Source organism: Bacillus cereus group sp. BfR-BA-01356, from assembly GCF_022663635.1.
Lineage (GTDB): Bacteria > Bacillota > Bacilli > Bacillales > Bacillaceae_G > Bacillus_A > Bacillus_A cereus.
In genome coordinates this window covers 1-55,817 of the sequence record NZ_JAKUFX010000015.1, presented here as the reverse complement: position 1 = coordinate 55,817, position 55,817 = coordinate 1, and the positions used below count along the sequence as shown (strand labels likewise).

Below are 55,817 nucleotides of genomic sequence, written 5' to 3'. Positions count from 1 at the left end.
CTCAAAATTTCATCTCGCTCATACTCATTTAATAACTCGTGATAACAATTCGGCCATTCTTTAAAAGCCTTATCACTTATTTTAACATTATCAAACCAAGTGCGGACACGTGTTTTATCTACAAGTTTATCCTCACAAGCTTGCATTAGCAAGAGCGGAACATCTGGAAAATCATCTATTTTTTTATGAGCAATTTCGATAGACTTAATCAATTCACTATACCAACGTACTGATACTTTGCGCAAGAACAAAGAATCATTCTCCATTGCATCTCTCACTTCGTGGTTACGTGTTGACATTTCCACCGTAAGATTCGTTGCAAATTGCAATTTTGGAGCCACAACATTTAATATTTTTGAAGCAAGTTGAAGCGGAGCAGAGGGTCCAGTCACTACCCCTAAACAAGGCGAACTCAAAATAATACCCTCTACATCTTCTCTCTTCGTTTCTTGCATCATACGAATGACAATAAGACCACCCATACTATGACCGAATAGAAAAATAGGTAACCTATACTTTCTTGCTTCTTTCACCCATAGTTTAACTTCCTCTATGTATTCATCAAATGAATCAATATGTCCTCTATTTCTTGAAGTCGTTCCATGTGACGGAAGATCCCCCATCACGACGTGGTAGCCGATATGATTCCACATTTCCGCAACGGCTTCGTAACGTCCGTGATATTCCATTGCGCCGTGCACAATAACAATGACAGCCTTTGCTTCCTCCGCTTCATAATTCCACATACGGCTCTCCTCCATTTCACTCTTTCTCATAATTTGATACACTAAAACTAGTCTCTAGGAAAGGAAGACTTTACATGATATATCCTTACAAAGAAAAAAAACCGAAAATTGCGAGTAGTGCTTTTATCGCTGACTATGTTACGATTACAGGCGATGTTTACGTTGGCGAGGAATCAAGTATTTGGTTTAATACGGTCATCCGTGGTGATGTGTCACCAACGATCATTGGAGACCGAGTAAATGTACAAGACCAATGTACACTCCACCAAAGCCCTCAGTATCCTCTTATCTTAGAAGATGATGTTACAGTTGGGCATCAAGTTATTTTACATAGTTGTCATATTAAAAAAGATGCTTTAATTGGAATGGGATCCATTATATTAGATGGTGCTGAAATTGGCGAAGGAGCTTTTATCGGCGCTGGAAGCCTCGTTTCACAAGGAAAGAAAATTCCACCAAACACGTTAGCTTTCGGTCGTCCCGCGAAAGTCATTCGTGAATTAACAGCAGAAGACCGTAAAGATATGGAGCGTATTCGCACGCAATACGTTGAAAAAGGTCAATATTATAAATCATTACAGAAATAAATTTCCGCTGCCATACGATTGGCAGCTTTTTTTATATAAAATCTAACTTTTTCTTTACAAAACATTATTACTCCCTCAACAAAATCTTATTAAAATAAAAGCTAATATCTCCATATATATGTAAACGAGGGAGGAGAATTTTCATGAAGGTCAGTGGATTATATAAAATAGAATGTTACATTTTCAAAGGAATTAATCGCTACTTTGATCAAAAAACATTAAATATCTTTTTCAGCAATATTACTCATATCGGTGGCGCGACTTTCTCCATCGCACTCACACTTTTCTTTTTGATTTTCGCAAAGGGAACTTTGCATCAAGCTGCAATTGCAACTGCTATTTCTTTAGCAATTAGCCATATTCCTGTACAAATATTAAAAAGATGGTATCCACGAAAACGTCCTTATTTAACAATTCAGGATGCAAAATATCCAGTCCATCCATTAAAAGACCACTCTTTCCCGTCTGGTCATACAACAGCCGTTTTCTCTGTCTTCATTCCATTTATTTGCTATAATCCAAGCTTACTTGCTTTCCTATTACCGTTAGCATTATGCGTCGGTATTTCACGTATTTATTTAGGACTTCACTATCCGTCAGATGTATTCGTCGGTATGTGCCTTGGCACTTGCTCTGGCATCATCTCTTTTTATCAATTCATCCCACTTTTCACATAAAGGAGTGATATGATGAGAGTCGCCATTTTTACCGATACTTTTACGCCACAAGTTAACGGGGTTGCGAAAACGTTAGAGCGATTAACACGATATTTTCAGAAAGAACAGATCGCCTATTCTGTTTTCGCCCCTCAGCATACAGCTGAAGATAATTTTGTAGCGAATGTGAATAAGATGAGAAGTATCCCGTTAACAATATTATATCCAGAATGTCGTTTTTCTTTTCCTACTCCGCGCATTAAACGGGAACTACTTTCCTTTAAACCTGACATTATTCACATTGCCACACCTTTCAACATGGGACTTTGTGGATTGTATTATGCAAAAAAGTTAAACATCCCAGTTGTCGGTTCTTATCATACTGATTTCGATGCCTATTTACGTTATTACAAAATCGAATTCCTCTCCAATATGCTGTGGAACTATTTAAAATGGTTTCATAGTCATATGCAAAAAAATTTTGTACCCTCTCCTGAAACATTACATCAATTAAAACATAAAGGCTTTCAGGCCCTCTCTATTTGGGGACGTGGTGTAGATTGCAATCTCTTTCATCCATCTTACAATACAGACCTATTCCGAAAAAAATATAATATTACAGCGAAGTACGTCCTTTCCTATGTTGGACGGATTGCTCCTGAGAAAGATATTGATACGTTGCAAAATCTTATCGTTAAATCAGCACATACTCGAAGCGACATTCATTGGCTTATAGCAGGAGACGGTCCTCTAGCAACAAGTTTACGTGAAGCTGTTCCGAAAACAAATATCACTTTTACTGGCTATTTACAAAGTGCAGATTTAGCTGAAGCATATGCTTGTTCTAACATAATGGTATTTCCATCAGCTACTGAAACATTCGGAAATGTCGTACTTGAATCACTCGCATGCGGTACACCTGTTATTGGTGCAAATAGTGGCGGGGTTAAAAATATTATTACAGATGGAAAAACGGGAGTTCTTTGTCCGCCTAAAAATGAAGATGCATTTCTATCATCCATTTATTTTTTATTACAAAATGAAGAAAAACTTGAGCAGATAGGAATAGCAGCTTCATCTTTTGCGAAATCAAAGAGCTGGGATGAGATCTTTCGTGGCTTGCTTAACCAATATGAAGAAGTCCTTCAGCATAACGCATCAGAGTTGCTTGCTTAAATAGAAAAACTCCCTTCAAAAAAACGAAGGGAGTTTATTACATGGTCATAAATTTTAGTTTAATAAATGATACATAAGGTTAAGCATTGTTTTATTTCTATATTAATTATATCAAAAATAAACATAACTAAACAGACTTGTAATAAAAACCCATAAAAATTAATATATGGTTATACAGTATTTTAACTGTATAATGATTTTAAGAATTCCCCTTAAAATCAACTTACTCACATACCTTTATACAGCAATTGTTCCCCAATTCTGTATATCAAAAAAACCTTTCATTCATTTGAAAGGTCTTTTTGAGCCTGCCCATATTCTTCTTTCGTATTTACATTTATAAACCAATCCGCATTCGCTTGTACATCTTCTCCAGAAACATACTTCACATTACATTGTGATAAAAGCTGCCCCATACTTCTTTTTTCTTCCTGAAGTAAAGCATAAATCTTTTCTTTCACGCGGTTATGATACGCCGCAAGTAGCGGTTGTTTTCTTCCATTAATAATAGGTACAACCGCATCATATTCATTGTTCGTTTGCTCCAGTAAAATGGTAAACCATTCATGCGAAACATTTGGCGCATCGCAAGGCATAATAGCATACCAATCTGCTTCTATGTATTCCATACCTGATACAATGCCGGCAAGCGGTCCATTTCCTTTATAGTGCGGAATGTCTTCTATAACAGGTACTTGTACGAATTGCTCTACTCGCTCTTTTATATCAGTATGGCTAATTACTACAATGTCTTGCAAAGTATTTCCCATCACTTTCACAATATGCTCAACAAAAGTAGTTCCCTTCCAAATTGCTAACGCTTTCGGCTCACCGAATCTACTCGACATACCACCTGCTAATACAATTCCAGCATACTTACTCATTGGCGATGCAGCTCAAATGTAATATGACCTAATTCCGGTAAAATTAATTTATTCATCGCAAGGCGAACCGCTCCGCTAGACCCTGGCATCGAGAAGACTACTTTGCGCCCAATTGTACCACCAATCGCTCTACTTAACATTGCGCTGCTTCCGATATCTTCTAAATAACTAATCATACGGAACAGCTCACCAAATCCAACAATTTCTTTATCTAATAACGCTGATACTGCTTCAATTGTGACATCGCGTTTCGTAATACCAGTACCGCCATTTGTTAATATAACATCTACATCTTCCTTATGATAACCAGCTAACACTGCTTGCTGGATACTTTCTTTATCATCTTTTACAATTTCATAAGAAGTTACTTTATGTCCCGCTTCTTTTAACAATTCATGTAATAGTTGGCCGCTCTTATCTGTTTCTTCCGTACGTGTATCGGAAATCGTCACGATCTTGCAACGCACTTCTTTTGGAGCTTGTTTTTTATGTTCAGTTACACTCATTTTTTATCTTTCCTTTCTTAAAGACTTTTCTTCATTTTATCATACATACCTTTACACAATTATGTATGAAGCCAATCATGCGCCATGATACAATATAAGTATACTAACCCACAAAAAGGAAAGTGCACTTTCTTATACTCCTAGACTACACATCTTTAGCTACTCTTTATATTTTCTACATAATAGAATTCAATTTTAAAACTTGTACTAAAAAATAAATTGGAGGTCTACATAGTATGGAACTTTATAAAAAATTAACAACAACATTTATCCTCTTATTCATCGCTTCAATCACTGTCGGCTTTTCCTTAAAAGGCGCAATTCCATACGCTACATTAGTAAGCATTATATTCGCGACACTATTTTTACTAAGCAGTGCATTTTGCGCAGGTAAAGCACGTCAAATGAAAGGTTGATTACATATGTTCCAGAAGAAACCAATCCTTTGTAAATCATGTGAAAAGGAAATACAAAAGGAGGACTTACATTGTTTAAATCAAACCGTATCCAGTTACGAAAGTTTTCCGAAGATGATATTCTAACATATTATAAATGGCATAATGATATAGACGTTATGAGTTCAACTACTCTCACTCTTGATAAATATTCCCTTCAAGACACAGAAAAACTTTGCCAGCAATTTATTCATTCTGCGGACTCTAAGAGCTATATCATTGAAGAAAAATCTACGCATCTTTCAATTGGTATTACTTCTTTAATTTATATTGATTCGTATAACCGAAACGCTGAATGTATTATTGATATTGGTAACAAGGATTACTGGGGGCAAGGTTATGGGAAGGAAGCTTTCACCTTATTATTGGATTATGCATTTTTAGAATTAAATTTACATCGCCTTTCTTTACGAGTATTTTCTTTTAACGATAGAGCAATTAAATTATATAAATCACTCGGTTTTCAACATGAAGGAACTTGTAAAGAAGCTATATTCCGCAATGGCAATTGGCATGACATTGAACTCTTCGCTTTATTCCAACGTAATTATAAATAAAAAAAGCTTTGCGCTCACCGCGCAAAGCTTTTTTTCATATATTATAGACCAGCTTGCTCTTTTAAAGCTGCTGCTTTGTCTGTACGTTCCCATGATAGATCTACATCAGTACGTCCGAAGTGGCCGTAAGCTGCTGTTTGTTTGTAAATTGGGCGACGTAAATCTAGCATTTTAATAATACCAGCTGGGCGAAGATCGAAGTTGTTACGAACTAGTTCTACTAATACGTCTTCAGATACTTTACCAGTGCCGAATGTATCAACTGAAATTGATACTGGTTGTGCTACACCGATTGCGTATGCAAGTTGTACTTCTGCTTTTTCAGCAAGACCAGCTGCTACGATGTTTTTCGCAACATAACGAGCTGCATATGCTGCAGAACGGTCAACTTTCGTTGCATCTTTACCAGAGAATGCACCGCCACCGTGGCGAGCGTATCCACCGTAAGTATCAACGATGATTTTACGTCCTGTTAAACCAGCATCACCTTGTGGTCCACCAATTACGAAGCGGCCAGTTGGGTTAATGAAGAATTTCGTTTCTCCATCCATTAATTCTGCTGGTACTACAGCTTTAATTACGTGCTCTTTTAAGTCGCGATCGATTTCTTCCCATGTAACATCTGGGTGATGTTGTGTAGAAATTACGATAGTATCAACACGTACTGGTTTACCATTTTCATCATACTCAACTGTAACTTGCGTTTTTCCATCCGGACGTAGGTATGATAATGTATCATCTTTACGTACTTCAGTTAAACGGCGAGCTAATTTGTGAGCAAGCGAGATTGGAAGTGGCATTAACTCTTGTGTTTCATTACATGCGAAACCAAACATTAAACCTTGGTCTCCTGCACCAATTGCCTCAATCTCAGCGTCAGTCATTTGACCTTCGCGTGCTTCTAGCGCTTGGTCAACACCCATAGCGATGTCAGCAGATTGCTCATCGATAGATGTTAAAACTGCACAAGTTTCTGCATCGAATCCGTATTTTGCGCGTGTGTAACCAATGCCTTGAATTGTTTCACGAACGATTTTTGGAATATCTACGTAAGTAGAAGTCGTAATTTCCCCCGCTACCAATACTAAACCAGTTGTTACAGTTGTTTCACAAGCTACACGTGCATTTGCGTCTTTTGATAAGATCGCATCTAAAATTGAATCAGAAATTTGGTCACAAATTTTATCTGGATGTCCTTCAGTTACAGACTCAGATGTGAACAGATGACGTTTTTTTGTCATGTGGTAAACCTCCCTACAGTAATTGTATATATTGTACGGAACTCATCCTTAATTTGCCACAAACTGCGACATACATTTATTCTCCCACACAAGCATACAGAAAAACCTTTCCTACTTTACATAGAGGAAAGGTTTAATTTGCTACTTGCATACTGCTTTTTGCCCTTCGCTCTTATCGTTCGAGACCTGTAGCCTCGCACAGGTTTTAGCACCTATTCACCTGCATTTATCAATACAAGTGAGGTTGCTGGGCTTCATCGGGCCTGTCCCTCCGCCAGCTCGGGATAAGAGAGTATCCGTCCCAACCTATACTAAAGAAATGATATTCATTTGTCAATTAATATTCACATTTTCCTGAAAGTTTTTCTCAATACGCCTGAAATGAAATATTAATAGGGAAATAATGCATTCACACAAACAAAAAAGAAATAAATAGTATACATTATTTATATAATTGTGTTATACTCTTGTTGGGGATTACGAGAAATATTTCATTAAATGAAAAGGATGGTATATAAATATGAGTACTGTGAATGTCCAAATTGGTTTACACGAATTATTGAACGGAAGCAATGCACAGATTCAACTAAGTGTTCCGCAATTAGTGGAAAAAGTATTAATGCGAAATGAAGGGAAATTAACTTCTACTGGTGCCGTTTCTGCTTCAACAGGAAAATATACAGGACGTTCTCCTAAAGATAAATTTATTGTGAAAGAAGCATCGGTTGCTGACAAAATTGCTTGGGGAGCTGTAAACCAACCGATTTCTGAAGAACATTTTAATAAATTATATACTAAAGTTTTAGAATACTTAAAAGAAAAAGAAGAGTTATTCGTCTTCAAAGGATTTGCAGGCGCTGACCGCAATTACCGCCTACCAATTCAAGTTATTAATGAATATGCATGGCACAATTTATTTGTACATCAATTATTCATTCGTCCAACTGAAGAAGAATTAACAACTCATGAGTCAGGGTTCACAATTGTTTCTGCACCGAACTTCAAAGCTGATCCAGCTGTTGACGGTACAAACTCTGAAGCATTCATTATGGTTTCATTCGAAAAACGTATTGTACTAATTGGTGGTACAGAATACGCTGGAGAAATGAAAAAATCAATCTTCTCTATTATGAACTTCTTACTACCTGAACAAGATATTCTTTCTATGCATTGCTCTGCAAACGTAGGTGAAGAAGGCGACGTAGCACTATTCTTCGGTTTATCTGGAACAGGTAAAACAACATTATCTGCTGATCCAAACCGTAAATTAATCGGTGATGATGAGCACGGTTGGTCTGATAACGGTGTATTCAATATTGAAGGCGGTTGCTACGCGAAATGTGTAAACCTTTCTCACGAGAAAGAACCACAAATTTTCGATGCAATCACATTTGGATCTGTTTTAGAAAACGTTATCATTAATGACCAAACGCGTATCGCGGACTACAACGATACTACTTTAACAGAAAATACTCGTGCTGCATACCCTATGCATGCGATCGACAATATCGTACTGCCAAGTGTTGCTGGACACCCAAATACAATTATTTTCTTAACTGCTGATGCATCTGGCGTATTGCCTCCAATCAGTAAGTTATCAAAAGAGCAAGCTATGTATCATTTCTTAAGTGGTTACACTAGTAAACTAGCAGGAACAGAGCGCGGCGTTACATCTCCGCAAGCAACATTCTCAACTTGCTTCGGTTCACCATTCTTACCACTTGATGCATCTCGCTATGCTGAAATGCTTGGTGAAAAAATCGAGAAACACGATGCAAAAGTATTCTTAGTAAACACTGGCTGGACTGGTGGCGAATACGGCGTTGGTAAACGTATGAACTTAGGTTACACTCGTGCAATGATTCAAGCAGCATTAAACGGTGAACTTGCGAAAACTGAAACAGCTAAACATGACATCTTCGGTCTTGAAGTTCCACTTCACGTACCAGGTGTACCTGACGAAGTGTTAATGCCTGAACAAACTTGGGCTGATAAAGCTGCTTACAAAGCAAAAGCAATCGAACTTGCAAATGAATTCAAAGCTAACTTCAAAAAGTTCGACAGCGTATCTGAAGACATTATTAACTTAGGCGGTCCAATCGCTTAAATTAAAACTTTCTGTTGGAATAACCCTTTACTCATATGAATAAGTGTCGTGTAACCGTAAAGTTTCGCGTACTCACCGACAAAACCCAATGCGGCTTAACAGTTACACACACTTACATAAAAAAGAAGCTTACGTGAAAACGTAAGCTTCTTTCTATATCTTATATAAAGTGAAACGCTAATCTCTTCATCTGTGACCTAGATTATAAAATTACAGCTTCGAATATATACATTATATCCCTACTCACTACATCTCTCGGGTTTCACATCGTATGGGGCTAAAAAAGGCCCTGACCGCTTCTATTCGTGACTGGATCATCTATTCCATCTAAAAAGAAGTCTTTTATCTTTTTAGCTCTTTGTTAGTTCTTTCTCATCTTTCATGCTATAGTAACCTAAATTCACAACGATTAAGAAATAACCACCCATAATCCCTACTGCAAATGCCCACATAACCATGTGGTGCTCAATTTCGTACATAATAATAGCACCCAAAATGGCAGCTGCAAAACGGTTAAACATACCGAGTGTCGGTGCTTTCGTCTTCTTTACAATACTATCTCCAAGCTTCTCAATTCTTCTGCCTAAAAGCCAAACGCAATACATACTTACAATAAGCCCAATTCCAGCGCCTAAAAAGTGTGCTGAAAACGGTGTTAACATCCAACCTAGTAACAAAATACCTAGTATATAATACGATTGGATTTTAAATGATCTTAGTGACATACTAATCATGCTGTACCTCTCTTCATTCGTTCTTATCTATCCAACAAAAAATTTCTTTCAAATTCATATTCCTTACATTCATTTCATTCAAATTAAAAACAACATAAACAGTATGTTTATGTTGTTTAAATGTTTTTAGAAAATAATATTATACAAGATTTCAAACATCATATTCTCATATTTTGTGACGGTTTTTCAAACTTTTTTCGTCCATTTATGAAAAAAATGATATCAATCTATGAACATACGGATATGATGTAATAAGCACACAAATAAAGGGGGCGTCTAATGATTTATTTTTTAATGGCTCTCATTCACCTCATTATCCCTGCACTTATTGGACTTTCATTGTATTGGTACACGAAAAATCATAGCATTTTTTACGCTGTCCTCGGTGTTCTTCTTCCAGGTATTATTCTTATTACACTCTTCCGTATTCCATTTTTAAACTTAATTCCACTTATTACTGCTATCTTGTTTCTCATCTTCTTACCAAAAATAAAAAAATAGGAAAGCAGATCATAGGTGATCTGTTTTCCTATTTTGATATAGGTTCCCCTGCAATAGAATGAACTTTTACTTTCTCCGATTTCACAAACCATAGACCGACAAAAATGATAATTCCACCGATGATCTGTTGAAACGATACATATTCATTTGCCCAGACAGCTGCAAATAAAACAGCTACAAGCGGCGTTATATACATATATACCATCGTATGTGACGCCCCAATTTTTTGAACACCAACATACCACATTACTAAACCGAATACTGTTACAAAGAAAATAGAATATAGTAAAGCAAATAGTGTCATTCCGTGAGTAATGTGAAATGGCATGACAAATACATGTGGACCACTTAACAATAATAGCGGAATCGCACCCACTAATGCAGACCATGCAGTAACACGTAATGCTGAATATTTTTTAATTAATGGTCCTGCTAAAACAGGATAAAGCCCCCAGCATATTGATGTAATAAGTCCAATTCCATTGCCATAAAAAGAACTAGTAAGTGAATGTCCTGCTACTAAAACTAAGGCTGCACCAACAAAGGCAGTCATAGAACCGATTAACTTTCGAGAAGAAAACTTTTCTTGTTTCAGAAAAATCGCAAATGCAGTTGTAAAAATAGGTGAAATAGAAATGAGTAAAGAAGCATTTGTAGCGGATGTATATTTGACAGTTTCCATAAATAACGTTTGATACAGTACAATACCTACAACGCTAACGATAATTAATCTAGGTATATCCGTTCGCTCCATATAAACCGACTTTTCAATACAAAAGGTAAGGAGTAACAGAAGCGGTGCCGCCGCCATCATACGAAGTGCAGTAAACTCAATTGCTGTAAATTCTAAAAGTCCATACTTCGCAATTGTATAGTTAATCCCCCAAATAATAACAACACTTAAAATTAATAACTCAATTCCCCATCTTCTCATGCGTATCCCCTCCGCAAAGAATATTATACAGAAAATTCAATCACATGTACATTTCATTATGTGAAAAAATCTTTTTATTATATAAAACGTTTTGGTAAATGAAATTATATCGGCGATTTCCCAAATATATCAGCGCAACTCCATTTATATCAGCGATTTTTTCAATATATCGACTTATCGACAATAATAGCGACTTATAAAATAAAAAAAGTGAGTCCAAAATACATTTTGGACTCACCTTTACTATACTCGAACGTGTAATTTCATATTTGGATTATAAAACTGGCTTGGGCTCTTCAACTGAAAAGTTCCTCCACCTTCATGCCAATCAACCGTTAACTTATCGTCCATAAATACAAGCTTTGTACGATCAGCGATAAAGTTCATTGTGCTTGATTCAATATCCACATCGCGCTCATCTTTCTCTGCTACAGCTACTAAATCGATGATTCCGCTCATAACACAACCGCAACCTTCATTATCATAAAATAACTTTATATATTTCGCTTCACTTGGAATCGTATCCATAATCTTTTTATATGCTGCTTCTGTTACAGTAACGTACATATGTTAATCTTCATCCTCTCTTCTCTTATCATTCATATATTGTATCACCATTTTTCTTAAAAGTTATATACAGAAAATTAAGACTAATATACAATGTATGTGATAAAGTTTCAGCAATCGAGCTTTTATGAGTAGTTCATGCAGGAGAAAGGATGTTTACTATCTGTGTTCAAACTACAACGATATCCCATGTTATTAGGTGTATTTAGTAGTTTCTTCATTTCTAGCGGAATGCTATTACAGCATGTACTTCCCTATTCTCCTTCTATTAGCTGGATTCTAGGTTTTATTTGTTTCCTATCCGCTTCTTATTTTGCTACGAAGAATACAAACAACTCATAAAGCAAGAATCATCTTAAGGAGGATTATCAAACATGCCAGCCTTAAAAAAAATAGAGCAATCACTCGATCACTTATTCCAAATTGAAAAATACGGAAAAGATAGTGCCTTTAGTCGATTTATCCCAGCCGTATATGATCCTATCAAATTTCCTTGGCAACAATTTTTCGAAGCAAATTTTGTAGATTTATTTAACGGCCTTATGATGCACGGATCTGAAAATGTAAACAAAGTATTTTTAGCTGTATTCCCTACAGATGACGTTCTTGAAACATTCATTTCACAATCCACACCCGGTGATTTACTCTTTATGCACCATCCCCTTGTAATGGAGTGCGGTGATCCGCTTGGAAGATCAGGCCGCGGTTTCTTACCAATTCCTGAAAAATATTTGCAAGGAATAAAAGAAAAACAACTTTCTATATATACATGTCACGTACCAATGGATTTTCATCAAACACATGGAACGAGTATTTCAATTGCAAAAGCATTAAACGCTACTGTAGTGGACGACTTTGCATATGGAGGTCCAGAACAAGAACCAGTTGGCCTTATTTGTGAAATAGATGAAACATCAACAGAAGCACTCCAAAAACATCTAAAACAACTCTTCCAAATTCCTTACACAGACTTCGAAGGTAAACGACATGATTCCATCAAAAAAATCGCAATTATCGCTGGATGTGGCGATGTTGTATCTTTAATGAAGGAAGCAGAAGAAAAAGGTGCTGAAGCATATATTACAGGAGAAATCCATTGCCATATCGACAATGATTACGGCAGACATAAATACTCGCTCATTATGGATTATGTAAAAGAAACGAATATGTCTCTAATTGGTGTGTCACACTCTGCCTCTGAATATTTAGTGAAAGAGACATTGATGTATGATTGGTTTAAAGAGAATTTTGATGTGGATGTTATTTTGCTTCCGCAGGAGAAATGGTGGCTCTAACACTATCATTTTTTAAATTTATATACACAATAAATCGACCACAGAAAAATAGATAAATGAGAAAGCACATGTACCTACGTAAATGCTTTCGTTGTGCCGAAAAACGAACCTACTGATAGCACCGACTTTACTGGTGCTACCAGTATTACAGCTGGAAACCTATTTTTTGGGGAGGATACAACCGCTCTTTATATTCATGCTGCAAGTGCTGTATATTCTATTTTTCTAATTACTGATATATAGCAATTCATTTCATAAAAAAAGACCCGAAATTCGGGTCAACAAATAGAAATATAAATGAACTACAACAAATAACAGACAAAGCCATTATATATTTTTCATAGTAAAACATCCATTATTTTCTTTTTACACTATCAATATATTATTTTTCGTTATCGTCCTCTTTTTTTAGAACGTCTACCTAAGAAGAACACAAAAACATCACTTCCAAATAAGTGATGTTTTTTGTAGTTAATGCAGTGGTAACATAACTTCAACCGTCGTTCCAACCCCAACTTCACTTTCAAAACTCATTTTACCGTTGTGGTCTTTAATAATTTTTTCTGTAACTACTAAACCTAGACCAGTTCCTGTTTCTTTCGTTGTATAAAAGGCTTCATTTAACTTTGGAATTTTATCTTTCGGAATGCCGCATCCCTCATCTTTCACTTGAACGATGATTCCATCTTTTACAGTAACTTTAATCGTAATTGTTCCGCCAACTGACATTGCTTCAATTGCATTTTTGATTAAATTAAAAAAGACCTGTTTTAATCGTTTTTCATCACATATAATTGATGGTAAGTCTTTACTGTAAATACCTTGTATGTAGACTCCTTGTTTTAAAGCTGGCTTTTCCATAACTCGAATAACATAAGAAATAATTTCTTGTATGTTATGAGTTTCTGATTCTAGTGATTTAGATTTCTCAAATCCACTAAGTTCTGTAGCAATTATATGAATCCGATCTACTTCTTGTTTCATAATATCACTATAAATTTTATCCTCTGGATGCTTGTCTGCTTGTTTATTCACAAGTTTTTTTAAGTTTGCTAAAGGTCTTCTAATCTTATAACCAATAACCGTTGCCATCTTTCCAACAGCTGCTAGTTTTTCTGTCTGTTTTATTTCTTTGTCCATCATCTCAAGCGTACGAACGTAAGACTGAACCCTTAAAAATATAATCCAACATATGATAGTAAATACGCTATATAATGCCATTGGGATTAAAACGAGAGAAGATTGAATAATGATTCCTGTAAGAGCATACTTTCCGATAAGTATCGCTGGAACTAAACAGAAATATCTTTTATTCACAAAGATTGGTGCAAACAAAATAAAAAATCCTTCTACTATATTTCCACCGTCAAATTCTGCATCGCTACCATAATAAATCATAATGTTATGGATACAATCTAATACATTATAGCCAATTAGAATAATATATTTTACCGCAAAAGCATTCTTCCATTTCATAAAGTATATTCCAATGCAAAACAATACCACCATCAAAAAGTAAAGCCATAAACCTAAACCATCTTCAAACTCTCCTACACCTTCTTGCTCTCCACCGATTAACGGTACGATAAATTCATAGGCAAGATCATATACGAAAAATATAATAAAAAATAAACTTAAAAATGCTTTCAGCGCCTTTATTTCTTCATTTTTAAATATATAGCCTTTATTCATATGGTAACTCCTAGCTTTTCTTCCACTTGGATTTCAGTATTTCCACACTTCCTTGGGAGAATGATGTCTATTCTCGTTCCAGTATCTTTTTCACTTGAAATATGCAACTCACCAAGGTGCTCGGCGACAATTCGATTCGCTACCGTCAGTCCCAGACCAATTTTATCTTGTTTCGTTGTATAAAAGGCCTCTGTAACACGGGGTAAGTTTTCTTGCTTAATACCATGACCATTATCGATCACACTGATCATTACATATTCTTTCCCTTTATTTTCTAATTGTAAATGTAATGTGCCACCTTGTCCCATTGCCTCTAAAGCATTTTTTATCGTATATAAAAAGACTCCTCTTATTTTTCGTTCATCACATTCAACTTCTATTGTTTTTTCTTCCACATTAGAAATAAACTGAATGTTTAATTCATCTATTTTTTCACGAAGACTTGTTATTACTTGTAATACAATTTTTCCTACATCATGTTTCTTATAAATAGAAGGTTTGCATGTAGCAACTTCCATTAACTCACTTATCATATTATTCATATTTTCTATTTCAAAAATCATACGTTTATAAATAGGATCCTCTTCATGCTTCTCTCGTTGTAATTGCGTAAATCCTTTTAATGAAGCAAGTGGATTTTTAATTTCATGTCCAACCGTCGCTGCCATTTTTCCGATTACTGCTAATTTTTGTGATTCACTAGCAATCGCAATACTTTCCTTTACAGCTGAAAGATATTGTAAAAATCGGTTTAAAATGATATATACAGCTATTAACATAAGTGTATACATAATAAGGAACATAAATGCTTTTACTTCCTCTAATACAAATAAATAAATTAAATATTTTCCTACAATAGAGGAAAGTAAAAACACATAGAATTTTTTATTTAAAAATATAGGTACAAAGAAAATGAGAATAATTTCTATTATATTTGTCGCATCAAACGCCGCCTTATTATAAAAAACATACGAAAATATATTAGCGAGTTCTATCCCTATGTATGCAAATATCCATGCATATTTAACAAGGTTTGCCTTCTCTTTTTTCATTAAATATATATTCACGCACAGTATTGCTACTCCGCAAATAACTTGCCATATTATATTGTATCCCTTATCCATTATTGATTTATCTTCTAATACGATTGCATAGAAAATTTGATATACAATAACAATGACATATAACACCCATAAAAGGATTTTTGCATTTCTTTCTTCTTCTTTATATGATAGAAAACTTTCTTTCACTTCAACACCCCTTCAAAATAATATCTCGAAGAATACCATTTATTATAATAAATGATTTTCATAGACAAACAAAGATAAATCGAACATTTGAGGAAAATCGTACCAAAAACGCAATATATTTAGACTATATACAGAGCATAAAATCTATGATCATTAATACGTATATTATGGGAGGTGTTTTTTATGGATGGCAAAAAAAATAAAAAGACCGAACAACTCCAATCTTTTACGCGTGAAAACGAAGGAAAGGAAATGACAACAAATACAGGTGTTAAAATTTCAAACGATGAAAACTCTTTAACTGCCAGTGATCGTTTCCGAACGCTTAGGCATAGTGCAGGGAACGCCAAATGGACAGTGGGAAGTAAATGATATTTTCTTAACAAGCTCACCACTCCTTTATGATGGATGATCATTTTCTTAACAAAGTAAGTTCATTTGTCGTAGAATCATATAATCACTTTAAGCCGATTGGCTCCTTCCAAAACGGCTCTTCTATTATTCAATCTTTAAATATCGAAGGAAAGCCTGGTATTTTAATAGAACAAGACCCTACAAGGCTAGCAAATGAATTTATTAAAGCTATGACAAAACAACGCTTTTGGGATAGAGCATATTCATAAAATAGGGGGAAATTTATGTTTGTTACTGTCGAGAAAGATGTGCATATTTTTGTGCAAGACATTAATCCTGGGCCAGGTAGTAAGACTGTTTTCTTCGTTCACGGATGGCCTTTAAATCATCAAATGTACCAATATCAACTCAATGTTTTACCAGAGCATGGCTTTCGCTGTATCGCCATGGATATACGAGGGAATGGACAATCTGATAAGCCATGGACTGGTTACACGTATGATCGATTAGCGGATGATATCGCAATTGTTCTGGAAGCACTTCAAGTAGAGAACGCTACATTAGTCGGTTTCTCAGTTGGTGGTGCTCTTTCTATTCGCTATATGTCTCGCTATAATGGGCGCCGCATTTCTAAGCTCGCATTAATTGACGCTGTCTCCCCCTCTTTCGTTAAAAATCAAGAGTCCCCTTACGGTGTACCGAAAGAACAAGCAGATGCTCTCATTAATCAAATGTATGCTAATTTACCAAAATTTTTAAATGATGTATCTTTATCCTTTTTTAATAGAAACTTAGGGGCTGCAACCCTTGAATGGTTTTCTTATCTCGGTATGCAGTCCGCTTCTTATGCCCTTATAAAAATTTTACAAGCAGCTGCAAATGAAGATGTAACGAAAGATTTAAATAAAATTAACGTCCCAACAAAAATCTTCCACGGCGTTCACGACCAACTAATTCCTTACAAAAGTGCTGAGCTTACGCAACAACGAATTAAAAATTCTCAGTTACATGCTCTTACAAATAGTGGTCATGGTTCACCAATCGATCAAGCGGATGAATTAAATAAAGAACTGATAAAATTTTTACATGCATAACAACTGCAATACAAGAACGAAAGTTAATACAATCGATTTTTCACAAAACATAAAATTCACATATTTCTCACAAATACACAAATAAAACAATTACATTTTCATATATACTAAATGTACAAGTAATACTCCCTAAACCCAGCTTGTCTGGTTACCCCGTTAAATACTATGAAAAAAGAACTTGTATCGTTATACAAGTTCTTTTTGTTTCTTTTATTTAAAGAGGATATCTTTACTATATTGATTTCCAACGAGTAAATCATATTGAAGCATTTTATATTGCTCTAACATTTCTTTTTGTTTCTTTGTTAAATCATTGATTACTTCTCCATTTTTATCAACTTTTAATTCATCTCTAAGCACTGGTATTTCCTTGTAAAGTTCCGATAAAAATTGATAAAATAAGGATTTATTTAATCCTGCATAATCAAAAATAAGATTAGAAAAATGAATTGGGCTTACTAAACCTAAATTATCATTTGGCATATCAAAGTTTGCATACATTAATAGCGGTGTTTGCGCCATCGCTAAACGTTCATTCGGTGTTTTTTCATTCGTTATATACCCATTTTCTTTATAAAAAGATTTATTTGTTCCTAATGATGGAAGATGATCTCCAAAGAATACTAATAATGTAGGTCTATCAAAATTATCTAGTTGCTCTATTAAATATTGAAGAGCCTCATCTGAACGTCTTAATCCTTCTGTATACGTCTCTAATTCTCCCTTTGATTCTTCATTTTCTAGACCACTAATTTCGATTAGGTTTTCACCAAATCGGCCCTCTGTAAATGGAAAATGATTTTGCATCGTAACTGCATGAATAAATGTAGGTTGTTTTTGTTTCTCTAACTCAGCAATTATCTCTTTACTCATCGCTAAATCACTAATATAATCTCCATCAATATCCACATTTTCCATCGTGTCCTCTGCATTAAACTTATCAAACCCTAACACCTTATATACATCATCACGTTTAAAGAATGTGCGACCAAATGAATGAATTGCACTTGTATAATAACCTTCTTTTTTCAACGCTGTAGGAATTGATGGAATTTCTTTCTTATTTGTAATAACCTGCTGATATGGTATAGAACCTGGCTTTAACAAACTCATTGAATAACTTGTTAATGCCTCAAATTCAACGTTCGCCGTATTCCCCCCAAATGTAGGAGAAATAGTTTGTCCACCAGGAAAGTTTTCTATATAATGATGTAAATTTGGTACAGGATCTTCACTAAAAGAAAGGTTAGTTACTTTCGTCGGATCCCAAAACGATTCACTCATTACAAAAATAATATTCGGTTTCTCTTTTTTATTTTGGCTCCCTATATTTCCACTATATTGTTTTTTTATATCGTTTGCTATTTGAAGCATATTTTCTTTAGAATAATTTTTTGGTTTTTCCATAACTGTTGTATCTAAATTGCTAATAAACCCAAGTACAAAACCATTTGAAGCATAGTTCTCATTTTGATTCCACAAAACAAAATCTACACCTGATTTTTGAAATACTTTATTCATAAATGTATTCGCAAAATTACCATACGCATATAGAACAAAAATAGATCCTACTACTAATAAGGCTCTTATTCCTAGATGAATCTTTACATTTTGAATATACCTTCTCATATATATCCCTGCTACAATACAAGCTACGATACTTACGATAATGACAAAAATATAACTCCAACTAAAATAGTCCATCACCATCGGTATAACAGATTGCATATGCGTAATTTGTGTGAAATCAGAAGGATATAACGGATCACCTCTGAAAATAAGCTTCAAATAATTCACAATACATAAAATGACTAACGTACAGCTCGTTAAAACCATACTTAGAAAAACCTTACCTATTAAATTATATACAAGAATATATATTGCATAAATTACTAAAAAACTTAATATAAACTGCATATTATAAAAGTAAATCCAATTCATTGCCTCTATGAAACTCATATTAACTTGCATGACAATATAAAATAACGCTACTGTATGAGCTAGCAAAAATAATATAAAATGCACTCGTAGGGATGCTCTAAGTATAGACATCTCTTTTTTATTGAAATGCGTAATATAAAACGTTATGCCCCATACGAAAATCATCATAACACTTAAAACAAGCTTTTGATTTAAATGATCTTTCATCATGTCTAAATTGAAAACCTTTAAAATCATAAACAGCATAGTTATTACTAATAAAGTCACCATACTACTTATAATGCTAGAAATTAATATATTTCTTTTTGGAAGATGAAAAAGTGTAGAACCATACTTCAATTCATTCCCTCGTTTCTATGTCTTAATTTCCCCCGCATCGAAAGAACTATTTCTATTAAAATAACATATATTACATATTTCGTCTGCATACTTGTTTCTATCATAAATGTATTGTCTTAATATTCCCTTAATCAACAGTTAAATTGTGGCATACAAATTACTCATTCTTGAAAAACTTAATTTCAGCATTCCACTTTATGATATAATAACTATGTTTTGGAAATCCTTAATACTATTAAAGATTTCACATAAAAATACGAAAGAATTAATAAAAAAGGAGTTGCTCATTTTTGCTTACTAAGTTTAAGAGTTTGCCTAAAGCGGTATATGTAATTTTGGCGCTTTCTTTCCTGTTGCACGTTTTTTGTTTAGTAAAACAGCCAGGATTAGATGGAGAGTTAGTCAAAGTAACATATGGTGCAAATGATGCCTTTAACTATTCGTTAACAGCTGAACAACTATTAAAACATGGTGTATTTGGTTATGTGTATTTAGAACCTAGTGAAGTTCCAGGAAAAAATGCATATATTACACCAGGTCAGCCATTACTATTAGCTGGCGCTATGATTATTTCTGATATTACATCAATTCCTTACTATTACGTAGCAACTGTTATTAACATGATCATGAACCTTTGCACAGTGCTATTAGTATTCTTAATAGGAAAAGAATTGTTCGAAAAAAACATTTATGGAATTGTTGCAAGTATTTTATATGCTATTTATCCAAGTAACTATACATACTTCCGTACATTGCTAACAGAAGTTCCATCCATATTCTTATTGGCGTTATGTGTATATGTATTTGTTCTCGCATGGAAATACAATAAAGTGAAATTCCATATATGGTTTGGAATTGTCGTTTCAATTTTACTTATGTTCCGTCCAAATCCAGCTCCAATGATGCTCATTCCTGTTCTTGTTGTGTTATTTACATATGGATTTAAAGACTCCATTCGAATCGGATTGTTATGGTTTATCGGACCTTTCTTTATTATTGGCGCATGGGTTGTTCGTAACTACTTAGCACTCAACCAATTTATTTTATTCTCAACCCAAGGTGCAGATCCACTAATTGCCGGTGCAGATCCATTTAATAAAATTGGATATGAAAATATAGTAAATGAAATGAGAGCTAAAGGCTTAGATGACAAAGGTGCATACGCAAAAGAATTAATCAAGAACGGATTTAAGACGGACTTCACTTATTGGTTCTCTTGGTTCACTGTCGGTAAAACAATTGAATTATTCAAAACAGCTCCTGCTGTAGACCAATACCGTATTCACAACTTTATGCAACTATGTCATAGAGTGTTTATCATCGGTACATTCTTGAGCAGCTTCTGCTTCATGCTAAATTCATTTAAACATAAACGCGTTATGATGCTAGTAGCAAGTTCTATTATTTACATTATCTTCTCAAACTTATTCTTAGCAATTAATCGCTATGGATTTTTCATTAATCCTCTTATGTGCTTAATTCTTGCATACGGATTAATTCACATTGTGCAGAAACTTCCATTCTTCCGCACTAACCAAGCATAATAAGAAAGAGGTCGTCCACCGTTGGACGACCTCTTTCTTATTCCCCACACTTTACACACGGCCAATTTGTCCATTCTGTAATTACACTTTAATTCCGTATGTATGTGTTTCTGTATTTGTCAAAATATCTTTCACAACACCACTCACTGTTTTATGTATAAATTCAAGTTTTTTACAACTATTACTATAACGAAAAGAACCCGCCACAAGACAGGTTCTTTTCGTTATTTTATGATAAAAGAGAAGATGATTAGCATGTGTATTATATAAAAGGAAGCAGCCATATTTTCCATACGATACATACGAGTACTGTAACTACAAAATCAAAAAAATCTAATCTCGGGCCTTTTTTTCATATTCATATGTAGCCACATATGAAACCATTTTATTTTTGTATATTTATGGATGTTTTTCTTTGCAAATCGGTAAATAAGCATTTGCATAATAAAAAATCCGGCCACAAAAATAAATAATAAGATGAGAAATCCAATCACAAAATTCCTCCTATTTTTGTAGCGTTTTTTCTACTATCCGATTTTTCAAAACCCACTCTTCAAACTGGGCACTTCCAAATTCCCAACTAAGGTCGCGAGCATGTACAGAAAAAACGTAATAACCGGCATATTCATCCATAAACCTACCTAACTCTACATCGTCTTTCTGAATACCGTATACTCCAAAATTAAAATACACATCCCATACGTCTTCATTCTTCCTCTTATAAGCAATCGATTCCATATCACATTCTGTCCCGAAATAATCAAGATGTAAATGTACGCTATCATCGTATTCGTACTCCATTTTATCACCCCTTATATTTGTACTTCTTTACCTCCAAAAAAATTCCTGCTATCTACACTCACATATGGGCACTTACCTACATATCATGCTTGTAGAGTGACTTCTGGGAGGTGTTATATAGTGAAAAAATTAATCGCGATTTTTTGCATCATATTACTAGCTGTTTTTACTTTTGCTGCTTGTAGTAGTAAAAAAGAAAGTACGAAAGAACAAACCCAAAACATTCGCGTCGGCGAAGTTACCCATTCTCTCTTCTATGCCCCATTATATGTCGGGATTGAAAAAGGATTTTTTAAAGATGAAGGACTAAATATTGACCTACAAACAACAGCTGGTGGCGATAAAACGATGACCACCCTATTATCTGGCGGAATTGATATTGCTCTCGTCGGTTCTGAAACATCTATTTACGTTCATCAACAAGGAGCGAAAGACCCTGTCATTAACTTTGCACAACTTACACAAACAGATGGGACATTTTTAGTTTCACGTAAAAAACTAGACTCTTTTAATTGGAATGACGTAAAAGGTGTTACATTTTTAGGACAGCGTAAAGGCGGCATGCCGCAAATGGTTGGGGAATACGTTTTAAAGAAAAATGGCATTGATCCTCGCAAAGATACGAACTTAATTCAAAATATCGAATTTGCTAATATTGCAAATGCCTTTGCATCTGGTACAGGAGAGTTTGTCCAGCTCTTTGAACCGACTGCAAGCATATTCGAAAAAGAAGGTAAAGGTTATATCGTCGCTTCATTCGGAAATGAATCTGGTACTGTTCCTTATACAACATTCATGGCAAAAGAAAGTTTCTTAAAGAAAGATAAAGCTGCTGCTGAAAAGTTCACACGTGCGCTCTATAAAGCACAGCAATGGGTTGATACACATAGTCCAGAAGAGATTGCTGATGCTGTTTCCCCGCTATTTAAAGACACTTCAAAAGACATTACAGTAAAAGTAATTGAACGGTATAAAAAGCAACATTCTTATGCGACAAATCCACTACTAGATGCGGAAGAATGGAAACAGCTCCAAACGATTATGAAAGACGCTGGTGAATTACAAAAAGAAGTCCCACATGAAGCGCTCGTCAATACAAAAATTGCCGAAAGCGTTATTAAGAAATAGAGGCGAAGTGTATGAGTTTTTTACAAATACGTAACGTTTCTCACTGCTTTTTTGCAAAAGAGAATGTCAAACTTATTCTTGAAGATATGAGCTTACAAGTGGAAGAAGGCGAATTTATTTCTATACTCGGCCCAAGTGGTTGCGGTAAAACAACGCTCCTCTCAATCATTGCTGGGTTACTTGATCCAATTGATGGTATTGTCTTTTTAGATGGTGAACCAATTACAACGAAAACTTCATCTATGGGATATATGTTGCAGCAAGATTACTTATTCCCGTGGAAAACGATTGAAGAAAATATTATGCTTGGACTTCATATTCGAAGAATTTATGATGAACAAATGAAAGAACATACTTTAAACCTTTTAAAGCAAGTCGGTCTACATGGGGTAGAAGGACAATATCCTCGTGAACTATCCGGCGGTATGCGTCAACGTGCTGCTCTCGTTCGAACGTTAGCAACTGATCCGAAAATTTTATTACTAGATGAACCATTCTCCGCACTCGATTATCAAACGAAATTAAAACTAGAAGAACTCGTTTTCAACTTACTAAATAAATATAAGAAAACATCACTACTTGTTACTCACGATATTGAAGAGGCGATTGCGATGAGTGATCGTATTTATTTACTGCAAGCAAATCCTGGAAAAATCGCGAAAACCTTTATCGTCCCGGAAAGTATCCGTTCTTTATCACCGTTAGAAGCACGCCATCACTACGATTTCCCAGCCCTCTTTCAAGATATATGGAAGGAGCTGGAACGACTTGGATAATATAAAACAACTACATGAACAATTTCGAAAGAAAGAACGCAGGCGTGCTTGGATTGCTCGCTCACTACAGCTTTTACTACTTATTCTTTTCTTTGCACTATGGGAAATAGCTAGCAAAAAAGAATGGATCGATCCTTTACTCTTTAGTTCTCCTTCGAGTATTTGGGATCTCTTCTTAACGAAATGGATCGACGGTTCACTTTTGGTCCACATATGGACGACATTGCTGGAAACAGGAGTAGGTTTCATTCTCGGAACGGTACTCGGTGCTATTATTGCCACGTTTCTTTGGTGGATGCCACTTCTAGCCCGCGTACTTGATCCTTACCTCGTCGTCCTAAATGCAATGCCAAAAGTTGCACTCGGTCCAATCATCATCGTTATTTTCGGTCCAAACATTTCATCTTCTATCGCAATGGGAGTAATTATTTCCATCATCATTACCATTCTCGTTATTTACAGTGCATTTCAAGAAGTCGATTCTAACTATATAAAAGTGATGGACACATTTGGCGCAAATAAATGGCAATGTTATAAGCAAGTCGTTCTCCCTGCATCCTTTCCAGCAATTATCTCAACGTTAAAAGTAAATGTTGGTTTATCCTGGGTCGGTGTTATTTTCGGAGAACTTCTCGTTTCCAAACAAGGACTTGGCTACTTAATTAGCTACGGATTCCAAGTCTTTAACTTCACACTCGTCTTACTTAGCGTACTACTCACATGTGTTCTTGCAACACTTATGTATGTATTTGTTGAGGCATTTGAAAAAATTCTAATTGGAAAAAGAAAAAGAAGCTGACTCAAAACAGTGCGCTATAGTCAGCTTCTTTCTTTTACCTTTTATCACACATTTTCGTTTCATTTGTAATGTTTCCATCCGCAACCGTAACTGTATGGAAACAGTCTTTCACACGTACTGTAACGACATTATCTTTTCGATCTATCACATGATAATCATTAAACTTTTCATTCAAAGCACTACGAATTTGCTCCCCTTCAAAAATCGGAAAACCGTGAGACATTACCCAAATGAGACCAGCAACAGCAAGAATCGTTTTCATACGTTTCATTACCTCCTCGAGAGTAAACTTATAGTCCCTACAACACGCGCATTATAATTGTGTCTAAATTGTGACATTTTTATACTAATTCTCTTTTGTGCCTCCAGTTCCTTCTTCTTTTTGATAAAAATACAGAATTTTCAATTTTATCAACATAAAAAAACGCAAAGAATTAAAAATTCTTCACGCTTTTCTTTAACGAAACTATATCGAAAGCATAACTCACATTAGTCTCCACTTTGTTGTTCTATCGTTTTTGAAACATCATATAATCCCGACAGCACTTCCGCTCTCATTTTTACAAGCTCAGGGAACTGATAGAAGAAAGCAATTTTCTTATATTTTAACTCTGTTCCTTCTTTCACCTTTTTTGAATCTTGTAAAATGAACGCTGTAAATGTATCTGCGATATCTTCCGTTACATTTGTTGTTCCATATAGCGATACAAAATCATCATGCTTTTCTTTATAAAATTCAATTTGTGCCTCTTCACTTTCTTCTACTTTCTTTTCTGTCCACTCTTGCTCAATTGGTTTCCAAAATTCATTATAAAATTGGTTAATATACGAAGTTTTTCTCGCACATCCATTTTTCAAGAACACCGTTTTACATTTATTTCGATATGATGAAATGTCTTTCTCTTCATCAAACGCCTCTAAATACTTTCTATCCACTGGTACTTGTTTATGTCCAATCGTTAATACGTGAGCCGTTTCATGAATTAATGTTTTCATCACTTCATCTATATTCACCCCAGAATCCAGCACGTCTAAACTAAGCACCCAATCTCTCGGGTCATCTATACTTGGCATAACATGGGCAACAACGCCATCATAACCATCCGTTATTAGACCAAATCCTGTTATATTCTCACGATATTTCACTGGGACGAGAGTGCGATACATGTCCCATAAGGTTTCATGATACTCTCTATCTTGTCGCTGACTTAACAAATCATCTTTTGCTACTTCGTCATCTGCAAAAACTTTATTCAATCTCTTACGATCCAATTTCTCAAAATAAGGATCTACAATTTCATCATCATCGATATAATAAGAAGCTAAAAAGAAGTAATTGTCATCCTCTTCTTTTTTCTGTTCCGCCTCTTTCATATTCATACTTTCATACTCTTCTATGTCATAATCCTCTACTTTTTCAAGTTCTGAAAGTCCCTCTATCTTTTTATATACTTTTTGTAATGTTTTATCTCCTATTTGCGTGCACTCTTCTTCTGTTTTACAAATTTCTTTTTCTTTTGTAACCTCGATAGCACTATCGCATCCTGCAACTAAACCGCTTGCTATAATACAACACACTAACTTGCCATACAGTTTCTTCATACAATCCCCCATTATTCCATTCTACAAAATATCATAATCATTTTTTTGCGAATATGCGATAATTAATTATAAAAACTGCAAGGAGGCTTCCCATGATTCGTGCAATCCTATTCGACTTAGATGGAACACTATTAGATCGGCGCCAATCTTTAGAACAATTTATTTGTGAGCAATATAATCGCTTCGCCTCACATTTGAAGAGCATAGAGAAATCAGAGTATTGTTCTCGATTTCTTGAACTCGATAATAATGGCTATACGTGGAAGGATAAAGTATATGCTACTCTCGTTTCAGAAGCTGAAGGAATAAAAAAACCTCACCCTGAAATTTTCGAACGTGCTTTGCAAAGACTAGATGTTAAGGCAGAAGAATGTCTTTATGTTGGAGATCATCCAGAAAACGATGTGCTTGGTTCTGAACAAGTAGGGATTCTTGGTGTTTGGAAAAAAGATTCGTTTTGGGGTGATTTTAAGCATTCACGTATCGTAGATGATTTGTTGGAGGTGCTTTCGTTTTTAGAGGTGGAGGTATCAACACAATAATAACAAATAAATTATATCAGCGATTTTCACAATATATCAATTCACCAACCAAAAGTAACAATAATAAGAGGAGGCGTTTTTCAAAAACGCCTCCTCTTATTATTCATACACTGTAAACTGTGGTTTACTCGGATGATCTTTTACTAGCGCATCATCTGGAAACTTTGAAACTTTTTGATATACGGCAATGTCGCCGATACACCCTGCTGTTAGTAGAATTCCTAAAAATGAGAGTGGCTCCAGATTCATAGCTAATCCCAATACAATTGGCAAAATTCCAGTTGGTAAAAACGGAAGCATTAACACTTTCTTCATTTGCTTTACTGTAACCGCCTGTTTAGAATGAGCATATGCAACACCTAATTTCCAATTAACGCCCCATTTTAGTTCACTCCACGGAACACCTCCGATATAGCGAAAGCCAATTAAATGTATCGCTTCATGAATACAAACGAGAACAATCATTGCGATAATAAAAAGAAACATCGTTAATAATGTAACTTCGACTTGAACCCCACCTGAAAGAAATATATGCAAATAACCAATTCCAAACGACAAAGCAATTATTATAAAAAATAAAGAAAAGTTTAATTTAACCATCGAAACAGTAACAGTCGTTTCTTTTCTTTTATCCATCTTCCCCCTCCTAAAATGTAAATATATCTTTACAAAATTGTATAATATACCCAAAATAATGTAAAGATATATTTACATTTATTCTTACATACAAAAAAAGAAACCGGCTACTTTACTTCGTAAAACAGCCGATTTCTTCTATATGTTTCATCGTACGCGCTAATACGTCATCGCGCATTATAAAGCTAAATTTTCTATTCGTTTTAATGTTGTCAGGAATGTCTTTTAATAAAACAGACCCTTTCGTTTCTTCGTAATGCGTATGTTCTTCTACCGCACTAATTGTTGCAAAATAAATGTTTTTAATGATTATTTTGTCTTTTCCAGATACTTTGTATTGTCCTAAGTAAGTTAAATCAGAAACTATGCCGCCGGTTTCTTCATGAACCTCTCGAACTGCCGCTTCTTCCGGTGTTTCCCCTAGTTCTACTTTACCACCTGGAAATTCAAGACCGCGACGTAAATGATGCGTTAATAACCATTGATCCCCGTACCGGCATACAACCCAAACATGCTTTGGCTCAGGAGAAAATGGATAACGTTCAAACGATAATTGTACAGTGTTGTGGTAATAATCTTTAAATTTGTACATGCCATTACTCCCCTATTGATGGTTACAAGTTTTTCCTACCACAAATTGTAGCATATTCTCGCTTTTCTGCATAATATTATCCAATTACAATCCATTGATTATTCCCATTTGCGCGACTAATTCTTTCGTCTCATGATTTCCTAAATCATAAATCATTTTATATGCTTTTTGTAGTTGTTCATCATATCGGTCATTATTTGAATCGTGATGATACTCAACAAATGGAACGTGGGAGCGTACAAATGACCCTAAATCTTCTACATATGCTTGATCGAAGTGCTCTCTTAATTCCGTAATTTCCTCATCATTTGCGGAAATCTCAAAATTATAAGTATCCGCCGTCTTCACTTGTGAAATTTGACCGTTTCCTATTGATATATAATATGTTTTTTTCGTCTCCATGTAACACCCTTCTTTCATCCTTTTAATTTCTATTGTTTTCATCAATTACAAAATTATGTAAAATAAAGAAAAGGAGGGGTTTTATGTTCAAAATATTAATTATCGGTATTATCATCGTCCTAATCATCCTCGTACTCTCCATCATGACAATTAATAAAGGCTATGCTTATAAACATTCCGTCGATAAACTAGAAGATAATCCTTATACAAAAAAGAATAAGGAGGATTCATAATATGCTTCGTATACTCCGCATCATAGTAGCCCTCACTGTGATCGTTATGTCGGCAATTGGATCATATACAGGTAAAAATAAATTTTTACCTCTTTCATAATTTCTATTAGGGGCTTTAATGTTTCTCATCGCATTTGAACAAATAAAGAAAAAGGAATTAGCAACTGGACTTATTTGTATTATTGCCGGTGCTTTCATTTGGATAGTTCTCATTATTACCTACATAAAATAGAGGAGGTCTTTTATGCTAAAAGGGGGGCGGATTACTTTATCACTTATTGCCTTATCTATAGCAATCTATAGATTTTTTACTGGTAGTAGAGAAATAATGCCTTATATGTTCATCTTTTTAGGAGGTATGGCCCTCACCATAAGTTTAGAGGAAATATTAAAACGACAAACAGGAGGTAGTCTGCTCGCTCTACTAGCAGGGGCCGCTGCTTTATTTATTGGTTTCACAGAGATATTCTAGTAAATGGTCTAAAGGAGGCTATACAATGCTAACTCTAACTATATTACGGATTTTTTTAGCATTTCTCATGCTTCTCTTACTCACTCTAAGCACTTATGTCCATGTTACCGATAATTTTTCACTTCTTCCATACTTACAATTTATTCTCAGTTGTTCCTTTATTCTTCTAGGAATTAATGAATTAAAATCCGGACGAAAATCAATGAGTATCCCGTATTTTTTCGTTTCTGGTCTTATATTCTTCTTCTTAATATCGAACTACTTTCACTACATGTAGAATGAAATTTTGACCAATTTAGCATTTATAATTATTTTCTCTCAGTAACTATGTCTTTCTACTAAGGGGGATTCCATGTTAAAAAACATTCGAATTATAATCGCCACTATCGCTCTTTCTCTCGCCCTATTTAGCTTCTTTGCAAACTTCACTATTCTTTTACCTTACGTGTTTATCCTTTTAAGTATTATGTTTATCCTTTTTGGAATTGATGAAATGAAGAAACAGGAAAAAGCAAAAGCATTTGTTTATTTTCTCGGTTCTGCCTTTGTTTTATATGTTGGAGTATCTAATATATTTTCATAAAAAAGAAGAGTATGGTCGCTCTTAGCACAATAAAAAAACTGCCCTTTCACAGGCAGTTTTCCTTTTTATCCAAACACTTTCTCAAGTTCATCTTTATCTTGGCTTAACCAGAAGTTCATTAAGCGTTGTGCTCCTTCTAAATCGTGAAGCTTCGCTTGACCACATTGTGTTTCATTTGCAGCTGGAATTTCTGTAATTTGAACCGCATCTTTTAATGTTAGTTCTAATAAATCAATAATTTCTCGTACTGTCGGTGTTCCGCTTACTACAAGATAATATCCTGTTTGGCAGCCCATCGGTGAAATATCGATAATATCAAAGTGCGGATAACGATCAATATATTTACGTAAATTAAATGCTAATAAATGTTCTAACGTATGAATAACATCTGGTTTCATTGCTTGTTTATTCGGTTGGCAGAAACGAATATCGAATTTATTTACAATACCGTCACTACCTACATTGTGAACTCCGCAATGTCTTACATAAGGTGCCTTTACAATCGTATGATCTAATTCAAAGCTTTCTACTGATGGCATACAACATCTCTCCCGCTTTTAATTTAATTCCGTTATATCCAATATGATATAACGGAAATGCACATTAGTAAAGTATTATGTACAGTCGTGCTATAATACTTTAAGAATATGCTGAAAAGGAGACCGTTATGAAACAGATTTTTATTGGGATTATACGCTTTTATCAAAAGTTCATTTCTCCGATGACACCACCAACATGCCGTTTTTATCCGACTTGTTCTCATTACGGATTAGAGGCGTTTCAAAAACATGGTGCATTCAAAGGCTTTTGGCTTACTTGTAAGCGTATATTAAAATGTCACCCTTTCCACCCGGGAGGATTTGATCCTGTCCCAGATAAAAAGGATGACAAAGTAAATTCTTAATTGTCGTAACCATTCACAACTAAATCTAATTTTCCTGTTTCAGGATCGATAACAAGACCGTGAACAGGTACTTCTTCTGGAAGTAACGGATGGTTGCGAAGTATCGATACGCTATGTTCTACACTTTCTTCTACACTAGAGAACCCTTGTAGGAATCTTTCTAAATCGATTCCAGAATAACGGATTGTATCTAATTTCTCATTTGTTATACCGCGCTCTTTCATCTTCTCAATTGTACTGCTTGCCTGAATTTTTGCCATACCGCAATCGTGGTGACCAACTACACAAACTTCATCAGCACCAAGTTCATATACAGCAACTAAAATACTACGCATAATACTTCCGAATGGATGTGAGATAACAGCTCCTGCTACCTTAATAATTTTCACATCACCGTTACGCATATTCATTGCTTTTGGTAATAATTCAACAAGTCGTGTATCCATACAAGAAATAATTACCATTTTTTTATTCGGGAATTTTCCTGTTTCATACTCTTCGTATTTTTTCTCTTCAACAAATTTCTCATTGTACTGCAAAATCTCTTCTAATGACTTCATAGTAAAGGACCCTCTTTTCTCTCGTTTACACTACATAAATAGTGTACCAAAATATGAAAAACTCAAAAAGGATATCGCTTTATAGTAAAAATAAGATATTTTCAGATAATCGACATAATTCTTTCAAAATATACACACAGCTTTGTAACAAGTCTCACATACTTTAAACGTATTTTCACTATAAACTGATTGTAGATAATGTAAAAAAGGAGTGAATATTCATTATGTCCGACGTTCTGTTACTGAGTCGTTTTCAATTTGCAATTACTATTTTTTATCACTTTTTATTTGTACCTTTGACAATCGGACTTGTCATTTTAGTAGCATGTATGGAAACTCAATACGCCCGCACATTGAATCCAACATACCGCAAAATGGCAAATTTCTGGGGTAAATTATTTACAATTAACTTCGTAATGGGGATTATAACCGGGATTACGATGGAATTCCAATTTGGAACAAACTGGTCTGAGTACTCCAAATATATGGGAGACATTTTCGGATCACCTCTCGCAATCGAAGCACTTGTTGCCTTCTTCTTAGAATCTACTTTCATGGGAATATGGTTATTCGGTAAAGACAAAATTTCACCAAAGTTCCGTGCCTTCTGCATGTGGATGGTTGCACTTGGAACAAACATTTCTGCCCTTTGGATTATTACAGCAAACGGCTTTATGCAAAACCCTGTTGGCTACGTAGTACGTAACGGCCGCGCTGAATTAAATGATTTCTGGGCACTCGTTACGAATCCATACGCTTGGAATATGTTCTTCCATACTGTAGTTGGTTGTTATATTGTTGGTGCTTTCTTCGTTATGGCAATTAGTGCCTATCACTTATTACGTAAAAATGAAGTTGAATTCTTCAAAAAATCATTTAAGTTCGGCTTAATGTTAGGCTTATTCGCCGCAACAATTACACCGTTTATGGGACATCAATCTGGTGTATCAGCGGCTAAATATCAACCCGCAAAAGGAGCTGCGATGGAAGCAGTTTGGGAAACCGGAAAAGGACAAGGCTTCTCAATTGTTCAAATTCCTGATGTGAAAAACGAGAAGAATTTTGAATTCCTTACGATTCCAAAACTCGGAAGCTTCTTCTATACAAACTCATTTGATGGCGAAATTGTTGGTTTAAAAGATATTCCGAAAGATGAACGTCCAAATGTTAACCTCGTGTATTATAGCTTCCGATTAATGGTTGCACTCGGTATGTTCTTTATGGCATTAACTTGGTATGGCTTCTATTTAAACCGAAAAGGAAAACTAGAAAACTCAAAACGTTATTTAAAAATTACAATATGGTCTGTCTTACTTCCTTATATCGCGATTAACGCAGGATGGATCGTCGCTGAAGTAGGTCGCCAACCATGGACAGTATATAAACTAATGCGTACAGCAGAATCTGTATCGCCTATATCTGTTCCACAAATTTGGTTCTCATTAATTAGTTTAATTTTATTCTACACTTTACTTTTAATCGCAGACGTATACTTAATGCTGAAGTTCGCTAAAAAAGGACCTGCCGCATTAGAAGAACCTGCTACTGAGGGAGGTGTGGCTCATGTCTCATGATATGCTTGCAATCATCTGGTTCGGTTTATGGGGCGTGATTTGGACAGTTTACTTCATTCTTGACGGGTATGCACTTGGTAACGGAATGATTTTTCCCTTCGTTACGAAAGATCGACAAGAACGAAATCAATTACAAGAAGCAATTGGCCCGTTCTGGGGCGGTAATGAAGTATGGTTAATTACAGCTGGTGGCGCAACATTTGCTGCCTTCCCAGTCACGTATGCTAATATGTTTAGTTATTTATATACACCGTTATTCTTAGTATTACTTGCACTATTTGCTCGTGCCGCTGGACTGGAATTCATGCATAAAGATGATTCACCAATTTGGCAAAAAACTTGTAAATGGGCATTTGCAATTGGCAGTTTCCTAATCGCCTTCTTATTCGGTGTTACATTCGCTAACTTGTATTACGGACTACAAATCGGAAAAAATGGCTATGAAGGAAATTTACTTAGCTTACTAAACCATTACGGTATATTAGGTGGTCTTTTCTTCACTGCTATATTTGTCGTATCCGGTGCCCTTTGGGTCATGATTAAAACGACTGGTGAAGTATCTGATCGTGCTTATAAAATCGCAAGACCATTTTCAATGGCAGCTGCTATCATTTTAGCTATTTTCTATGTAGCAACTGCTAATAGAACAAACTTATTCCAAAACTTTACAGAATATCCGGTACTATTCATTCTTCCAGTACTTGCAATGCTAATGAGTGTACTCGCACTAATTATGGTGTACAAACATAAAATTGGCCTTGCGTTCACATTCGTTTGCCTAACAATCGCAATGTTTATGACAACTGGCTTTGCAGGTATGTTCCCAAGAATGTTACCATCTCGTATTAACGATGCATACAGTACAACGTTATACAACGCAGCTGGTAGTCAATTAAACTTAAAAATTATGTTCTTCGTTGCAATGGTCATGGTACCAATCGTTATTGGATATCAGCTTTGGAGCTACAGTATTTTTAAAAATAAAATTCATAAAGACTCTGCTAAAGGATATCACTAAAATAAAAAAGACACTTCATTTGAAGTGTCTTTTTTGTACGTATGATTTTCGATAAGATGTTATATTTCTAATCTAACAACTATACTACAGAAGAATCATTAACAGCTCACAGCTAGATTGTAGCACAGGACAAGTTCATCATTTTATGCAATTTTACATACTGTACTATAAAGTAAACTGTATCCCCTGATCATTCGCATCATTATCCCACACATCAGCTGTACTAATCCCGCTAAACGTTTGTACTTTCATTCCTGTATTTGATGATCCCGATCCATTATAAGCCTTCGTCTTTTCAATCGGCTGTACGTTATATTTGTCACCTACATTAATTGTTCCATTGCAGTTTTCAATAATAACACCTTCCACAACTGCCGGCATTTTGTCACCCACTTTCATTTCTTTACTTTTATTTTATGAAAATCGCCTAGAAAAATAGCATGTTTCAATAAGAAAAAGCACTCAATTTGAGTGCTTTTTCTTTAAGCATAAAGACAAGTTTGGAGACAGTTGACTTCTTCAAAATTTTATTAGGGGTAATATTTTGAAAAAGAAAGCCTTTCATATGTAGGTTAACACCACTGGAATATATAGTAAATTGATAATATTTATACGGAAGATTGCTAATGTTTAGTATAGATAGTTTACACTGTGCTAACAGTGAAAACTATCTATACTAACAAAAAAAGATGCCTTCAAAAAAGACACCTTTCAAAAACAGACACTATAAAACAGAATTATTTATTGTTATACGATTGTTAGATACAAAAAGTAGAGGGAAATGTTTGTATTAAATTCTGCTTTATAAAGTCTGTCTACAACTTATATTGTAATCCTCTTCATTTGAAAAAAAATATAATATGCACAATTGCATACAAAAAGAAAAAGCACTCTACTGAGTGCCTTTTCAACCATTTTACTTTTAATATATCGCTTTGAATATATTGTAACATGTGTATCCATATATTTTATTGAGAAAATTCAAAATCCTTTTTCTTTCATTTTCACTTATAAAATCATGTAATATAAAAGGTATGTCAAAATCTTATACAAGTTGAGGTGTACTATATTTATGCTGTATTTTGGAATTATTCCTCTTATATTGTTTATTATTTTTCTTATCTCATATTTAAAAGATCCGCGGAAAATAATAAACGGCTTTTTATTTAATTCCTTTGTCTGTTTTTTCCTTCTTTTTTGTGTGATTATATCTGTGAATTCAAGTAGTGATGTCCTACGCTATATTATAATTTTACCTATTTTAGCACTTCTTATTATGCTTCCTTTCGGTATTGTTGCTTTAATGTTTGGGCTATTTCTTAATGCTAGAATTTTAATGAAGCGAGAAGGAAGACGGTTCACTAACTGTTTAACACTCCTTGCTGCTTTAGGGATGTTATTCTTTATGTTACTCCCTATCATAAATCCAGCAAGTTTGGTCTCATCGCATTTAGAGCCTATTTTCGCAGCTATTTCTCTTATAAGCTTCTATTTCTTTATACACTTATCTAACTTCTTAAGCGCTTATTTTTTATACCAATTTAACAGACCAAGACGTAATCAAGATTTCATTATCGTTCTTGGTAGTGGCTTAATTAATGATAAAGTACCACCCTTACTTGCAAGCCGCATTAATAAAGCTATCGACTTCTATTGGAAACAAGCAGCTGTAAATACACCACCGACAATTATTTTCTCTGGTGGTCAAGGTCCAGATGAAGGTCTTCCAGAGGCAGAAGCAATGCAAAATTATGCTGTTGAAAAAAGAATTCCTCTTGAACATACAGTCCAGGAAAATCGCTCTGTAAACACATATCAAAACATGTTGTTCTCTAAAGAAATTATGGATTCTTTAAAACCTGAAGGTAAATATAAAAGTATTTTTACAACGAATAATTTCCACCTTTTCCGCGCTGGTATATACGCTAGACAAGCTGGTCTTAATAGCCAAGGAATCGGGTCAAAAACTGCATTTTATTACTGGCCTAACGCAATGATTCGTGAATATGTTGCGATTGTCGTAATGGGACGTAAGCGCCATATGAAAATATGTGGAACTATTTTAGGTTTCGCTTTATTCATATCAGTACTTAGTTTTATATTTTCTTAATAGCATCCCATCCTTTGAAAGGATGGGATTTCTTATACTGATTTCAAAAATATTTTAAAGATAATATGGTGATAATATTCCCTGCATACATCCATTAAAGGAGAATTTTTTCAAATTAAATGTTAAAATAAAATTTAGGTGTGAATTACGTAACAAATAAGAAACTAGTTTGAAACGAGGAAATTACATGGAGAAAATTATCAAAAACAAGCCCAATAAGCTAAGAATTGCTTCAAAAGCTTTGATGATTATTATTGGGGCATTTATCACAGCGTACGGATTAGAAGCAGTATTAATTCCAAATAACGTATCAGACGGTGGTGTAACTGGTTTAAGTATCGTTAGTTCAAGATTATTTGGATTGCCATTAGGAGCTCTAATCGCAGTTATTAACATTCCTTTCGTTTGGTTAGGGTATAAGCAAATCGGTAAAAGCTTTGCGATTTATTCCATTATCGGGATTGCTTCATTAGCAATAGGTACCGTTGTCATGCACGGAATACCAGCTATTATTGAAGGCGATACATTATTAGTTACAGTTGTTGGTGGTATTATCATCGGTTTTGGTATGGGACTAGCATTACGTAACGGTGGGGCATTAGATGGAATCGATATGCTTGCTGTATTGCTTTCTCGTAAGTTACCATTTGGAACGAGTGACCTTATTTTATTCTTAAACATGTTCGTATTTATTTTCGTATCAACGGTATTCGGCCTGCAAGGAGCTATCCTTTCGGCAATTGCTTACTTTATCGCTTCGAAAGTGATTCATATCGTTGAAGTTGGTTTAAGTGGTTCAAAAGCATTTAAAATTATTACAAAAGAGCCTGAATTAATGGTAGAAACAATTCGCGATCGTTTAGGCCGAAGTGCAACATATAACGAAGTATACGGTGGTTATTCAAGAGAGAAGTTTAAAGAAATTTCATGTGTAATTAACCGTTTAGAAGAAAGTAAAATGAAAGAACTTATTAATGAAATCGATCCACATGCCTTTATTACAGTTTATGACGTAGCAGAAGTAAAAGGCGGTAACTTTAAGAAACGTGATATTCATTAATCGTTATGAAAAAGAGGGTGTGCCAAAATTTTGGCACACCCTCTTTTTATTATTAAGTTGCTATCGTTGTCAGTTTTTTTCAGTAAGTAGATATATTTTCACTCGCCCCACCGACTCCCTCGTTTAATCCACGCTACATACTTTTGAAAAGCCGTCACTTCATGTTGAAAACGCAGCGGGATATACAACAATAAAGTGCATGTACACATTATCCATAGAATACCTACTACAAAATGAAATTTCATTGTCGTGCTAATAAACAAGCTGAGGAATAATACAAGGAACATAATTACACTAAATCTTTTATACGTAGTCATACTATCCCCTCCTTATACTTCAATTGTACCAGTTATAAGGAATTAATTCCCACAAAAAGACCAAAAAGCAAATTCCACTTTTCGGTCTCTACACTATCTTCTCTTCGTAATTTTTCCTGAACCACCGACCCTCGTTTTCGGAGGAGATGTATTCCTTGGCGGCGTTTTAATAGATGATTTTGGCTTCACATCTGATCCGCTTGAACCGCCTGGTGTTTTTGTAATTTTACCCTTGCTTCCAGTAGAAGGTGGGGGCGTCGTATTACTTCCTTTTTCAGTAATACTTCCCTTATCACCTACTGATGGTTTCGAATCTACATTATCGCCTCGCTTAATGATAGACCCTTTCCCTTCCTTCGTAATTGGAGGTGGGGTTTTCTTTTCTTCTTTCGTAGGTGGTCTCTCTGGAATAACTGGTTTATGATTTTGTCTGTCATTATATCCTCGATAATCACCGTACGATGATTTTCGTGAACCGAATATATCGTTTAATATGCTACCCATAATATATCCTTGCAAGAAGGACGGTTGGTAATTTTGACGGACAAATTCTTTATTACTTATTTCAATTAACGTATCAGATGGTTTCTCTTTATCCTTTTGCAGGTTATAAATCTTATCAGAATAAACGAGGAACATTTGATTTTCGTCTTCTTTAGATGCTTGCTTCGGTTCTCTTTCGTTAATGAGTTCCTTCGCTACTTCAGGAACTGACCGATTGGCGGCCCTATACACGTAAGATTCTTGTTTACCTTCCTTGGCAACAGATTCAAGTGGATAACGGTCTTGAATCGACTTTGTCTGCCCGCCTTGACAACCTGATAAGGCATAACCAGCAACAACAAGTAATATAACGATAGCAAGTATAGGGATCACAAACGATTTAATCATGGTAAACAATCGGTTTGACATGATTACGCCCCCTTACGTTGCTCTTATAATTTGTACATCAGCAGGAATGATTGCTTCTCCCTCATACATCATTGTGCGACCATTTTGCCATTCAATACGCAATAATTTTCGATTATCTGATTGGAATTCCCATATATACTGTTCTTCTGAAGCTGAGAATGGAGTTTTTCCCATCACAACAACACGTCCGTTATATTGTTCTTCCATATGATACTCGGTATCATCCATTTCAATTGTCGTCGGAATTTCATCAATTGAATCTAAGCGACCATCAATTGGAGTATATAATTTGTAATACGTATTTTCTCGATCTTCAATTTTTAAATAACGAATATCTTTTCCATCTTGCAATGTCAAAACAATTTCCTTGCGCGAATGCATACTCGTTTTCCCAATTAATTCATACATAACTAATGAAACTTCAATCATATCGCCAGGAGCTAACGTTAAAAGACTCTTTTCCGGCTTCAGTGGCTCTGGGCTTTTCATTATATTTTTTATCCGTTTAAATAAACTCATAATCTACCCCTCCTTTTCTCTTTATAAACACGCACCTAAAATTAGTGCACCAACAATATGTAATGATCCAGCTAACATCGCATGTGCAACGCTACCTTCTTTCGTACCTTCTTCTAAATCAAGACCAGACATTTTCTTTAATACGAATTCGATAAACATTTCTACCACTAATAAAATAACGAAAGAAACTGCTGATGCAAGAAGTGCTTGCCATAAATCATTTGCTTTCGTTATCGATTGAGATAAAATGTACCCTTGTGCAAATAATTTCATAATAAAACGAGTTGTTACAGCTGTATTTCCATTTTTGATTTCTTTTAAATCATTGTATTTTGTAAAAATCGAATCAACCCACATAATTGCAAATAAAAGTACTGCACTCGCTCCAGTCCATACAAGCATGGCAACTACATTCATCCATGTCATTGCAAAACCTCCTCTAAAATATAATAGAAAACCGACATGAATATATTTAGACATGTCGGTTCATTTGTCTTTATTCTATATTATTTCTCATACTGCTTCATAATACGAGCTAATTCATCGTCAACAGCAGAATTTTTGTTTAAGCTTGCGAATTCATCATCTAATGATTTTTCTTTCTTATAAACTTCACCGCTTGCTTCCGCTTCAGCCTCTAATTGAAGAGCTTTCTCTTCCATACGGCTTAAACCAGCTTTTGCTGAATTTGAATCAAATCCAGACATCGCCTGATTAATATTCTTTTGTGCTTTCGCCGCATTTACACGCGCTACAAGTGTTTCACGTTTATTTTTCAGCTCTGTTAATTGCTTGCGCATTTCTTCTAGCTTTAGGCGCAGGTTATCAGCAGCAGCTTTATTTTGCTCGTAGCTTGCTTTATACTCATTCATTTTTTGCTCTGCATTTTGTTTTTCTTCTAATGCACGACGCGCAAGATCTAAGTTATTAGCTTGAACAGCCATATGAGCCTGCTCTTCACGTTTTTTCACAAGTGCTTCTTGCTCTTCAAATAATATTTTGAATTTCTTCTCATGTGCGATTTGAGCTGCTACACTTTTCTCAGCCTCTTGTACATCGGCTTGCATATCGCGTAAATATTGATCAGTCATCTTAACTGGATCTTCCGCTTTTTCAATTAACGAATACACATTTGACATTGTTAAATCTCTTAATCGTTTAAATACAGACATCTAAATTCCTCCTATGATATACCTCATATTTCAAATTCACTACTTGGAAAACTGAAAAATCTCCCTTTACAGTAAAGAATATTCATTTTACAGCCTATGTGTTTATTATAACAAAACTAATATGTCCTTACATGTTATTTCCAAAATACATCCATTATAATATGACATTCTATATACAATATTGTATTTCTAATATATTCTCATTATCCCTCTTTGAAATTAACTTACTTTTGCGCACTTTCACTAAATTACATAAGTGTAATGTTACTGTAAGCTAACTCGATAGTTACGTTTCCATATTTCTTATACACTAATACCAGAAGCAGCAAACAAGCTTCTCATCATTTCGGAACTAATACAAAAATGTATTTACTATAAAACATATAAAAGGAGAAATCATCATGAAAAAATTAGTAGGAATCGGATTAGCAGCAGCAATTTCATTTGGAGCATTATCAGGTTGTTCTTTATTAGGAGAAAAAGCGAACGGCTTTGTACTGTACGGATCAGAAGAACAAGTTCAGCAAATTACAGATAAAAACAAAAAAGAAGTGAAAGAAAAAGACTTCTATAAAATGAAAATGACAACATTAGATGGTAAAAAAGTTCTTGTAATGGATAAGAAAACTGGTGAAGAACTAGTGAAAAAAGAGTTACTTAGCAAAGTTGATGAAAAAGACAACACGAAACCACTTGATAAATTACCAGCTGTAACAACAGAACAAGGTGTATTATTTGCAAAAGAAAAAGTAGAAAATGCTGCACTTGATGGGGCAAAATTAAAATATGAAGGCAACACAATTATCGGAAGTGGTCGTGCATATACAGATATGTATGCGATTGTTGATGACGCAACTTACAGCAATGTAAAAGGTGATGAAAAATCTGTAGGTGTATTAAAATTTGATAAAGACCCAAGTAAAGAATTCCCTGGTTACAAAGGCGTAGAAGCTTCTCAACTTGTAAAAATTAAAAAGTAAAAAGTAAAACAAAAAAGCTTTGCGAAATTCGCAAAGCTTTTCCTATTTATTATGAGCAATTTGCTCCATATCCGGGCTACAAGTTTGCGACTGACATGACTTATTTAAAGAACATGCTGCGCATTTTCCTTTTTTACTTCTCTTTACAAAATTAACTAACGTATATGCTGCATAACCAAAAATGATAGCTCCAATTATAATATTGACCATCATCACAATACATCTCCTTCTAGAATCCGAGTAAGGATCCAACTTGGTATATAATGAGCGTTAATACATAAGCAACTACGAGTGGATAAACGACTGAAAAAATCGTCCACTTCGCTGATCCTGTTTCACGTTTAATAACAGCTACCGTCGCTAAACACGGAACATATAATAAAATAAAGAACATAAATGCATAAGCTGATAATGCTGTATAATGTGCTCCCATTACATTTCCAAGCACATCTTCTTTAACTGCATAAATAATTGCCATTGTAGAAACGACAACTTCCTTCGCTAAAAATCCTGTTAAAAGGGATGCTGCAGCTTGCCATGTTCCGAAGCCGAGCGGTGCGAATAGTGGTGCGATAAATCCACCAATCATCGCTAAGTAACTGTCTCCCATATCAACACCAAATCCTGATGGACCTGCATAGTTTAATAACCAAATGACAACCGAACCACCAAAGATGAATGTACCAGCTTTACGAACAAATCCTTTCCCTTTCTCCCATGTGCTTAGCCATAATGTTTTTGCTTGTGGCACACGGTAAGGCGGTAATTCAATTACGAAAATAGACTTTTCCGCTTTCAAAATCGTAAGAGACATAATTTTTGTAACTAATAACGCAAGAACAATCCCTGCAACATATAAAGAAAATACAACAGCCGCCTGACTATGCGGGAAAAATACGCCCGCAAATAATGCATATACAGGTAATCGTGCTGAACAAGACATAAATGGTGTTACTAAAATGGTAAGTAAACGTTCTTTTTCCTGTTCAATCGTTCTCGCAGCCATGATACCTGGAACGTTACATCCAAAACCGATAATCATCGGAATAAAAGCTTTTCCGTTTAAGCCGAAAAACTCCATAATTCTATCCATAACAACTGCAATTCGCGCCATATACCCTGAGTCTTCTAATAATGAAATAAAAAAGAATAGTGCAAAGATTTGTGGTACGAATACTAATACAGCACCAACACCGGCAATAATACCTTCTGTAACGAGCGCTTGAATAAAATCAGAAGCTCCAATACTTGTAAGTCCAGCCGTCACCCAATCCGTAAGCTGGCCACCAAAAAACTCATCTAACATATCCGATAAAGGTGTACCAATCCACGTAAACGTAACCTGAAAAATAAAAAACATAACTGCTAAAAAGATTGGAAGTCCTAAAATTTTATGTGTAATTAATCTATCAATTTTTTCTGAAAAAGGAATTTTTCCTTCTTTCTCATGCTTCATAACATTTGTTTTTAACTTTTCAATATACGCTTCACGAGTTTTGTAAATGTGCTCTTCTAACGTACAATCAAGTTTTCCTTCTAAGCGAGATCGAATGGCTATGAGTTCCTTATAAATTGGTAATGCTTTCATTTCTTTTTCTACTACTTCGTTATTGCTTAAAAATTGAAGTGCTAACCATCTCGGATGCTCGTAATTCGCTGTCTCTAAAAGAGCAATTACTTCTCCAATTCCTTCATCCATTTGTACACCATATGAAATAAGAAATGGCTTTTTCTCTTGTTTGTTATTTTCTTTAAGAGTCGTAAGCAGTTCTTCACAGCCTTTTCCACTTCTTGCAACAACAGGAACGACTGTTACACCTAATAGCTCTGATAATCGTTTTACATCAATGACAATTCCTCTTTGCTTCGCCACATCAACCATGTTTAAACCAATTGAGACTGGCTTACCAAATTCAAGTAACTGCAACGTTAAATGCATATTTCTTTCAAACTGCGAGGAATCTACGATATTTAACATATGATTAAATTCTTCTGTTAATAGAAAGTTTGTTACAACACCTTCATCACGTGAAACTGGATTTAAATCATAAACACCTGGTAAATCAATTAATGTTCCTTGTCTATCTTTTAATTTACCAATCTTCTTTTCTACTGTTACACCGCTCCAGTTTCCTACATACTCATAAGAACCAGTAAGTGCATTAAATAATGATGTCTTCCCTGTATTCGGATTCCCTAGCAAAGCTACCTTATTCACGCTAATTCCACCTTTATCATTTTCGCGTCACAATGACGAATACTAATTAACTGTCCACGACACTCCAATGTACAAGGACCTTTGAACATCGCTTTCTGTTTCAGGCGAAGTTCGCTTCCTTCAGCAAGACCGAAAGCAGCTAGTCTACGCTTTAATAGCTGATCTAAAGACTGAATACTTTTTACTAACACTTTCTCTCCAATTTTAATATCTACTAAGCTCATAACCTTCCCCCTCAGAAGAGAATGATAATTATTTTCAAAAAAATTATACCACACCCAATTTCTCTTGTACTATACCCTTTTGCTTCATATTTATTAACATTTCGCTACAATTCTATTTCAATTATTGTCATACTGTATTCGTTTGCCATTCTCATCCATTTCGCTTACAATAAACAATAGCAAATAAAGAATTTCGTTATCACTGGGGGAGCCATGCCGCTGAGAGGGAACACTTCGTTCCGACCCTTCGAACCTGTTAGTTAATGCTAACGCAGGGATTGTGCAAACGTCCGAAATACATACCTCATTTTTATTTACGTATTTCGTATCCTCCTATGATATCTATTCTTTTTTGTATAACTTGGATTTAGGGGGAAACAACATGCGTAACACCAATTTACAAGCGATGATCGAATCTGCTATTCTTGCAGCCTTCGCCATGATTATCGATATTTTACCATTATCACTTAAACTTCCAACAGGCGGTTCTATCTCATTCGCTATGATTCCTATTTTTATTATTGCTTACCGCTGGGGCTTTAAATCAGCTTTCTTAGGCGGTTTAGTTTGGGGACTATTACAAATTGTCGTGGGAGATGCTTATATTTTAACACCTGTTCAAGCATTCATTGAGTACTTCATTGCCTTTGCTTTTATCGGATTTGCTGGCTTATTCTATCGTCCAATTCAAAAAGCACTTTTAACATCCAATGAAAATAGCTTAGAACAATCAAATTTAGGTAACCGTAAAGACAAACCTTCATCAAAACAAAATCAGGGTAAGAAAGTCCTTGCTTATATTATCCTTGCTACATTTATCGGTAGCTTTGCTCGCTATTTCTGCCACTTTATTGCCGGCATTATTTTCTGGGGACAATATGCACCGAAAGGTCAATCAGCTGTGTTATATTCATTAATCGTAAATGGAAGTACAATGCTTGGTTCTTTTATTTTATGTACCGTTTTACTTATATTTTTATTTATCACTTCACCACGATTATTCAAAAGCATCAGTGCTTATCAAATGAATACACAAAAAAAGGGCGCTTAATGAGCGCTCTTTTTTCATATCGTAATATCAATTAAAAATACAATAAATGCGCAAAAGAAAATAAATACCATTATACTTAGCCAATTGCTATGCACGGTTCATCGACTCCTTACATAACCTCATATTCTAAACAAATTATACTGATTAAAAATAAAGATTAGGTAAAGATAATATGAAAATAAATTAAAAAAGCGTAAATCATATTATTTACGCTTTTTTCGGTAAATAGAAGTAAAATAACACACCATCTTCTGTATTTCCTGCCCCATATTCAGTATCATGTAGTTCTAAAATATTCTTTGAAATGGCAAGCCCAAGTCCCGTCCCACCTTGTGAACGCTGACGAGCTGTATCCACTCGATAAAAACGATCCCAAATTTTATCTAATTGTTCTTCTTCAATGTGAGTACCTTTATTTTCAATGCACACTTTTATACGATCCTTCTCATCTATTGTAGAAATAATAATATCTTCTTTATTTGGTGTATAACGTATGGCATTCGTAATGAAATTCACGATGACTTGTTCAATCCGGCCTTGATTTGCAATCACTTCAAATGAACATATATTTTTATGAACACGAAGCTCTTTTTTCTCTATTTCCACAGATAGATGTTCACATATGTCTTCAATTACTGTATCAATATAAAACGAATCCTTTTTCATTTTATATGTACCAGATTCAAATTTAGCTAACTCAAGCATATCCAAAATTAACGTATCCATTTTGTCTACTTCTCTCTCCATTGCCTGAAAATAATACTCTTTTTTATGTTCAGCTACCCCGTCTTTTAAAATAGAAATACAGCTTTTCATAATACTTAGCGGTGTTTTTAATTCATGTGAAACACCAGAAATGAATTCTTTTCGCGTCTTTTCTAACTTTCTTTCCTTTTCAATATCTTCTTCTAACTGCCCAATATGCGAATGGAGTTTATTTGATAGCACATTAATATTTTTCGATAAATCTCCAATTTCATCTTTTGAAGTAATCGGTATTTTTTCTGTAAAATCTAATTGTGCTATTTTCTTCGTCGTATCATTTATTTTTAATAATGGTTTTGCAATTTGTTTTGAATAATAAAACGAAGCTAAAAAAATAAGAACGACTACAAATGCAATGATATAGATGTAATAATCTTGCACCATTTGTACAGCTTCATCTACAGGCTGTAAAGAAGCCATCGCATAAATATATGTTACTGATCCATCTTTTTCTTTTATTGGTTTCATTAATAATTTATATTTTATATCATTCTTTTCATAGTCCATTGTCTTTGTTGAATACTCTATTTGATTACTCTCTTTTAGTAATACATCCGTTTGAAATTCTTTTATACTATCCAAAAATAAAGTATTTTTATAAATTGGATTTACGGGGCCTTTTACATCTGGAAACTGTACTTTTGTAACAAACCCACCTATATAAGCATCTGGTTCTTGGGCAGCTTGCTCCTGAACAGCCGGCTTCTTTTCCTTCCTTACTTGTTCCTCAGCTGCTTTCTTTTTCTCCTCATCTAATTTACTCATTTTCTCCTTAATTGCTTTTTCTAACGGTTTATTAGATCCACTTAAATTCTGCTTAGATAACGAGAAAGAGAATGGAATAAAACTATCTCCTTTTTTTACTCCAGAAAAATAAATTCCTTGGCCTAGAAACTGATCTGATAATTTATTATCAATCTCTTCTATATTGACGAGGTTGTATAAAGGAATTTTGAATATTTGTTGTCCAAAGCTCTTTTGTTGCCTACGATCTATCGTTACTTCAAAATAAAAATCATCTGCATGTTTTAAATTCCCGTTCTTATCTAATGTCGTAATCCACGTATTATTTTCTCTTAAAAAGTCTTGCTCAAGTTTCTGAATTCCTTCTACGTTTCCTGTGTAGTTTAAATAATTCTTCTCAAAGGAATTTAAATTTACTTTAATATCTTCCACTTTTCGATTCGCATAATATTGTTTAAAAAATATCGTTTGTCCAATAAATATCGTCGCTAAAATCAACATACATAATGCTGTTGTAAGAGTAAATAATTTTAGTACAATTCCTTTTCTCATATATTCCCCTCAAATTTATAACCAGTTCGTACTACAGTTGTAATGTACTTTGCTTTCTCTCCTAATTTATTTCTTAAATTACGAATATGACTATTCACCGTTCGATCATCACCAGCAAATTCATATCCCCAAATTCTTGAAATGAGTTGCTCTCGCGTTAAAACGATTCCTTGATTTTTCATGAAATACGCTAATATTTCAAATTCTGTATGCGTTAAATTAATATCGGTTCTATCTACCGTAACAGTGCGAGACGGAAAATGAACGTGAATGCCGTGGATTGATAATGTATCATCTTCATTCTCTAAAAATTGCTTTGTCACTTTTCTGCTTTCTAACAACCTTTTCGCTCTTGCTAATAAAATTGGCGGACTATACGGCTTCGTCACATAATCATCTGCCCCAAGTTCAAAACCAAGTAACGTATCGTCTTCATCTACACGCGCCGTCAGCATAATAATAGGCACCTCGGACGTCTTTCGAATCCTTCGGCAAACAGACCATCCATCGAGTTCTGGCAACATAATATCTAAAATAACTAAATCAACCTCTTCTTCTTCAAATACAACTAAAGCCTCTTTCCCGTCCCTCGCTTCAAACACTACATATTGCTCACTTAAAAAATAATCTTTTAATATTTCACGTAATATGTCTTCATCTTCAACAATTAAAATGTTTTTTGACATAACTTATTTATCCCCCTCTCGCTTTCAGAAACTATAATTTCACTTTGAATAACTAGCAGTTAACTTCGCCTCGATAATATATCTATCTGGTGCATCCCCTATATAATTAAATGGGTAACAAGTTGTCAGTGTTAATATCGGTTCTTCTTTTTTTATAATAACAGTGCGATCATCCGCATGGGTAATCCACGTCTTTTGAATTTCGTATGTGTACGTTTTATTATCATACTCTAAAATAAGAGTATCCTTTTCTTTCAACTCTCCTAAATCTGTAAATACAGTATCTCGATGTCCACTGAGTACAGTATGTCCCCCTCCAGATGGAGTTGTCGTTAAATCGCTAACGAACATACCCACTCCTTTTTTCAAAGTCGTATCATCTGCTCCCCAATATATAGAAAACTTCTTCTTTATTTTCGGTATGTTTAACATCGCTACCTTTTCTCCTTCTTTATGTTCTGTTTGAGAAGAAGGCACTTGAGAAGTTACAGGTGTTTCATGAGAAAGTTGAGTATCTTGTATATTTTTAAGACTCTTTATTTCTTCTGCAGTTAATTGCCCGGCAGAGCTTCTTCCTTTATACCATTCCACAGCATAATAGGATCCCATGAATAGCCCTATAGCCATCAATATGATACCGATATAATTGAGTAACTTCATTCTTCATTCCTCCATGCCAAAAATGGTAGGAGTAACCTACCATTTTTAATATATGAAATTATCCCATTCTTTATAGGAAAATATTTTATTTACGCTTTAATCTTATTGCGACGATTCAAACCAAATAATGTACCTACCGCTACAAGACATGCACTTAATCCCATCATTGCTACATTATTTGATGCTGTATTTGGTAATTTTTCACCTTGTATAACTGGCTTTGCTACTTCTTTTTTAGCTACTTCATTCTTTTGCTCGGCTTTTATCGCTGCTTCTTTTTTGGCCATATCGTTTTTTAACTGTTCTTGCGCTATTCTCTTTTTCTCTTCTTCACTTTTTTTCTCAGCTTTTATTGCTTCTTCTTTTTTAGCCATATCATTTTTTTCTTGTACTTGTGCCGCTTGCTTTTTCTCTACTTCACTTTTTTGCTGTTCCTTAATTGCTTCTTCTTTTTTAGCTTTATCTTGTTGCACTTGCGCTTCTTCCTTTGTTACTGTTCCAGTATCTGCACTCGCTACTGAAGAATATCCTACTGTTAAAAGTGCCATTGCACAAATTGGTAATAGTTTCTTTTTCATCTTAATTCTCTCCTTATATTTTATTCACATCAACTCGCACCAGATGTATTACTAGAATAAGCAAGAGATATAAATATAAGATGCAGATGAAATATATTTCACTTAAAGATTTCATTGTAGAAAAAGAAAAAAACATCGCAATATGTACGATGTTTTTTTCGGGTGTGTGTCTCAATTATTTACATGTTACTTTCGCGTGATTTGGAAGTAGAACGGGCTGGAGCGATAACTAATTGTCTCGGCTCAGTTTTCTTGAAGTGATTTTTGACGTTACACTTACGACGTTGAACAACCCACGCTTTAATAGGGTTTGTTAAAATAATCTTTTGCTCTTCGTTAGGGGCCTCTTCTTCAAACCTACAACTCTCGCTCCATTTATTCCATTTCATTGTAAATTTAGAAGAAGAATGATCATCTTCACGATCAAACAAGTGCAAAAAATCCATTTTTCCATCTAGCATTACGGTGTTACTAGTCGCTAAAAAAGAAAAGGTCGTCCAACGTTTCTCCATGCCCTCCTACTCCTTTTTCACATATAGAGTGCCTAAAACTTAATTTACCTAAAATATGCTTGCCTTTTACCTTACACCCATAGTTTATCCAAAATGCTCTTATGCAACTATCGATTTGCCTTACAACTACCTTACATTTTTGTAAGAAACAAAAAAACCTTCACTCGATATAATGAAGGTTTCTTACTTTTTATCTATATGATCTCTCATATCATCAAGTCCAGCTTCTTTTAGCTGCGACATCATACCGTGCGAAATTGCTCCTAACACTAAAGTCATTCCAATTAATGAAATACGAATCGCAGGTACATCAATTACGTAAGCCAACAGGCCAAGAACAATTGTTAAAAGTAATGCTTTTATAAATGTTACACTTGTGTACTGTTTCTTCTTCATCATATTCACCCTTTATGGAAGCGTTTTCTTAATACACTTAGTATATCATATCATCAGATGATTTTGGCGTTATCTTTGTAAAAAATTACTATCTCCTTTGACTTTTTCTATTCTATCCTTTACAGTCGAAATGTTCGCAAGTTTTACACTGTAGGAGGATTACAATGAATATTGAAATAAAAGACACTTTAATTTCTGAAGAACAATTACAAGCAAAAGTTAAAGAATTAGCACTTCAAATCGAACGTGACTTTGAAGGAGAAGAAATCGTAGTTATCGCAGTATTAAAAGGTTCATTCGTATTTGCTGCTGATTTAATTCGTCACATCAAAAATAATGTAACAATTGACTTTATTTCTGCATCTAGCTACGGAAATCAAACAGAAACAACAGGAAAAGTGAAACTACTAAAAGATATCGACGTAAACATTACTGGAAAAAACGTAATTGTTGTAGAAGATATTATCGATTCTGGTTTAACACTTCATTTCCTAAAAGACCACTTCTTTATGCATAAACCAAAAGCACTCAAGTTCTGTACATTACTTGATAAGCCAGAACGTCGTAAAGTAGACTTAACAGCTGAGTATGTTGGCTTCCAAATTCCAGACGAATTCATCGTTGGATACGGTATCGACTGTGCGGAAAAATATCGTAACTTACCATTCATTGCTTCAGTTGTAACGGAATAAGCGTATAACTTAAAAAATTGATAGTATATAAAATGTATATCGGCGATTTTTTAAATATATCGACTTACCGACAATAACTGACAATGTTAGCATCCAATTAATAGGGAGAAGCTGTTCTAAAATACATGGGAACAGCTCCTTTCTTTCCATTACAAACTACAGGGAGAGATGAAATATGACAAAGACAAAATTTGAAAAAGTACTCCTCATCGTAAATCCGAAAGCTGGACAAGGTGACTTACATACAAATTTAACGAAAATCGTACCACCTCTTGCCGCAGCTTTTCCTGACTTACATATCCTTCATACGAAAAAGCAAGGTGATGCAACAAAATATTGCCAAGAGTTTGCTAGTAAAGTAGATTTAATTATCGTCTTTGGTGGTGACGGCACTGTATTTGAATGCACAAATGGCTTAGCACCTCTTGAAACTAGACCTACACTTGCAATCATTCCAGGCGGAACTTGCAACGACTTCTCTCGCACACTTGGCGTTCCGCAAAACATTGCAGAAGCGGCAAAACTTATTACAAAAGAACATATAAAACCAGTTGACGTTGCAAAAGCAAATGGACAACATTTCTTAAACTTCTGGGGGATTGGTCTCGTATCTGAAGTATCAAACAATATCGATGCAGATGAAAAAGCAAAGCTTGGTAAAATCGGTTACTATTTAAGCACAATTCGAACTGTAAAAAATGCTGAAACATTCCCAGTAAAAATTACTTATGACGGACAAGTATATGAAGACGAAGCTGTCCTTGTCATGGTTGGAAATGGTGAATATCTTGGTGGTATTCCATCCTTTATTCCAAACGTAAAATGTGATGACGGAACACTTGATATTTTCGTAGTCAAATCAACAGGTATTCAAGCATTTAAAGATTACATCGGAAAGAAACTATTCGAGGATTCAAATGAAAATGACATCTTCCACGTAAAAGCGAAATCCATTCATATTGAAACGAAAGAAGAAAAAGAAGTAGATACAGATGGAGAAAGTTCGCTTCATACACCTTGTCACATTGAATTATTACCAGGACACTTTACGATGATTTATAATCCTGCGGTTGTGTAAAGAAAAAAACGAGTGCTAGCACTCGTTTTTTTCTCTTCTAATCTAGTTATGTCGTTGAATCATTTCTTGTATTTCTTTAACTCTCTCTAAAGTAATTCCATTTCTTTGTTCGATCGCTAAAGGATGCTCGGTTGGCTCTAATTCAACATACGGTGCCGTTCCAACTTCTCTTATATGTACATTTGTTTTTAAATTTAATGTTTCTGGATAAACTGGTATTTCTACAGATAACCAACCAAAATAAGGATCACTATTTTCTCGGCCTCTCTCATCCCACTTTTCTAATACTTCATCATAACTTTCTTTACTAAGTGATACCCACACAGTCCATATGAAATTTTCGTGGTAGTCAATGATAGGAAGCTCTAAACATCCTCTAATAAAATAATGTTCATCATCCATTACACAAAGATCTGATGTTAAATGGAAGCGTTCCTCTCTTTCATGGGGCGCTACCTCGTAATAATAATATGGTGCTCCACTTCCGTAGCATAGAGGTAGTGCAAAACGATGCATTTGTACTTTTTCTCCGGATTTTCTTCTTCTTTTCATTTGTTATTCTTTCTCCTATCCTTTTCAGTCACAATCAAACTCTATCCAATTTCTCCAATGCGTATTAGCATTTTCATTCACAATAACACTTGGATCTTTCTTCTCTATTGCAGCGGCTACTGATTGGAAGAATTCATTTTCACTTACTTTTTCGTCTTCAACATGTTTCCATTCTTCCGTTTCATACGCTACTTCCCAGTCGCCTTCTAAACCGAACTCTTCTAAAATTTCTCCTTTATCCCACCACAATAATTTTTGAACTTCCTCATTAGTAGCAAGCATACGCATGAAGTATGTTGGATAATGCTCTGTCGTTTGTACTTCTATTCCATTATTTATATAATCTTCTTCTGTAAATTCATATTCAAAATGATGCTCGCGAATTTTTAAACTGCCGTTATAAATATTCGGTATAAATTCACCTTCATCATCAAACAACTCATAATCGCCATTATTTAATTGTAAAATGCAATCATCACCCATTGAATGAGTAATTCTATCGCCATATACTTGAATATCATTACATACACCTAATGAACCTACACCAACAATTTGAAACACCATTAGCCAATCCTTAGTATCTTTAAAGAAAAGAGAGAATTTCACTTATGAAATATCCATATATTCATTATCAAAGGCAGGAAATTCATACTTACTTTGCTTTTTATCTAATAGTTTTAAAATATCTTTTTGCATATGTAGCATCTTCACCTCGATATAAACAAAAATATTTTTTTAATTTCACTAGAGTATAACATAACCATACTTACCTGTGACATTCTAATAACACTACTAAAAAATAGAAGAATGGCTTGTTTGCATACTCTAGTTCTTTTTATGTACAATGAAGGAAAGAAGCACCTTCATATAAGGGAGAGGACAAACTTTGTTCAACCAACAGTTAGTTAATTTACGCATTGATTTTGCATTTAAACAATTGTTTGGTACGAATGGTAGCGAAGATATTCTAATTGCATTTTTAAATGCTATGTTACAAGAGTCTTTAGAGTCGCCCATTGCTTCTCTACAACTAGAAGATCCACATTTACACAGGGAATATGAAGAGGATAAGTTATCTATTTTAGACATTTCAGCGACATTAGACACAGGAACAAAAGTTAATGTAGAAATACAAGCGCGACAAGAAGTCGCTTCATAATAGTGCGTATCCATAAGGATACGCTATTCTAGTTGTCAAGAATATTTCCACCCAAAACAGCGTTGCCAGTAATGGCAGGGTTGGTTGCATGAGGGAATGCATAAGGAAGCGATGAACGTACATTCAATCCGTGCTAGGGAAAGATGAGAAAGGTAAACGACAGTGAACCTTCTTAAGCTTCGTTACTACAAATCTAATGAAAGACGTTGATACATTGGAACTGCGGATTAGAAAAGTGGACTTTGTATGCTACTGAGAGACAACCTACATATCCGTCGGAGTAGAAGAAGGTACCTTCCCTCATCGTATCTATTAGAAGTGGAACTTGGTAAGCCCTATATAATCTGTACGTTGTACAGTAAGGATGTCGTAAGGCAAAATGACGTTATAGAGGGTATGGGATGTTGGAAAAAGCGAAAATCGCAAGGTCGAAAGACAACAGGAACTCATAACTGTGCGAATAGCATCCAGGGAAAAAAAAAAAACTAATGATGCAACCCGAAAGGGTGCAGACTTCCAACAGGTCTTCAACACGAAAAAAAGCGAAAAAAAACTTCTGCCGAAAGGAAGGAATCTAGTTATGGATACAGCTCACAAGGCGTCGGCTATTCCTTCACTTACAGATTGGTTTACAATTCAATGGAAAGAAATCGAAAGGTATGTAAGGAAGTTACGACAACGAATTTTTCGTGCCAAACAACAAAACCAAAGTAGAAGAGTAAGAAAATTACAACGTCTTATGCTTCGGAGCAAAGCGAATCTATTGTTATCAATTAAAAGAGTTACACAAATAAACCGTGGGAAGCGCACAGCGGGTATTGATGGAGAACGTATATTATCACCTAGGTCTAGGGTAGCATTGTTTCATCAAATGAGTTCCCAAAATATCAAATTACATCGCCCGAGAGCAGTAAAGCGCATACACATTCCGAAGAAAAATGGAAAATTACGCCCGTTGGGCATTCCGACAGTTAAGGATAGAATTTGGCAGAATATCGTCAGAAACGCCCTGGAGCCGGAGTGGGAGGCAGAATTTGAACCCATTTCGTACGGATTCCGTCCAAAGCGTAGTGCGCATGATGCCATAGCGAATATCTTTAATAAACTAAACTCCAAAAGCAAAAAAGTTTGGGTATTTGAAGGGGATTTTGCAGGGTGTTTCGATAATCTCAATCATGAACACATCTTAGAGAAAATTCAAAACTTCCCAGCAAAAGAAATTGTTAGAAGATGGTTAGCATCTGGGTATGTAGATAATCAAGTGTTTCACCCTACAACAGCAGGTTCTCCTCAAGGAGGAGTGATTTCACCTCTCTTGGCTAATATCGCCTTACATGGTATGGAGAAAGAACTCGGTATTAGATACAGTAAGAGTAACACAAAAAGACAAGGTACTATCTATAATATTCATGTCAAATGTACAAAAGCAATGGTTCGCTACGCAGATGATTTTATCATCGCTTGTCAAACCAAAAAAGAAGCCGAATCCTTGTATCGAGAGTTAGTACCATATCTCGAGAAACGCGGAATTACATTAGCAACAGATAAAACCCATGTTACTCACATTACTGAGGGTTTTGATTTTCTAGGTTTTCATATTAAACAATATGTGCAAGACAAGAATAAATTGTTAATAAAACCGTCAAAAACAAGCATTCAAAAAGCTAAGAAGAAAATTAAAACAACTTTCCAAAACTTGAAAGGGAAACCTGTTTATACGCTATTAACAAACCTAAATTCAATAATCCGGGGGTATGTGTATTACTGGAGACATGTAGTATCGAAAAAGGTGTTTTCATCGATTGATTACTTTATATGGGGAAATGTTGTACGACATGTAAAACATTTGCATCCAAAGAAAAGTTGGAAATGGATTGTAAAACAATATTTTCGAAAACCTAAGCATGGAGGACATGATAAATGGGTTCTTACCTGTCCAAAGACACAGTATCAAATCTATAAAATGGTTTGGACCCCCATTGTAAGGCATATTGGGATAAGATACAAAAACAGCCCGGATAATCCTGAACTCTCTGATTATTTTGCCAAACGAAATAAAAAAGATTTTGAGAACAATAATACGCTAACTCGAATCAAGATTGCAAAGAAACAGAAATATATCTGTCCAATGTGTGAAGAGGCTCTACAAAACGGAGAAGCACTAGAAATACATCATAAAGTTCCTAAAGTGTACGGAGGAACAAATGAATATGGTAATCTTCAACTTCTACATACATCTTGTCACATTCAACTCCATCAAAAGCATCCTATCTTTCGAGAGAGAGCATATATTTACAAGAAAGTGAACAAACATATTTCATTAACGCCTCGAGAAAGAATCCAGGTAATAGAATGGCGTATGATGGATGAAGAACGACTAGCTGTTTGGGATAAAAAGAAGGCTTGAGCCGGATGTTTGGAAACGGACAAGTCCGGTTCTGAGGGGAGAAAGAGTCCGCGAGGACTCCGACTTACCCGACCTCAATAATAATCACGATATGGTTAAACGCAGTTTATATTATTGGGGAAGACTATACACATCTCAACTACAAAAAGGGATGCCCTACAGTGCACTTCACAAAACCATCACCATAAACTTACTAAACTTCGTAATGTTTTCGGAACACCCAGCCTTCCATACATCGAGCATATTATGGAATACACAACAACAAAAAATCCTGAGTGAAGACATAGAAATCCACATTATAGAAATTCCAAAGTTAACTGAACAATGGCATGAAGAAAAAGTAAATCCGTGGAAAGATCCATTTGTTCGTTGGCTTTTATTGCTTTCAGCAAATGAGGACGAGCACTTAACTAAACTATTGGAGGATATTGCTATGAACCAAGACCCTATTTTACAAAAAGCAATAAATAAATGGGAACGTATGAGTCAGGATTCTTCTTTCCGACAAGCCTATGACGCAAGGGAGAAAGTTTTAATGGATGAAGCAGCAAAATTCGCCCATGCAGAGACAGAAGGAATAAAAAGACCTGCGGTAGTATGTCAACTGAAAAATAATATCTTTTGAAGTTATCAAAGGACAAATTGCTTAAAAAAGACATCACGAAACTAGACCAGTATTTTATGTAAAATA

Annotated in this window: 64 protein-coding genes, 7 pseudogenes and 2 riboswitches (1 of these 73 running past the window's edge); of the genes and pseudogenes, 34 read left to right on the top strand and 37 right to left on the bottom strand. The window is 34.9% G+C overall.

Translation table 11 applies throughout. The features are described 5' to 3' along the window. Positions 1 to 746: the 5' portion of an alpha/beta hydrolase gene (locus MR168_RS08280; RefSeq protein WP_044307041.1), read on the bottom strand. Its footprint begins 58 nt before the window's first position; 746 of the gene's 804 nt are visible here — the first part of the coding sequence; it begins with the start codon at positions 744 to 746; the stop codon falls past the left edge of the window. A gap of 74 nt (positions 747 to 820) precedes the next feature. Between MR168_RS08280 and MR168_RS08275 the strand changes: the two genes are divergently transcribed. The 3 genes from MR168_RS08275 to MR168_RS08265 all read left to right on the top strand — a co-directional run bounded on the left by MR168_RS08275 (position 821) and on the right by MR168_RS08265 (position 3,165). After that, a complete protein-coding gene (locus tag MR168_RS08275) occupies positions 821 to 1,333 on the top strand; it encodes a gamma carbonic anhydrase (RefSeq protein WP_000640188.1) in 513 nt (170 codons plus the stop codon). A 143-nt stretch (positions 1,334 to 1,476) separates the two neighbouring features. Then, positions 1,477 to 2,010, top strand: a complete 534-nt coding sequence (locus tag MR168_RS08270) for a phosphatase PAP2 family protein (RefSeq protein WP_000868582.1) — start codon at positions 1,477 to 1,479, stop codon at positions 2,008 to 2,010. Between the two features lie 12 nt (positions 2,011 to 2,022). Further along, positions 2,023 to 3,165 carry a glycosyltransferase family 4 protein gene (locus MR168_RS08265; RefSeq protein ID WP_086411297.1) on the top strand — a complete coding sequence of 381 codons (1,143 nt, stop codon included), beginning with the start codon at positions 2,023 to 2,025 and terminating at the stop codon, positions 3,163 to 3,165. 281 nt (positions 3,166 to 3,446) lie between these two features. On the opposite strand, the gene MR168_RS08260 is transcribed toward MR168_RS08265, so the two are convergent. Both MR168_RS08260 and MR168_RS08255 read right to left on the bottom strand, forming a co-directional pair. Continuing rightward, positions 3,447 to 4,049: a molybdenum cofactor guanylyltransferase gene (locus tag MR168_RS08260; RefSeq protein ID WP_000049595.1), complete on the bottom strand. Its 603-nt coding sequence runs from the start codon at positions 4,047 to 4,049 to the stop codon at positions 3,447 to 3,449. Then, complete coding sequence (locus MR168_RS08255) at positions 4,046 to 4,555, bottom strand: MogA/MoaB family molybdenum cofactor biosynthesis protein (protein WP_000117123.1); 510 nt, start codon at positions 4,553 to 4,555, stop codon at positions 4,046 to 4,048. Before MR168_RS08255 ends, MR168_RS08260 begins: the two co-directional genes overlap by 4 nt. Positions 4,556 to 4,791: 236 nt before the next feature. Here MR168_RS08255 and MR168_RS08250 point away from each other — a divergent pair, with 236 nt between their 5' ends. Both MR168_RS08250 and MR168_RS08245 read left to right on the top strand, forming a co-directional pair. After that, a complete protein-coding gene (locus tag MR168_RS08250) occupies positions 4,792 to 4,971 on the top strand; it encodes a hypothetical protein (protein WP_000424797.1) in 180 nt (59 codons plus the stop codon). Between the two features lie 71 nt (positions 4,972 to 5,042). After that, on the top strand, positions 5,043 to 5,567 hold the full coding sequence (locus tag MR168_RS08245) for a GNAT family N-acetyltransferase (RefSeq protein ID WP_242291229.1): 525 nt from the start codon (positions 5,043 to 5,045) through the stop codon (positions 5,565 to 5,567). A 41-nt stretch (positions 5,568 to 5,608) separates the two neighbouring features. Here the strand turns inward: MR168_RS08245 and metK are convergent, their stop codons facing one another. Then, entirely contained in the window at positions 5,609 to 6,808 is a 1,200-nt protein-coding gene (metK, locus tag MR168_RS08240; protein ID WP_000163123.1) for a methionine adenosyltransferase, read from the bottom strand. A 169-nt stretch (positions 6,809 to 6,977) separates the two neighbouring features. Further along, a riboswitch (SAM riboswitch) is annotated at positions 6,978 to 7,099 on the bottom strand. Positions 7,100 to 7,328: 229 nt separating this feature from the next. On the opposite strand from metK, the gene pckA reads away from it, so the two are divergent. Beyond that, positions 7,329 to 8,915: a phosphoenolpyruvate carboxykinase (ATP) gene (gene pckA / locus MR168_RS08235; RefSeq protein WP_000108815.1), complete on the top strand. Its 1,587-nt coding sequence runs from the start codon at positions 7,329 to 7,331 to the stop codon at positions 8,913 to 8,915. A gap of 350 nt (positions 8,916 to 9,265) precedes the next feature. Here pckA and MR168_RS08230 read toward each other — a convergent pair whose 3' ends face one another. Next, on the bottom strand, positions 9,266 to 9,649 hold the full coding sequence (locus MR168_RS08230; protein WP_000624926.1) for an ATP synthase subunit I: 384 nt from the start codon (positions 9,647 to 9,649) through the stop codon (positions 9,266 to 9,268). 279 nt (positions 9,650 to 9,928) lie between these two features. Between MR168_RS08230 and MR168_RS08225 the strand changes: the two genes are divergently transcribed. Then, positions 9,929 to 10,150, top strand: coding sequence for a hypothetical protein (locus tag MR168_RS08225; RefSeq protein ID WP_000639042.1), 222 nt, complete (start codon positions 9,929 to 9,931; stop codon positions 10,148 to 10,150). 28 nt (positions 10,151 to 10,178) lie between these two features. Here MR168_RS08225 and MR168_RS08220 read toward each other — a convergent pair whose 3' ends face one another. Both MR168_RS08220 and MR168_RS08215 read right to left on the bottom strand, forming a co-directional pair. Beyond that, positions 10,179 to 11,084, bottom strand: coding sequence for a DMT family transporter (locus MR168_RS08220; protein ID WP_001255411.1), 906 nt, complete (start codon positions 11,082 to 11,084; stop codon positions 10,179 to 10,181). Positions 11,085 to 11,327: 243 nt separating this feature from the next. Further along, a complete protein-coding gene (locus MR168_RS08215; RefSeq protein ID WP_000289570.1) occupies positions 11,328 to 11,651 on the bottom strand; it encodes an iron-sulfur cluster biosynthesis family protein in 324 nt (107 codons plus the stop codon). 165 nt (positions 11,652 to 11,816) lie between these two features. On the opposite strand from MR168_RS08215, the gene MR168_RS08210 reads away from it, so the two are divergent. From MR168_RS08210 to MR168_RS08200, 3 genes are all read left to right on the top strand, one after another. Next, positions 11,817 to 11,993, top strand: coding sequence for a hypothetical protein (locus MR168_RS08210; RefSeq protein WP_011110431.1), 177 nt, complete (start codon positions 11,817 to 11,819; stop codon positions 11,991 to 11,993). A 32-nt stretch (positions 11,994 to 12,025) separates the two neighbouring features. Continuing rightward, entirely contained in the window at positions 12,026 to 12,946 is a 921-nt protein-coding gene (locus MR168_RS08205) for a Nif3-like dinuclear metal center hexameric protein (RefSeq protein WP_001111125.1), read from the top strand. 93 nt (positions 12,947 to 13,039) lie between these two features. Next, complete coding sequence (locus tag MR168_RS08200) at positions 13,040 to 13,189, top strand: hypothetical protein (RefSeq protein ID WP_002024952.1); 150 nt, start codon at positions 13,040 to 13,042, stop codon at positions 13,187 to 13,189. A 228-nt stretch (positions 13,190 to 13,417) separates the two neighbouring features. On the opposite strand, the gene MR168_RS08195 is transcribed toward MR168_RS08200, so the two are convergent. Continuing rightward, positions 13,418 to 14,638: an ATP-binding protein gene (locus MR168_RS08195; protein WP_086411299.1), complete on the bottom strand. Its 1,221-nt coding sequence runs from the start codon at positions 14,636 to 14,638 to the stop codon at positions 13,418 to 13,420. Beyond that, positions 14,635 to 15,888 carry an ATP-binding protein gene (locus tag MR168_RS08190; RefSeq protein ID WP_086411300.1) on the bottom strand — a complete coding sequence of 418 codons (1,254 nt, stop codon included), beginning with the start codon at positions 15,886 to 15,888 and terminating at the stop codon, positions 14,635 to 14,637. Before MR168_RS08190 ends, MR168_RS08195 begins: the two co-directional genes overlap by 4 nt. A 183-nt stretch (positions 15,889 to 16,071) precedes the next feature. Here MR168_RS08190 and MR168_RS08185 point away from each other — a divergent pair, with 183 nt between their 5' ends. The 3 genes and pseudogenes from MR168_RS08185 (at position 16,072) to MR168_RS08175 (ending at position 17,336) form a co-directional block, all read left to right on the top strand. Continuing rightward, positions 16,072 to 16,260 carry a hypothetical protein gene (locus MR168_RS08185; protein WP_006925581.1) on the top strand — a complete coding sequence of 63 codons (189 nt, stop codon included), beginning with the start codon at positions 16,072 to 16,074 and terminating at the stop codon, positions 16,258 to 16,260. Continuing rightward, positions 16,193 to 16,511 (top strand): annotated as a pseudogene (locus MR168_RS08180) (type 1 glutamine amidotransferase family protein); the annotation flags it as partial. The gene MR168_RS08185 and the pseudogene MR168_RS08180, both read left to right, overlap by 68 nt. 15 nt (positions 16,512 to 16,526) lie before the next feature. Then, positions 16,527 to 17,336, top strand: coding sequence for an alpha/beta fold hydrolase (locus MR168_RS08175; protein ID WP_000498260.1), 810 nt, complete (start codon positions 16,527 to 16,529; stop codon positions 17,334 to 17,336). A gap of 210 nt (positions 17,337 to 17,546) precedes the next feature. Here MR168_RS08175 and MR168_RS08170 read toward each other — a convergent pair whose 3' ends face one another. Further along, positions 17,547 to 19,616, bottom strand: a complete 2,070-nt coding sequence (locus tag MR168_RS08170) for an LTA synthase family protein (RefSeq protein WP_086411301.1) — start codon at positions 19,614 to 19,616, stop codon at positions 17,547 to 17,549. A 290-nt stretch (positions 19,617 to 19,906) separates the two neighbouring features. Here MR168_RS08170 and MR168_RS08165 point away from each other — a divergent pair, with 290 nt between their 5' ends. Further along, positions 19,907 to 21,160: a glycosyltransferase family 39 protein gene (locus tag MR168_RS08165; protein WP_000956221.1), complete on the top strand. Its 1,254-nt coding sequence runs from the start codon at positions 19,907 to 19,909 to the stop codon at positions 21,158 to 21,160. Between the two features lie 81 nt (positions 21,161 to 21,241). On the opposite strand, the pseudogene MR168_RS08160 reads toward MR168_RS08165, so the two are convergent. The 3 genes and pseudogenes from MR168_RS08160 to MR168_RS08150 form a co-directional block, all read right to left on the bottom strand. Then, positions 21,242 to 21,313, bottom strand: a pseudogene (locus tag MR168_RS08160) (DUF2196 domain-containing protein); the annotation flags it as partial. Between the two features lie 109 nt (positions 21,314 to 21,422). Then, positions 21,423 to 21,654 (bottom strand): annotated as a pseudogene (locus tag MR168_RS08155) (hypothetical protein). 10 nt (positions 21,655 to 21,664) lie between these two features. Further along, a complete protein-coding gene (locus MR168_RS08150; RefSeq protein WP_000455580.1) occupies positions 21,665 to 21,961 on the bottom strand; it encodes a DUF3986 family protein in 297 nt (98 codons plus the stop codon). Between the two features lie 120 nt (positions 21,962 to 22,081). Here MR168_RS08150 and MR168_RS08145 point away from each other — a divergent pair, with 120 nt between their 5' ends. Genes MR168_RS08145 through MR168_RS08135 form a run of 3 tightly spaced genes read left to right on the top strand, consistent with a single transcriptional unit; the run spans position 22,082 to position 24,664 of the window. Beyond that, on the top strand, positions 22,082 to 23,089 hold the full coding sequence (locus MR168_RS08145) for an ABC transporter substrate-binding protein (RefSeq protein WP_061113347.1): 1,008 nt from the start codon (positions 22,082 to 22,084) through the stop codon (positions 23,087 to 23,089). A gap of 11 nt (positions 23,090 to 23,100) precedes the next feature. Continuing rightward, positions 23,101 to 23,865, top strand: coding sequence for an ABC transporter ATP-binding protein (locus MR168_RS08140; RefSeq protein WP_086411302.1), 765 nt, complete (start codon positions 23,101 to 23,103; stop codon positions 23,863 to 23,865). After that, complete coding sequence (locus MR168_RS08135; protein ID WP_086411303.1) at positions 23,858 to 24,664, top strand: ABC transporter permease; 807 nt, start codon at positions 23,858 to 23,860, stop codon at positions 24,662 to 24,664. The genes MR168_RS08140 and MR168_RS08135 overlap by 8 nt, the downstream gene beginning before the upstream one ends. A 34-nt stretch (positions 24,665 to 24,698) precedes the next feature. Here the strand turns inward: MR168_RS08135 and MR168_RS08130 are convergent, their stop codons facing one another. Both MR168_RS08130 and MR168_RS08125 read right to left on the bottom strand, forming a co-directional pair. Next, on the bottom strand, positions 24,699 to 24,926 hold the full coding sequence (locus MR168_RS08130; protein ID WP_000849112.1) for a hypothetical protein: 228 nt from the start codon (positions 24,924 to 24,926) through the stop codon (positions 24,699 to 24,701). 227 nt (positions 24,927 to 25,153) lie between these two features. After that, the gene (locus MR168_RS08125; RefSeq protein ID WP_000737819.1) at positions 25,154 to 26,266 is read right to left on the bottom strand and encodes a hypothetical protein; all 1,113 of its coding nucleotides are present in this window, start codon (positions 26,264 to 26,266) and stop codon (positions 25,154 to 25,156) included. A gap of 92 nt (positions 26,267 to 26,358) precedes the next feature. On the opposite strand from MR168_RS08125, the gene MR168_RS08120 reads away from it, so the two are divergent. Then, on the top strand, positions 26,359 to 26,808 hold the full coding sequence (locus MR168_RS08120; protein ID WP_086411304.1) for an HAD family hydrolase: 450 nt from the start codon (positions 26,359 to 26,361) through the stop codon (positions 26,806 to 26,808). A gap of 99 nt (positions 26,809 to 26,907) precedes the next feature. Here MR168_RS08120 and MR168_RS08115 read toward each other — a convergent pair whose 3' ends face one another. From MR168_RS08115 to MR168_RS08105, 3 genes are all read right to left on the bottom strand, one after another. Then, complete coding sequence (locus tag MR168_RS08115) at positions 26,908 to 27,444, bottom strand: DUF3267 domain-containing protein (RefSeq protein WP_000361288.1); 537 nt, start codon at positions 27,442 to 27,444, stop codon at positions 26,908 to 26,910. Between the two features lie 112 nt (positions 27,445 to 27,556). Then, entirely contained in the window at positions 27,557 to 28,036 is a 480-nt protein-coding gene (mutTA, locus tag MR168_RS08110; RefSeq protein WP_000276385.1) for an antimutator 8-oxo-(dGTP/GTP)ase, read from the bottom strand. A gap of 84 nt (positions 28,037 to 28,120) precedes the next feature. Continuing rightward, on the bottom strand, positions 28,121 to 28,438 hold the full coding sequence (locus MR168_RS08105; protein ID WP_000448409.1) for a hypothetical protein: 318 nt from the start codon (positions 28,436 to 28,438) through the stop codon (positions 28,121 to 28,123). Between the two features lie 83 nt (positions 28,439 to 28,521). On the opposite strand from MR168_RS08105, the gene ytzI reads away from it, so the two are divergent. The 4 genes and pseudogenes from ytzI (at position 28,522) to MR168_RS08085 (ending at position 29,726) form a co-directional block, all read left to right on the top strand. Beyond that, positions 28,522 to 28,671, top strand: coding sequence for a YtzI protein (ytzI, locus tag MR168_RS08100; RefSeq protein WP_000472790.1), 150 nt, complete (start codon positions 28,522 to 28,524; stop codon positions 28,669 to 28,671). Position 28,672: 1 nt separating this feature from the next. Then, positions 28,673 to 28,903: pseudogene (locus MR168_RS08095) on the top strand (DUF3953 domain-containing protein). Positions 28,904 to 28,915: 12 nt separating this feature from the next. Beyond that, positions 28,916 to 29,143: a DUF3953 domain-containing protein gene (locus MR168_RS08090; protein WP_016123490.1), complete on the top strand. Its 228-nt coding sequence runs from the start codon at positions 28,916 to 28,918 to the stop codon at positions 29,141 to 29,143. Positions 29,144 to 29,495: 352 nt separating this feature from the next. Beyond that, complete coding sequence (locus tag MR168_RS08085; RefSeq protein WP_000916678.1) at positions 29,496 to 29,726, top strand: YczI family protein; 231 nt, start codon at positions 29,496 to 29,498, stop codon at positions 29,724 to 29,726. A 65-nt stretch (positions 29,727 to 29,791) separates the two neighbouring features. Here MR168_RS08085 and luxS read toward each other — a convergent pair whose 3' ends face one another. Further along, a complete protein-coding gene (gene luxS / locus MR168_RS08080; RefSeq protein WP_001141371.1) occupies positions 29,792 to 30,265 on the bottom strand; it encodes an S-ribosylhomocysteine lyase LuxS in 474 nt (157 codons plus the stop codon). Positions 30,266 to 30,393: 128 nt separating this feature from the next. Between luxS and yidD the strand changes: the two genes are divergently transcribed. After that, the gene (gene yidD / locus MR168_RS08075; RefSeq protein ID WP_000809330.1) at positions 30,394 to 30,630 is read left to right on the top strand and encodes a membrane protein insertion efficiency factor YidD; all 237 of its coding nucleotides are present in this window, start codon (positions 30,394 to 30,396) and stop codon (positions 30,628 to 30,630) included. Here yidD and MR168_RS08070 read toward each other — a convergent pair. Beyond that, entirely contained in the window at positions 30,627 to 31,190 is a 564-nt protein-coding gene (locus tag MR168_RS08070; RefSeq protein ID WP_086411374.1) for a beta-class carbonic anhydrase, read from the bottom strand. The genes yidD and MR168_RS08070 overlap by 4 nt on opposite strands. 224 nt (positions 31,191 to 31,414) lie before the next feature. On the opposite strand from MR168_RS08070, the gene cydA reads away from it, so the two are divergent. Beyond that, positions 31,415 to 32,764, top strand: coding sequence for a cytochrome ubiquinol oxidase subunit I (cydA, locus tag MR168_RS08065; protein WP_001286188.1), 1,350 nt, complete (start codon positions 31,415 to 31,417; stop codon positions 32,762 to 32,764). Beyond that, positions 32,754 to 33,782 carry a cytochrome d ubiquinol oxidase subunit II gene (gene cydB / locus MR168_RS08060; protein ID WP_000017662.1) on the top strand — a complete coding sequence of 343 codons (1,029 nt, stop codon included), beginning with the start codon at positions 32,754 to 32,756 and terminating at the stop codon, positions 33,780 to 33,782. Before cydA ends, cydB begins: the two co-directional genes overlap by 11 nt. A 165-nt stretch (positions 33,783 to 33,947) precedes the next feature. Here the strand turns inward: cydB and MR168_RS08055 are convergent, their stop codons facing one another. Then, a complete protein-coding gene (locus MR168_RS08055) occupies positions 33,948 to 34,181 on the bottom strand; it encodes a spore germination protein (protein WP_002001299.1) in 234 nt (77 codons plus the stop codon). Positions 34,182 to 34,854: 673 nt separating this feature from the next. Here MR168_RS08055 and MR168_RS08050 point away from each other — a divergent pair. Together MR168_RS08050 and MR168_RS08045 are read left to right on the top strand one after the other, a co-directional pair. Then, positions 34,855 to 35,892 carry a YdcF family protein gene (locus MR168_RS08050; protein WP_242291228.1) on the top strand — a complete coding sequence of 346 codons (1,038 nt, stop codon included), beginning with the start codon at positions 34,855 to 34,857 and terminating at the stop codon, positions 35,890 to 35,892. Between the two features lie 187 nt (positions 35,893 to 36,079). Further along, positions 36,080 to 36,952, top strand: a complete 873-nt coding sequence (locus MR168_RS08045; protein ID WP_000411245.1) for a YitT family protein — start codon at positions 36,080 to 36,082, stop codon at positions 36,950 to 36,952. A gap of 98 nt (positions 36,953 to 37,050) precedes the next feature. Here the strand turns inward: MR168_RS08045 and MR168_RS08040 are convergent, their stop codons facing one another. The 5 genes from MR168_RS08040 to MR168_RS08020 form a co-directional block, all read right to left on the bottom strand. After that, positions 37,051 to 37,269: a hypothetical protein gene (locus MR168_RS08040; RefSeq protein WP_086411373.1), complete on the bottom strand. Its 219-nt coding sequence runs from the start codon at positions 37,267 to 37,269 to the stop codon at positions 37,051 to 37,053. Between the two features lie 93 nt (positions 37,270 to 37,362). After that, positions 37,363 to 38,181 carry a DUF4247 domain-containing protein gene (locus MR168_RS08035; RefSeq protein WP_000071190.1) on the bottom strand — a complete coding sequence of 273 codons (819 nt, stop codon included), beginning with the start codon at positions 38,179 to 38,181 and terminating at the stop codon, positions 37,363 to 37,365. Between the two features lie 12 nt (positions 38,182 to 38,193). Next, the gene (locus tag MR168_RS08030) at positions 38,194 to 38,700 is read right to left on the bottom strand and encodes a DUF4178 domain-containing protein (protein ID WP_000051739.1); all 507 of its coding nucleotides are present in this window, start codon (positions 38,698 to 38,700) and stop codon (positions 38,194 to 38,196) included. Positions 38,701 to 38,721: 21 nt separating this feature from the next. Beyond that, complete coding sequence (locus MR168_RS08025; RefSeq protein ID WP_000220087.1) at positions 38,722 to 39,126, bottom strand: DUF350 domain-containing protein; 405 nt, start codon at positions 39,124 to 39,126, stop codon at positions 38,722 to 38,724. Positions 39,127 to 39,206: 80 nt separating this feature from the next. Continuing rightward, on the bottom strand, positions 39,207 to 39,872 hold the full coding sequence (locus tag MR168_RS08020; protein WP_242291227.1) for a PspA/IM30 family protein: 666 nt from the start codon (positions 39,870 to 39,872) through the stop codon (positions 39,207 to 39,209). Between the two features lie 401 nt (positions 39,873 to 40,273). Here MR168_RS08020 and MR168_RS08015 point away from each other — a divergent pair, with 401 nt between their 5' ends. Then, positions 40,274 to 40,852, top strand: a complete 579-nt coding sequence (locus tag MR168_RS08015; RefSeq protein WP_000737468.1) for a lipoprotein BA_5634 family protein — start codon at positions 40,274 to 40,276, stop codon at positions 40,850 to 40,852. A 42-nt stretch (positions 40,853 to 40,894) separates the two neighbouring features. Here MR168_RS08015 and MR168_RS08010 read toward each other — a convergent pair whose 3' ends face one another. Genes MR168_RS08010 through MR168_RS08000 form a run of 3 tightly spaced genes read right to left on the bottom strand, consistent with a single transcriptional unit; the run spans position 40,895 to position 43,294 of the window. Continuing rightward, positions 40,895 to 41,065 carry a FeoB-associated Cys-rich membrane protein gene (locus tag MR168_RS08010; RefSeq protein WP_000989598.1) on the bottom strand — a complete coding sequence of 57 codons (171 nt, stop codon included), beginning with the start codon at positions 41,063 to 41,065 and terminating at the stop codon, positions 40,895 to 40,897. A gap of 16 nt (positions 41,066 to 41,081) precedes the next feature. Beyond that, a complete protein-coding gene (gene feoB, locus MR168_RS08005; RefSeq protein WP_086411372.1) occupies positions 41,082 to 43,070 on the bottom strand; it encodes a ferrous iron transport protein B in 1,989 nt (662 codons plus the stop codon). Next, a complete protein-coding gene (locus MR168_RS08000; protein WP_000060512.1) occupies positions 43,067 to 43,294 on the bottom strand; it encodes a FeoA family protein in 228 nt (75 codons plus the stop codon). The genes feoB and MR168_RS08000 overlap by 4 nt, the downstream gene beginning before the upstream one ends. Before the next feature lie 194 nt (positions 43,295 to 43,488). Then, positions 43,489 to 43,590: riboswitch (TPP riboswitch) on the top strand. 86 nt (positions 43,591 to 43,676) lie between these two features. Between MR168_RS08000 and thiT the strand changes: the two genes are divergently transcribed. Further along, the gene (thiT, locus tag MR168_RS07995; RefSeq protein ID WP_001246588.1) at positions 43,677 to 44,345 is read left to right on the top strand and encodes an energy-coupled thiamine transporter ThiT; all 669 of its coding nucleotides are present in this window, start codon (positions 43,677 to 43,679) and stop codon (positions 44,343 to 44,345) included. 207 nt (positions 44,346 to 44,552) lie between these two features. Here thiT and MR168_RS07990 read toward each other — a convergent pair whose 3' ends face one another. From MR168_RS07990 to MR168_RS07965, 6 genes are all read right to left on the bottom strand, one after another. Then, positions 44,553 to 46,406 carry a sensor histidine kinase gene (locus MR168_RS07990; RefSeq protein ID WP_086386043.1) on the bottom strand — a complete coding sequence of 618 codons (1,854 nt, stop codon included), beginning with the start codon at positions 46,404 to 46,406 and terminating at the stop codon, positions 44,553 to 44,555. Continuing rightward, complete coding sequence (locus tag MR168_RS07985; RefSeq protein ID WP_006928626.1) at positions 46,403 to 47,092, bottom strand: response regulator transcription factor; 690 nt, start codon at positions 47,090 to 47,092, stop codon at positions 46,403 to 46,405. Before MR168_RS07985 ends, MR168_RS07990 begins: the two co-directional genes overlap by 4 nt. A 39-nt stretch (positions 47,093 to 47,131) precedes the next feature. Next, positions 47,132 to 47,752: a class D sortase gene (locus MR168_RS07980; RefSeq protein WP_000771592.1), complete on the bottom strand. Its 621-nt coding sequence runs from the start codon at positions 47,750 to 47,752 to the stop codon at positions 47,132 to 47,134. 89 nt (positions 47,753 to 47,841) lie between these two features. After that, positions 47,842 to 48,330, bottom strand: coding sequence for an LPXTG cell wall anchor domain-containing protein (locus tag MR168_RS07975; protein ID WP_006928625.1), 489 nt, complete (start codon positions 48,328 to 48,330; stop codon positions 47,842 to 47,844). Between the two features lie 179 nt (positions 48,331 to 48,509). Further along, entirely contained in the window at positions 48,510 to 48,842 is a 333-nt protein-coding gene (locus MR168_RS07970) for a hypothetical protein (RefSeq protein ID WP_000415613.1), read from the bottom strand. Positions 48,843 to 49,025: 183 nt separating this feature from the next. Further along, a complete protein-coding gene (locus tag MR168_RS07965; protein WP_002001286.1) occupies positions 49,026 to 49,241 on the bottom strand; it encodes a hypothetical protein in 216 nt (71 codons plus the stop codon). Between the two features lie 161 nt (positions 49,242 to 49,402). Between MR168_RS07965 and hpt the strand changes: the two genes are divergently transcribed. Together hpt and MR168_RS07955 are read left to right on the top strand one after the other, a co-directional pair. After that, positions 49,403 to 49,930, top strand: a complete 528-nt coding sequence (gene hpt / locus MR168_RS07960; RefSeq protein WP_006928622.1) for a hypoxanthine phosphoribosyltransferase — start codon at positions 49,403 to 49,405, stop codon at positions 49,928 to 49,930. 175 nt (positions 49,931 to 50,105) lie between these two features. After that, a complete protein-coding gene (locus MR168_RS07955; protein ID WP_000167897.1) occupies positions 50,106 to 51,008 on the top strand; it encodes a diacylglycerol/lipid kinase family protein in 903 nt (300 codons plus the stop codon). A 42-nt stretch (positions 51,009 to 51,050) separates the two neighbouring features. Here MR168_RS07955 and MR168_RS07950 read toward each other — a convergent pair whose 3' ends face one another. Next, entirely contained in the window at positions 51,051 to 51,560 is a 510-nt protein-coding gene (locus MR168_RS07950) for a DUF2199 domain-containing protein (RefSeq protein ID WP_086411371.1), read from the bottom strand. 24 nt (positions 51,561 to 51,584) lie between these two features. Next, positions 51,585 to 52,256, bottom strand: a pseudogene (locus tag MR168_RS07945) (DUF7003 family protein). 190 nt (positions 52,257 to 52,446) lie between these two features. Between MR168_RS07945 and MR168_RS07940 the strand changes: the two are divergent. The 3 genes and pseudogenes from MR168_RS07940 to MR168_RS07930 all read left to right on the top strand — a co-directional run. Next, positions 52,447 to 52,695, top strand: a pseudogene (locus MR168_RS07940) (Rpn family recombination-promoting nuclease/putative transposase); the annotation flags it as partial. Between the two features lie 604 nt (positions 52,696 to 53,299). Further along, entirely contained in the window at positions 53,300 to 55,126 is a 1,827-nt protein-coding gene (gene ltrA, locus MR168_RS07935; protein ID WP_086411375.1) for a group II intron reverse transcriptase/maturase, read from the top strand. Between the two features lie 73 nt (positions 55,127 to 55,199). Continuing rightward, positions 55,200 to 55,712 (top strand): annotated as a pseudogene (locus MR168_RS07930) (Rpn family recombination-promoting nuclease/putative transposase); the annotation flags it as partial. Positions 55,713 to 55,817: the final 105 nt, after the last annotated feature.

Bases quoted from the DNA above. Each gene is read 5' to 3' on its own strand.
- MR168_RS08275 (WP_000640188.1), top strand. From the start codon at position 821: ATGATATATCCTTACAAAGAAAAAAAACCGAAAATTGCGAGTAGTGCT.
- MR168_RS08270 (WP_000868582.1), top strand. From the start codon at position 1,477: ATGAAGGTCAGTGGATTATATAAAATAGAATGTTACATTTTCAAAGGA.
- MR168_RS08265 (WP_086411297.1), top strand. From the start codon at position 2,023: ATGAGAGTCGCCATTTTTACCGATACTTTTACGCCACAAGTTAACGGG.
- MR168_RS08260 (WP_000049595.1), bottom strand. From the start codon at position 4,049: ATGAGTAAGTATGCTGGAATTGTATTAGCAGGTGGTATGTCGAGTAGA.
- MR168_RS08255 (WP_000117123.1), bottom strand. From the start codon at position 4,555: ATGAGTGTAACTGAACATAAAAAACAAGCTCCAAAAGAAGTGCGTTGC.
- MR168_RS08250 (WP_000424797.1), top strand. From the start codon at position 4,792: ATGGAACTTTATAAAAAATTAACAACAACATTTATCCTCTTATTCATC.
- metK (WP_000163123.1), bottom strand. From the start codon at position 6,808: ATGACAAAAAAACGTCATCTGTTCACATCTGAGTCTGTAACTGAAGGA.
- pckA (WP_000108815.1), top strand. From the start codon at position 7,329: ATGAGTACTGTGAATGTCCAAATTGGTTTACACGAATTATTGAACGGA.
- MR168_RS08230 (WP_000624926.1), bottom strand. From the start codon at position 9,649: ATGATTAGTATGTCACTAAGATCATTTAAAATCCAATCGTATTATATA.
- MR168_RS08225 (WP_000639042.1), top strand. From the start codon at position 9,929: ATGATTTATTTTTTAATGGCTCTCATTCACCTCATTATCCCTGCACTT.
- MR168_RS08220 (WP_001255411.1), bottom strand. From the start codon at position 11,084: ATGAGAAGATGGGGAATTGAGTTATTAATTTTAAGTGTTGTTATTATT.
- MR168_RS08215 (WP_000289570.1), bottom strand. From the start codon at position 11,651: ATGTACGTTACTGTAACAGAAGCAGCATATAAAAAGATTATGGATACG.
- MR168_RS08205 (WP_001111125.1), top strand. From the start codon at position 12,026: ATGCCAGCCTTAAAAAAAATAGAGCAATCACTCGATCACTTATTCCAA.
- MR168_RS08195 (WP_086411299.1), bottom strand. From the start codon at position 14,638: ATGAATAAAGGCTATATATTTAAAAATGAAGAAATAAAGGCGCTGAAA.
- MR168_RS08185 (WP_006925581.1), top strand. From the start codon at position 16,072: ATGGATGGCAAAAAAAATAAAAAGACCGAACAACTCCAATCTTTTACG.
- MR168_RS08175 (WP_000498260.1), top strand. From the start codon at position 16,527: ATGTTTGTTACTGTCGAGAAAGATGTGCATATTTTTGTGCAAGACATT.
- MR168_RS08150 (WP_000455580.1), bottom strand. From the start codon at position 21,961: ATGGAGTACGAATACGATGATAGCGTACATTTACATCTTGATTATTTC.
- MR168_RS08140 (WP_086411302.1), top strand. From the start codon at position 23,101: ATGAGTTTTTTACAAATACGTAACGTTTCTCACTGCTTTTTTGCAAAA.
- MR168_RS08130 (WP_000849112.1), bottom strand. From the start codon at position 24,926: ATGAAAACGATTCTTGCTGTTGCTGGTCTCATTTGGGTAATGTCTCAC.
- MR168_RS08125 (WP_000737819.1), bottom strand. From the start codon at position 26,266: ATGAAGAAACTGTATGGCAAGTTAGTGTGTTGTATTATAGCAAGCGGT.
- MR168_RS08120 (WP_086411304.1), top strand. From the start codon at position 26,359: ATGATTCGTGCAATCCTATTCGACTTAGATGGAACACTATTAGATCGG.
- MR168_RS08115 (WP_000361288.1), bottom strand. From the start codon at position 27,444: ATGGATAAAAGAAAAGAAACGACTGTTACTGTTTCGATGGTTAAATTA.
- mutTA (WP_000276385.1), bottom strand. From the start codon at position 28,036: ATGTACAAATTTAAAGATTATTACCACAACACTGTACAATTATCGTTT.
- MR168_RS08105 (WP_000448409.1), bottom strand. From the start codon at position 28,438: ATGGAGACGAAAAAAACATATTATATATCAATAGGAAACGGTCAAATT.
- ytzI (WP_000472790.1), top strand. From the start codon at position 28,522: ATGTTCAAAATATTAATTATCGGTATTATCATCGTCCTAATCATCCTC.
- MR168_RS08090 (WP_016123490.1), top strand. From the start codon at position 28,916: ATGCTAAAAGGGGGGCGGATTACTTTATCACTTATTGCCTTATCTATA.
- MR168_RS08085 (WP_000916678.1), top strand. From the start codon at position 29,496: ATGTTAAAAAACATTCGAATTATAATCGCCACTATCGCTCTTTCTCTC.
- luxS (WP_001141371.1), bottom strand. From the start codon at position 30,265: ATGCCATCAGTAGAAAGCTTTGAATTAGATCATACGATTGTAAAGGCA.
- yidD (WP_000809330.1), top strand. From the start codon at position 30,394: ATGAAACAGATTTTTATTGGGATTATACGCTTTTATCAAAAGTTCATT.
- MR168_RS08070 (WP_086411374.1), bottom strand. From the start codon at position 31,190: ATGAAGTCATTAGAAGAGATTTTGCAGTACAATGAGAAATTTGTTGAA.
- cydA (WP_001286188.1), top strand. From the start codon at position 31,415: ATGTCCGACGTTCTGTTACTGAGTCGTTTTCAATTTGCAATTACTATT.
- cydB (WP_000017662.1), top strand. From the start codon at position 32,754: ATGTCTCATGATATGCTTGCAATCATCTGGTTCGGTTTATGGGGCGTG.
- MR168_RS08055 (WP_002001299.1), bottom strand. From the start codon at position 34,181: ATGAAAGTGGGTGACAAAATGCCGGCAGTTGTGGAAGGTGTTATTATT.
- MR168_RS08050 (WP_242291228.1), top strand. From the start codon at position 34,855: ATGCTGTATTTTGGAATTATTCCTCTTATATTGTTTATTATTTTTCTT.
- MR168_RS08045 (WP_000411245.1), top strand. From the start codon at position 36,080: ATGGAGAAAATTATCAAAAACAAGCCCAATAAGCTAAGAATTGCTTCA.
- MR168_RS08040 (WP_086411373.1), bottom strand. From the start codon at position 37,269: ATGACTACGTATAAAAGATTTAGTGTAATTATGTTCCTTGTATTATTC.
- MR168_RS08035 (WP_000071190.1), bottom strand. From the start codon at position 38,181: ATGTCAAACCGATTGTTTACCATGATTAAATCGTTTGTGATCCCTATA.
- MR168_RS08030 (WP_000051739.1), bottom strand. From the start codon at position 38,700: ATGAGTTTATTTAAACGGATAAAAAATATAATGAAAAGCCCAGAGCCA.
- MR168_RS08025 (WP_000220087.1), bottom strand. From the start codon at position 39,126: ATGACATGGATGAATGTAGTTGCCATGCTTGTATGGACTGGAGCGAGT.
- MR168_RS08020 (WP_242291227.1), bottom strand. From the start codon at position 39,872: ATGTCTGTATTTAAACGATTAAGAGATTTAACAATGTCAAATGTGTAT.
- MR168_RS08015 (WP_000737468.1), top strand. From the start codon at position 40,274: ATGAAAAAATTAGTAGGAATCGGATTAGCAGCAGCAATTTCATTTGGA.
- MR168_RS08010 (WP_000989598.1), bottom strand. From the start codon at position 41,065: ATGATGGTCAATATTATAATTGGAGCTATCATTTTTGGTTATGCAGCA.
- MR168_RS08000 (WP_000060512.1), bottom strand. From the start codon at position 43,294: ATGAGCTTAGTAGATATTAAAATTGGAGAGAAAGTGTTAGTAAAAAGT.
- thiT (WP_001246588.1), top strand. From the start codon at position 43,677: ATGCGTAACACCAATTTACAAGCGATGATCGAATCTGCTATTCTTGCA.
- MR168_RS07990 (WP_086386043.1), bottom strand. From the start codon at position 46,406: ATGAGAAAAGGAATTGTACTAAAATTATTTACTCTTACAACAGCATTA.
- MR168_RS07985 (WP_006928626.1), bottom strand. From the start codon at position 47,092: ATGTCAAAAAACATTTTAATTGTTGAAGATGAAGACATATTACGTGAA.
- MR168_RS07980 (WP_000771592.1), bottom strand. From the start codon at position 47,752: ATGAAGTTACTCAATTATATCGGTATCATATTGATGGCTATAGGGCTA.
- MR168_RS07975 (WP_006928625.1), bottom strand. From the start codon at position 48,330: ATGAAAAAGAAACTATTACCAATTTGTGCAATGGCACTTTTAACAGTA.
- MR168_RS07970 (WP_000415613.1), bottom strand. From the start codon at position 48,842: ATGGAGAAACGTTGGACGACCTTTTCTTTTTTAGCGACTAGTAACACC.
- MR168_RS07965 (WP_002001286.1), bottom strand. From the start codon at position 49,241: ATGATGAAGAAGAAACAGTACACAAGTGTAACATTTATAAAAGCATTA.
- hpt (WP_006928622.1), top strand. From the start codon at position 49,403: ATGAATATTGAAATAAAAGACACTTTAATTTCTGAAGAACAATTACAA.
- MR168_RS07955 (WP_000167897.1), top strand. From the start codon at position 50,106: ATGACAAAGACAAAATTTGAAAAAGTACTCCTCATCGTAAATCCGAAA.
- MR168_RS07950 (WP_086411371.1), bottom strand. From the start codon at position 51,560: ATGAAAAGAAGAAGAAAATCCGGAGAAAAAGTACAAATGCATCGTTTT.
- ltrA (WP_086411375.1), top strand. From the start codon at position 53,300: ATGGATACAGCTCACAAGGCGTCGGCTATTCCTTCACTTACAGATTGG.